The sequence below is a fragment of the Hassallia byssoidea VB512170 genome (assembly GCF_000817785.2).
GTDB classification, from domain to species: domain Bacteria; phylum Cyanobacteriota; class Cyanobacteriia; order Cyanobacteriales; family Nostocaceae; genus Hassallia; species Hassallia carrinoi.
On sequence record NZ_JTCM02000003.1, the window covers coordinates 57,341 to 115,011 of the forward strand.

At 41.8% G+C, this 57,671-nt stretch carries 50 protein-coding genes (2 of these 50 running past the window's edge); 22 read left to right on the plus strand and 28 right to left on the minus strand.

What is annotated here, in order from left to right; genetic code table 11:
* The 6 genes from PI95_RS02415 to PI95_RS02440 all read left to right on the plus strand — a co-directional run.
* Positions 1 to 519: the 3' portion of a COG1470 family protein gene (locus PI95_RS02415; protein WP_163518525.1), read on the plus strand. 489 nt of this gene lie to the left of the window's left edge; 519 of the gene's 1,008 nt are visible here — the last part of the coding sequence; the start codon falls outside the window, past its left edge; its stop codon occupies positions 517 to 519.
* 173 nt (positions 520 to 692) lie between these two features.
* Positions 693 to 1,313: a phospholipase D-like domain-containing protein gene (locus PI95_RS02420; protein ID WP_039738836.1), complete on the plus strand. Its 621-nt coding sequence runs from the start codon at positions 693 to 695 to the stop codon at positions 1,311 to 1,313.
* An 11-nt stretch (positions 1,314 to 1,324) separates the two neighbouring features.
* On the plus strand, positions 1,325 to 1,849 hold the full coding sequence (locus PI95_RS02425) for an FtsZ/tubulin family protein (RefSeq protein ID WP_163518527.1): 525 nt from the start codon (positions 1,325 to 1,327) through the stop codon (positions 1,847 to 1,849).
* The gene (locus tag PI95_RS02430) at positions 1,827 to 2,363 is read left to right on the plus strand and encodes a hypothetical protein (protein WP_052324739.1); all 537 of its coding nucleotides are present in this window, start codon (positions 1,827 to 1,829) and stop codon (positions 2,361 to 2,363) included. Before PI95_RS02425 ends, PI95_RS02430 begins: the two co-directional genes overlap by 23 nt.
* Positions 2,360 to 3,175 carry a rhomboid family protein gene (locus PI95_RS02435; RefSeq protein WP_052324740.1) on the plus strand — a complete coding sequence of 272 codons (816 nt, stop codon included), beginning with the start codon at positions 2,360 to 2,362 and terminating at the stop codon, positions 3,173 to 3,175. The genes PI95_RS02430 and PI95_RS02435 overlap by 4 nt, the downstream gene beginning before the upstream one ends.
* Positions 3,176 to 3,216: 41 nt before the next feature.
* Positions 3,217 to 3,861 carry a hypothetical protein gene (locus tag PI95_RS02440; RefSeq protein ID WP_052324741.1) on the plus strand — a complete coding sequence of 215 codons (645 nt, stop codon included), beginning with the start codon at positions 3,217 to 3,219 and terminating at the stop codon, positions 3,859 to 3,861.
* A gap of 47 nt (positions 3,862 to 3,908) precedes the next feature.
* Here the strand turns inward: PI95_RS02440 and PI95_RS02445 are convergent, their stop codons facing one another.
* Together PI95_RS02445 and PI95_RS02450 are read right to left on the minus strand one after the other, a co-directional pair.
* Positions 3,909 to 6,542, minus strand: coding sequence for a DNA polymerase III subunit alpha (locus PI95_RS02445; RefSeq protein ID WP_039738837.1), 2,634 nt, complete (start codon positions 6,540 to 6,542; stop codon positions 3,909 to 3,911).
* A 246-nt stretch (positions 6,543 to 6,788) separates the two neighbouring features.
* Positions 6,789 to 7,853 (minus strand): DUF8692 domain-containing protein, encoded by a 1,065-nt coding sequence (locus PI95_RS02450; RefSeq protein ID WP_236116897.1) that lies wholly within the window; start codon positions 7,851 to 7,853, stop codon positions 6,789 to 6,791.
* Positions 7,854 to 8,195: 342 nt separating this feature from the next.
* On the opposite strand from PI95_RS02450, the gene PI95_RS02455 reads away from it, so the two are divergent.
* Positions 8,196 to 9,485: a dicarboxylate/amino acid:cation symporter gene (locus PI95_RS02455; protein ID WP_039738839.1), complete on the plus strand. Its 1,290-nt coding sequence runs from the start codon at positions 8,196 to 8,198 to the stop codon at positions 9,483 to 9,485.
* Positions 9,486 to 9,634: 149 nt separating this feature from the next.
* Here PI95_RS02455 and PI95_RS35520 read toward each other — a convergent pair whose 3' ends face one another.
* The 7 genes from PI95_RS35520 to PI95_RS02485 form a co-directional block, all read right to left on the minus strand.
* A complete protein-coding gene (locus PI95_RS35520) occupies positions 9,635 to 9,814 on the minus strand; it encodes a hypothetical protein (protein ID WP_236116898.1) in 180 nt (59 codons plus the stop codon).
* 1,055 nt (positions 9,815 to 10,869) lie between these two features.
* Complete coding sequence (locus tag PI95_RS02460) at positions 10,870 to 14,328, minus strand: DUF7379 domain-containing protein (protein ID WP_039738841.1); 3,459 nt, start codon at positions 14,326 to 14,328, stop codon at positions 10,870 to 10,872.
* A 98-nt stretch (positions 14,329 to 14,426) separates the two neighbouring features.
* On the minus strand, positions 14,427 to 17,312 hold the full coding sequence (locus PI95_RS02465; protein ID WP_052324742.1) for a CHAT domain-containing tetratricopeptide repeat protein: 2,886 nt from the start codon (positions 17,310 to 17,312) through the stop codon (positions 14,427 to 14,429).
* An 819-nt stretch (positions 17,313 to 18,131) separates the two neighbouring features.
* The gene (locus PI95_RS02470; RefSeq protein ID WP_039738843.1) at positions 18,132 to 19,844 is read right to left on the minus strand and encodes a diflavin flavoprotein; all 1,713 of its coding nucleotides are present in this window, start codon (positions 19,842 to 19,844) and stop codon (positions 18,132 to 18,134) included.
* A gap of 271 nt (positions 19,845 to 20,115) precedes the next feature.
* A complete protein-coding gene (locus tag PI95_RS02475; protein ID WP_039738847.1) occupies positions 20,116 to 21,834 on the minus strand; it encodes a diflavin flavoprotein in 1,719 nt (572 codons plus the stop codon).
* A 271-nt stretch (positions 21,835 to 22,105) separates the two neighbouring features.
* On the minus strand, positions 22,106 to 22,261 hold the full coding sequence (locus PI95_RS02480; RefSeq protein WP_163518529.1) for an alpha/beta hydrolase: 156 nt from the start codon (positions 22,259 to 22,261) through the stop codon (positions 22,106 to 22,108).
* Positions 22,258 to 22,701 (minus strand): hypothetical protein, encoded by a 444-nt coding sequence (locus PI95_RS02485; RefSeq protein WP_039738849.1) that lies wholly within the window; start codon positions 22,699 to 22,701, stop codon positions 22,258 to 22,260. The genes PI95_RS02480 and PI95_RS02485 overlap by 4 nt, the downstream gene beginning before the upstream one ends.
* A 428-nt stretch (positions 22,702 to 23,129) precedes the next feature.
* On the opposite strand from PI95_RS02485, the gene cruF reads away from it, so the two are divergent.
* From cruF to cruG, 3 genes are all read left to right on the plus strand, one after another.
* Positions 23,130 to 24,035 (plus strand): gamma-carotene 1'-hydroxylase CruF, encoded by a 906-nt coding sequence (gene cruF / locus PI95_RS02490; RefSeq protein ID WP_039738850.1) that lies wholly within the window; start codon positions 23,130 to 23,132, stop codon positions 24,033 to 24,035.
* Positions 24,036 to 24,057: 22 nt separating this feature from the next.
* Positions 24,058 to 24,186 carry a hypothetical protein gene (locus tag PI95_RS36635; protein WP_268896634.1) on the plus strand — a complete coding sequence of 43 codons (129 nt, stop codon included), beginning with the start codon at positions 24,058 to 24,060 and terminating at the stop codon, positions 24,184 to 24,186.
* An 87-nt stretch (positions 24,187 to 24,273) separates the two neighbouring features.
* Entirely contained in the window at positions 24,274 to 25,458 is a 1,185-nt protein-coding gene (gene cruG / locus PI95_RS02495; RefSeq protein ID WP_373695669.1) for a 2'-O-glycosyltransferase CruG, read from the plus strand.
* An 84-nt stretch (positions 25,459 to 25,542) separates the two neighbouring features.
* On the opposite strand, the gene rnhA is transcribed toward cruG, so the two are convergent.
* The 7 genes from rnhA to PI95_RS02530 form a co-directional block, all read right to left on the minus strand.
* A complete protein-coding gene (gene rnhA / locus PI95_RS02500) occupies positions 25,543 to 26,451 on the minus strand; it encodes a ribonuclease HI (RefSeq protein ID WP_039738854.1) in 909 nt (302 codons plus the stop codon).
* A gap of 52 nt (positions 26,452 to 26,503) precedes the next feature.
* Positions 26,504 to 27,883 carry a hypothetical protein gene (locus PI95_RS02505; RefSeq protein WP_039738855.1) on the minus strand — a complete coding sequence of 460 codons (1,380 nt, stop codon included), beginning with the start codon at positions 27,881 to 27,883 and terminating at the stop codon, positions 26,504 to 26,506.
* The gene (locus PI95_RS02510; protein ID WP_052324743.1) at positions 27,880 to 28,302 is read right to left on the minus strand and encodes a hypothetical protein; all 423 of its coding nucleotides are present in this window, start codon (positions 28,300 to 28,302) and stop codon (positions 27,880 to 27,882) included. The genes PI95_RS02505 and PI95_RS02510 overlap by 4 nt, the downstream gene beginning before the upstream one ends.
* A complete protein-coding gene (locus PI95_RS02515; protein ID WP_039740370.1) occupies positions 28,290 to 31,220 on the minus strand; it encodes a tetratricopeptide repeat protein in 2,931 nt (976 codons plus the stop codon). The genes PI95_RS02510 and PI95_RS02515 overlap by 13 nt, the downstream gene beginning before the upstream one ends.
* An 80-nt stretch (positions 31,221 to 31,300) precedes the next feature.
* The gene (locus PI95_RS02520) at positions 31,301 to 31,744 is read right to left on the minus strand and encodes a protein tyrosine phosphatase family protein (protein WP_039738857.1); all 444 of its coding nucleotides are present in this window, start codon (positions 31,742 to 31,744) and stop codon (positions 31,301 to 31,303) included.
* Between the two features lie 51 nt (positions 31,745 to 31,795).
* Positions 31,796 to 32,254 carry a cupin domain-containing protein gene (locus tag PI95_RS02525; protein ID WP_039738858.1) on the minus strand — a complete coding sequence of 153 codons (459 nt, stop codon included), beginning with the start codon at positions 32,252 to 32,254 and terminating at the stop codon, positions 31,796 to 31,798.
* Positions 32,244 to 32,669, minus strand: a complete 426-nt coding sequence (locus PI95_RS02530; RefSeq protein ID WP_039740374.1) for a GNAT family N-acetyltransferase — start codon at positions 32,667 to 32,669, stop codon at positions 32,244 to 32,246. Before PI95_RS02530 ends, PI95_RS02525 begins: the two co-directional genes overlap by 11 nt.
* 90 nt (positions 32,670 to 32,759) lie before the next feature.
* Here PI95_RS02530 and PI95_RS02535 point away from each other — a divergent pair, with 90 nt between their 5' ends.
* Positions 32,760 to 33,266: a DinB family protein gene (locus PI95_RS02535; protein WP_039738860.1), complete on the plus strand. Its 507-nt coding sequence runs from the start codon at positions 32,760 to 32,762 to the stop codon at positions 33,264 to 33,266.
* A gap of 188 nt (positions 33,267 to 33,454) precedes the next feature.
* Here PI95_RS02535 and PI95_RS02540 read toward each other — a convergent pair whose 3' ends face one another.
* The 4 genes from PI95_RS02540 to PI95_RS02555 form a co-directional block, all read right to left on the minus strand.
* Entirely contained in the window at positions 33,455 to 33,784 is a 330-nt protein-coding gene (locus tag PI95_RS02540; protein ID WP_236116900.1) for a hypothetical protein, read from the minus strand.
* A 313-nt stretch (positions 33,785 to 34,097) separates the two neighbouring features.
* A complete protein-coding gene (locus tag PI95_RS02545) occupies positions 34,098 to 35,723 on the minus strand; it encodes a cyclic peptide export ABC transporter (protein ID WP_039738863.1) in 1,626 nt (541 codons plus the stop codon).
* Between the two features lie 19 nt (positions 35,724 to 35,742).
* On the minus strand, positions 35,743 to 36,378 hold the full coding sequence (locus PI95_RS02550) for a class I SAM-dependent methyltransferase (protein ID WP_039738865.1): 636 nt from the start codon (positions 36,376 to 36,378) through the stop codon (positions 35,743 to 35,745).
* Between the two features lie 74 nt (positions 36,379 to 36,452).
* Complete coding sequence (locus PI95_RS02555; protein ID WP_039738866.1) at positions 36,453 to 36,713, minus strand: hypothetical protein; 261 nt, start codon at positions 36,711 to 36,713, stop codon at positions 36,453 to 36,455.
* A 417-nt stretch (positions 36,714 to 37,130) separates the two neighbouring features.
* Between PI95_RS02555 and PI95_RS02560 the strand changes: the two genes are divergently transcribed.
* The 3 genes from PI95_RS02560 (at position 37,131) to PI95_RS02570 (ending at position 38,399) form a co-directional block, all read left to right on the plus strand.
* Positions 37,131 to 37,505 carry a DUF4870 domain-containing protein gene (locus PI95_RS02560; RefSeq protein WP_039738867.1) on the plus strand — a complete coding sequence of 125 codons (375 nt, stop codon included), beginning with the start codon at positions 37,131 to 37,133 and terminating at the stop codon, positions 37,503 to 37,505.
* A 206-nt stretch (positions 37,506 to 37,711) separates the two neighbouring features.
* A complete protein-coding gene (locus PI95_RS02565; protein ID WP_039738869.1) occupies positions 37,712 to 38,014 on the plus strand; it encodes a type II toxin-antitoxin system HigB family toxin in 303 nt (100 codons plus the stop codon).
* The gene (locus PI95_RS02570) at positions 37,995 to 38,399 is read left to right on the plus strand and encodes a helix-turn-helix domain-containing protein (RefSeq protein WP_039738870.1); all 405 of its coding nucleotides are present in this window, start codon (positions 37,995 to 37,997) and stop codon (positions 38,397 to 38,399) included. The genes PI95_RS02565 and PI95_RS02570 overlap by 20 nt, the downstream gene beginning before the upstream one ends.
* Before the next feature lie 176 nt (positions 38,400 to 38,575).
* Here PI95_RS02570 and PI95_RS02575 read toward each other — a convergent pair whose 3' ends face one another.
* The 3 genes from PI95_RS02575 to alaS form a co-directional block, all read right to left on the minus strand.
* Positions 38,576 to 38,788: a type II toxin-antitoxin system Phd/YefM family antitoxin gene (locus tag PI95_RS02575; RefSeq protein WP_039738871.1), complete on the minus strand. Its 213-nt coding sequence runs from the start codon at positions 38,786 to 38,788 to the stop codon at positions 38,576 to 38,578.
* 171 nt (positions 38,789 to 38,959) lie between these two features.
* Positions 38,960 to 39,757, minus strand: a complete 798-nt coding sequence (locus PI95_RS02580; RefSeq protein ID WP_039738872.1) for a DUF6745 domain-containing protein — start codon at positions 39,755 to 39,757, stop codon at positions 38,960 to 38,962.
* 150 nt (positions 39,758 to 39,907) lie between these two features.
* The gene (gene alaS, locus PI95_RS02585; protein WP_039738874.1) at positions 39,908 to 42,550 is read right to left on the minus strand and encodes an alanine--tRNA ligase; all 2,643 of its coding nucleotides are present in this window, start codon (positions 42,548 to 42,550) and stop codon (positions 39,908 to 39,910) included.
* 302 nt (positions 42,551 to 42,852) lie between these two features.
* Here alaS and PI95_RS02590 point away from each other — a divergent pair, with 302 nt between their 5' ends.
* A complete protein-coding gene (locus PI95_RS02590) occupies positions 42,853 to 43,056 on the plus strand; it encodes a heavy-metal-associated domain-containing protein (RefSeq protein ID WP_039738875.1) in 204 nt (67 codons plus the stop codon).
* A gap of 733 nt (positions 43,057 to 43,789) precedes the next feature.
* The gene (locus PI95_RS02595; RefSeq protein WP_039738876.1) at positions 43,790 to 44,803 is read left to right on the plus strand and encodes a GGDEF domain-containing protein; all 1,014 of its coding nucleotides are present in this window, start codon (positions 43,790 to 43,792) and stop codon (positions 44,801 to 44,803) included.
* Between the two features lie 131 nt (positions 44,804 to 44,934).
* Here the strand turns inward: PI95_RS02595 and PI95_RS02600 are convergent, their stop codons facing one another.
* Positions 44,935 to 45,630, minus strand: coding sequence for a M41 family metallopeptidase (locus PI95_RS02600; RefSeq protein ID WP_039738878.1), 696 nt, complete (start codon positions 45,628 to 45,630; stop codon positions 44,935 to 44,937).
* 368 nt (positions 45,631 to 45,998) lie between these two features.
* Here PI95_RS02600 and PI95_RS02605 point away from each other — a divergent pair, with 368 nt between their 5' ends.
* Entirely contained in the window at positions 45,999 to 47,840 is a 1,842-nt protein-coding gene (locus PI95_RS02605) for a bifunctional serine/threonine-protein kinase/formylglycine-generating enzyme family protein (RefSeq protein ID WP_039738880.1), read from the plus strand.
* A gap of 285 nt (positions 47,841 to 48,125) precedes the next feature.
* Complete coding sequence (locus PI95_RS02610) at positions 48,126 to 48,737, plus strand: hypothetical protein (protein WP_039738881.1); 612 nt, start codon at positions 48,126 to 48,128, stop codon at positions 48,735 to 48,737.
* Between the two features lie 53 nt (positions 48,738 to 48,790).
* On the opposite strand, the gene PI95_RS02615 is transcribed toward PI95_RS02610, so the two are convergent.
* The gene (locus PI95_RS02615; protein ID WP_039738884.1) at positions 48,791 to 49,786 is read right to left on the minus strand and encodes a DUF1517 domain-containing protein; all 996 of its coding nucleotides are present in this window, start codon (positions 49,784 to 49,786) and stop codon (positions 48,791 to 48,793) included.
* Positions 49,787 to 50,728: 942 nt separating this feature from the next.
* Here PI95_RS02615 and PI95_RS02620 point away from each other — a divergent pair.
* The gene (locus PI95_RS02620; RefSeq protein ID WP_039738886.1) at positions 50,729 to 51,946 is read left to right on the plus strand and encodes a glycosyltransferase family 4 protein; all 1,218 of its coding nucleotides are present in this window, start codon (positions 50,729 to 50,731) and stop codon (positions 51,944 to 51,946) included.
* Between the two features lie 210 nt (positions 51,947 to 52,156).
* Here PI95_RS02620 and thiS read toward each other — a convergent pair whose 3' ends face one another.
* Positions 52,157 to 52,369 carry a sulfur carrier protein ThiS gene (thiS, locus tag PI95_RS02630; RefSeq protein ID WP_039738888.1) on the minus strand — a complete coding sequence of 71 codons (213 nt, stop codon included), beginning with the start codon at positions 52,367 to 52,369 and terminating at the stop codon, positions 52,157 to 52,159.
* Between the two features lie 15 nt (positions 52,370 to 52,384).
* Entirely contained in the window at positions 52,385 to 53,488 is a 1,104-nt protein-coding gene (locus PI95_RS02635) for a thiamine phosphate synthase (protein WP_039738890.1), read from the minus strand.
* Positions 53,489 to 53,837: 349 nt separating this feature from the next.
* Between PI95_RS02635 and PI95_RS02640 the strand changes: the two genes are divergently transcribed.
* From PI95_RS02640 to PI95_RS02650, 3 genes are all read left to right on the plus strand, one after another.
* Positions 53,838 to 55,580, plus strand: coding sequence for a DUF1565 domain-containing protein (locus tag PI95_RS02640; protein ID WP_163518550.1), 1,743 nt, complete (start codon positions 53,838 to 53,840; stop codon positions 55,578 to 55,580).
* Positions 55,581 to 55,759: 179 nt separating this feature from the next.
* Positions 55,760 to 55,984, plus strand: a complete 225-nt coding sequence (locus PI95_RS02645) for a DUF433 domain-containing protein (protein WP_039738894.1) — start codon at positions 55,760 to 55,762, stop codon at positions 55,982 to 55,984.
* Between the two features lie 3 nt (positions 55,985 to 55,987).
* Complete coding sequence (locus tag PI95_RS02650) at positions 55,988 to 56,356, plus strand: DUF5615 family PIN-like protein (protein ID WP_039738896.1); 369 nt, start codon at positions 55,988 to 55,990, stop codon at positions 56,354 to 56,356.
* Between the two features lie 100 nt (positions 56,357 to 56,456).
* On the opposite strand, the gene PI95_RS02655 is transcribed toward PI95_RS02650, so the two are convergent.
* Positions 56,457 to 57,671, minus strand: partial view of a caspase family protein gene (locus PI95_RS02655; protein ID WP_052324744.1) — the 3' portion only. The gene runs 129 nt beyond the window's last position; 1,215 of the gene's 1,344 nt are visible here — the last part of the coding sequence; its start codon lies beyond the right edge, outside the window; its stop codon occupies positions 56,457 to 56,459.

Genomic DNA, 57,671 nt, shown 5'->3' on the forward strand with positions numbered 1-57,671 from the left:
ACGGCTAAATTACAACTGCAAGGCAATTTCAAAGATATTTCTCTGGCAAAACCAACAGCCATACCTTTGCAAGTCGGGGAAACTAAAATTCCCTTGGAGTTAAAGGTAAGCGATCGCACTTCTGAAAGTAAGCGCACCTTCACCTTGGTGTTGAAGCCAGATAACCCTATTGCTAGTCCTATCACTGCAAAAGTTCATTTAGATATTTTGATACCACTGAAACGAAAAATAGTTATTTGGTCGCTCTTAGTGCTGCTGGTGTTGTTAATTGCCTTAATAGTAATTTGTTTGATTCAGCGCAAAACCCCCTTGGAATTAGTCGAAGATTTCCGCACGCGCGATCGCTTAGAAGGAGCGCTCTTTGTGCTGGAACCACTACCCAAATCCTTAGAAGACGAAGAGATTAGTCTCACTCGCTTGCACAAAAACAAAGTTTACTTGAGCAATTTGATACCAGCAATAGTGGCGACAGATTCCTACCTCTACACTACGAGTCAACGCGACCGCGCTCAACGCTAACGCTAAGACCGCCTAGCTTTAAGCTTAAGCTCTCTTTGACTGGTAACAAATGGCAGCAGTGTGCGACGCAGGCGAATTGTAGGTGATGGGCAATCACTACTTCGTTTTACGGATAATAATTGAGTTTTTTTGGGAATACTTAGTTAAGCAGTTTTTTAAATACAGTCACTTTTATGGCGGAATATAAATTAGTTTACGACCGTGATAATAGTCGAGAAGTACTAATGCAAGCGCTGGAACAAGCTGAGGAGCGATTAATAATTGTTTGTCCTTGGCTAACAAATAAAGGAATTAATCAATATATAATCGACTCATTTAAAAAATTATTAAAATACAATACTTGTATTGATATTGGATGGGGATATAGAGGAGATATTATTGATGTAAATCAATTGGACTTTTCAGAGGATTATTTAAAAAAAATTATTAACGACTGGAAATATAATGCATTAAATAAATTAGAAGACCTAGAAAAACAATTTTCCGGAAAATTTAGCTTCAAATTATTAGGCACACATGAAAAATATTTAGTGTGTGATAATAAATTTGCAATGTTGGGTAGTCATAATTTACTGACTTCATCTGAAAATAATCAAGAAAGAGAAGTTGGAATACTTACTACAGATATTGATATTATTCAAGGTTTAAACGACCGTTTTGATAATGCTGAAAGTTTAGGGAAGCCAGAAGATGTATCCATTGATTTTGACTATTTTGAACGAGAAGCAATGGGATATAACGCTGTAGGCGGTGGAATGAGTTACGAGCAATACTTAGATGTATTTGGTTATTGAGTATATTCTTCATGCAATCGTTTATTGAACACCGTCTACAATGCAGCAGCCATCGAGTATATCTCATGCTGTCAGCCAGCAATCCTTTTTCTAGGGGAGTAGTTTTTGAACTGGTGCGCTTGATGCGTTGGCTATTTACTAAGTACTTCACAGATGTTCCGCACAGCTTAGAAGCTTTATTGCTATTACCAGGGTTATTTGCTCAAGTTACAACTGCTGATTATGGTGCTGCCTACGCGCTCCTGCGGGAGTTAGATTATAAAATGACTAGTGGTGTTGTAGTTGCAGGTAGTCAAAAAGTACCTCCCTTTGATAACTGCTGGCTTTTCGATGAGCGAATAGGAGGACTGAGAGACAATTTACCCAGCTATGCTGATGCTTTTGTCGGCTTTCTCAGCATGGAAGCGGAAACAAACGGATTATTGATTGGCACGCACAAAGTACGCGGAAAAATTCCTGCTTACAGCACTTTTGGCTATGGAGAACTGTTTTTTCCTAGAGAAACAGCTATTAATGGTTCAGGAATATGCAATTGAATTGCAGCGTGCTTATCGGCAATTTGAAAATAAAGAACTACTTTCGTATAAGCGCACCCTAGAAAATTCTGGCAAACAAGCGCAGGCAACATTAACTACTTTTTTAGACCGCAGCATTAATCGCTATGCTGATGCTACATGCTTTGGTTTGCATGAAGCAGTTAGGCTATTAAATATATTGACATATTTATATTTAGAACTGCAAACGGATTCTATTAGCGATCAACCGGAAAATCTCGTTACCGAATTGCGTGCAGCTGAAGCATTTCTTGATTCTAAATTAGAGGTGACAATTGATAAAGAAACGACCAAAACGCTGCTTAATCAAATTTTATGTTTAAAATTGCAGCGGCAACAATTACAAGATACCTCAACGGTCGGAAATTTGGAAGAAATACAAATAACCACCGAACAGCTAGAAACTACGATTAGCGAGTATCGTCAAGCGTTAAATGCGGAAATTGAACAAGCTCGACAAATTCGCATAGAAGCGATCGCTCTCGTGAAAAAATGAAGGAAGCGATCGCTGTAGCTCAAAACCACCTAACTGCTATTGAAAATCAACTCGAAACAGCCACAGACAAACTAAATGAACTGATAGCAGAAGAAAAGCGTTTTCGCGCTCAGTATTTAATCATTTATCCTACACTTGTTACTGCGGCTTTATTCGGTTTGGTGATTCTCACCGGGATTTTCAGTCAATCAACGCTGTGGCTGTTATTGCAAAAAGTTTGGGGTAACTTAGTTACTTATCTGCTGGGGACTGCGGTAACAATTATGACTTACTTAGGCATCGTTTGGCTGAAGTACAGCACTGATATACGCGATACTCCCGGAGGGAGTGGCTACCGCCATCGCATCCAAAAGGTTCAGAAACAAATTCAACGATTAGAAAGCTCTGTTAAATCAACCGCTATCGAATTGCGTCGCTGCTATAATGAACAATTAAAGTTAGAATACGATTTATACGCCCAAAATCTCCGCGTTGAAGCATTAAATCATCTAATTAAAACAGCTAAACAAAAAGCTGAAACTTTACGTAAAACTCTTGCCAACTTCTCTCAAATATATAATGATTTGGTGCGATCGCGCGAGCAAGCGACGACGAAATTCTCCGAAATTCGACTTTCAGTTTTGACTGACGCGGATATTGATGCTTATTACCAAAGTTTCCTTTCAACACTGCCAACTGAAATATTCACTCAAGAACGGGTAAAGCGTTCTCAATCATGGCAAATATCCGCTGAAGAATTTCAGAACCAACTTATCCCCTTTGCTCGTCAGCAGTTCGAGCATTTGAGTAAATTGTCATTGGAGAAGTATTAAAGCAAACAGATTTAATAGCGGCAAATACTGCTAAATTACGATTGAATCAGCTTGATGATGGTGCTAAAGAGTTGCTGCGACTTCAGGATATTGATGTTAGTTTAAACCCAACTTCGCAACGTGAACTTACTCTTTGGGTAGCAGCAAAAGATAAAGAAGAAATATTTGCATATTACAGTCGCTCATACCGCACTTTAACAGCTTTGGTAGGGGAAGACGAGCAGCGTTTGTGTGTTTTGACTCGTTCGTTAGGCTTTCCGGCTTATTTTCTCAGTCAAATCGAGTATTATCGAGACTGCTATGAACGCAGTCAGAGCGAACAAATAGAGCAAGAGGAAATTCCCGATTTGATACCAGAGGAAATTGGTTCGAGTAGAGAATTGAAGCTGGGTTATCAAAGTTTACTAAGCGCGATCGCTCTTAAGTTAATATCTCCAAATTCTCAAGGAAATTATCAGTTTAACGGTCAGTCACTTGGTAAAGACAGAGAACAAATTAGCTTGGCTTTAGCAACTGAGTTTACCTTTAGTGAACTATATGAAGAACTAAAAGAACGCATAGAAGCGTTTGAACATGATTTGAACTACCATAAATTACAGGAATTAAAAGCATCTGCTTCATATTTAACTCGTTACGAATGTAAGCTTTTAGATGATCTACTTTCAGACTATAACCCTCTGAATTAAGTTTTTGATGGTGCGGATGGGAAAAATCCCATCCCTACACCAAGTATTTATTCTGGCAAACCCCGAACTTGCATCAAATCCAATCCGCGTTCAAATATTTCATCAATCGGCAACATTTGACCATCAACAGTCATAAATTTATGGTCTTTTGTTGCTTGAATAACTGAACCATCTTCCAAACAATATTCAAAAACTTCTTGTTTACCGCGATTATGCCATTGGGCAATGATTTGAGTGTATACATTACCATTACTATCAATACTATACACACTGCACTCAATGCCCTTTTCTACAATTTCCCCAATCGGTAAAAAGCCATATTCTACCGTTAAAACTTTTGTATCATAGCTTAAACAATATTCGGCAAACTTCAACATGTCGTTGAATAATTTCTCGGCGACTTGTTTATTAACTCCATTTTTTGCCGAGCCATCAATGAATTTCTCCCGTTGCTTTTCCATTTCCGCAACTTTCTTTTTACCCATTGCACGGCGCATTAAATCGGCTTGTCCTAAAGTATATCCACCCATATCTTGAGCAATTTTCATAATTTGCTCTTGATAAACCATAATTCCATAGGTTTCATTCAATATGGGTTCTAAAATAGAGTTACCGTATTTAATTTCCTCTCGACCGTGCTTGCGGTTAATAAAATCAGGAATCAATCCTGCATCTAATGGTCCTGGTCGATAAAGCGCCAAAATCGAAGAAATATCTTCTATATTAGAAGGCTTCAAATCTCGCACTATCTGACGCATTCCCGAAGATTCTAATTGAAAGATACCTTCTAACTCACCAGCTTCTAAAAGTTCATAAGCTTTTTTGACTTCATTTGGTAAAACTTTATGTTCACCTTTTGCTAATATTTGTTGCGCTCTTCTTTCTTGACGGACAATATCATCAGGGTCAATCGGAATTTTTTGAGTTTGTGCAATTAAATCCAAAGTATTTTGAATTAATGTCAGGTTTCGCAAACCTAAGAAATCCATTTTTAACAAACCCATAGATTCCAAGTCTTCCATGAAATACTGGGTAATCACAGAACCGTCATTATTCTTTTGTAGCGGCACAATTTCATCGAGAGGATCGGCAGAAATTACCACCCCTGCAGCATGAACACCAAAGGTTTTGTTAGTTCCTTCAATTCGCATCGCCATATCAACCCAATGACGAACGTGTGGTTCATTATCATATTTTGCTTTAAACTCTGGTTCTGGGGTTTTCTCAGAAATCATTACCTTGAGTTTTGTAGGTTTACCCCGCACCACAGGAATTAATTTCGCCATTTTGTCTGATTCGCCATAAGGAATATTCAACACTCTGGCGACATCTTTCAAGACAGCTTTAGAAGTTAATCGATTAAAGGTGATAATTTGGGCTACTCTTTCTGTACCGTATTTTTCAGTTACGTATTCAATAACTTTATCGCGTTGATCAATACAGAAATCTGTATCAATATCCGGCATTGATTTACGTTCTGGGTTCAAAAATCGCTCGAATAATAAACCGTGATGTACGGGGTCAATATTAGTAATTCGCATTGCATAAGCAACCAAAGAACCTGCGGCTGAACCTCGACCAGGACCGACGGGAATCTTATTATCTCTAGCAAATTTGATGTAGTCCCACACGACTAAAAAGTATGTGGAAAAACCCATCTTTTGCAGCATTTTTAGTTCATACTCTAATCTTTCTTTGTATTCTGGATCAACTTCGCTACGCGATTTGCGATTTAATCTTTCTAAAAGTCCTTGCCAAGCAACTTCTTCAACGTATGTGTCGGCAGTGTGACCAGATGGTATGGGATAATTGGGAATGCGAGGCTCACCCATAATATTGTGGTAAGGCTCGACTTTATCTGCAACTTCTTCGGTAGTGTTTATAGCTTCGGCAATGACATCATCTGGCAAATGGTCGCGAAATAGCTGACTCATTTCTTCAGCAGATTTCAGATATTCTGTGCCGCTATAACGCATCCGATTATCTTCACTAATCAGCTTGCCAGTTTGAATACATAGTAAAGCGTCGTGTGCTTCTACGTCGAAACATGAAATATAATGGGAATCATTGGTGGCTATAAATTTAATTCCTAGTTCCTTGGCAATTCTGATAATTTCAACGTTAACAATTCTGTCTTCTTGGGAACCGTGGTCTTGAATTTCTAAATAAAAATCATCGCCAAATACTTCTTTATACCATTGAGCGACTTTACGTGCAGCATCGGGTCGATTGCTGAGAATTGCTTGGGGTATTTCTCCACCCAAACAAGCACTAGTAACTATCAAACCTTCATGGTATTCTTTAAGTAAGTCTTTGTTAATGCAAGGACGAGAAAATATACCTTTGCCTTGTACACCTTTGAGGTGAGAAATAGTTGTTAATTTAACTAAATTTTTGTAACCTTTTGTATTTTTCGCTAAAACAACTTGATGATAACGGGGACGGCGTTCTTGTTTTTCGATATCGCCGTTAATGATATACATTTCGTTGCCAATAATTGGCTTAATATTTCGACTGCGGCAAATTTTGATTAGTTCGATCGCACCATACATCACACCATGATCCGTGAGGGCGATCGCTTTCATACCGAGTGCAAGTGCTTGATCGATCAACTCCGGTAACTGACTGGCGCCATCAAGCAAACTGTAATCACTGTGAATGTGCAAAGGGACAAAAGACATATACGTTACCCAACACCGACAAACAACACAAGCGTTTTCTATTAAACTACAGTAACGAAGCTTTCATACACACTGACAAAGAAAATATGCTTATGTTAAGGCGATCGCACTTGCCCTCATCCAAGCCACCTTCATCGCAAATGCACGCCTGTTATTTTATTGTGGACAAGGAGTAGGGCAAAAACGGCAGTGCAGTCAGATAACTTTACATCAGTCACCCCGATGAAGACGCACCCGTTATATTTTTTAAGTAAGTAATTCAGCATTTTGGCGTTGCTTGTTGTCATTAATAATATTGATTCGCAAAGCCATGCCTTTCATGTATGTACTAATGTACGAGAGCAAAGCATAAATAAAGACAGCAATGCCGAGCATCTCTAGAAACTCTTCAATCGTCGTTATTATGACATAAATTATGTTTTGCTGTCCGTGTAATTCTGCATAGTACCCACCAACTAATTCTGTGCCAATTGCACCAAATACGAAGATTGTCCCAGCAATCAGAAATAGATAACGTGTCTTTGCGGGAAGAGCAGCGAGAAAACTTAAAAACGCTAACAGGCAAATCAGTACCAAGATAGCACCAGGTATAACCCAAGCGAAATAAAGAAAGCCACTGGTATTAAGTGTTTTTCGCAACGGATCGATCAGCCTTTCATGAAGGCTCATGAATTCGTCGCCGGAAAGATACAGAAAGATAATTGATAAGGCTGTCCAGTGGCGGACAAAAAGTTCACCAGCTACTTTCTTGGCATGGGCGATTATCAACAAAAGAACAGAACAAAATAGTAAAGCAGACGCAGAGTACACCGCAGGAATATTTTGTTCAAAGTCAATGTAGAATATTGCTGCTAAGAAACCTCTCAACGGGAACTCAGGCAGAAAGTACACGCTGAACTGTCCGGCAAGACTGACGAGGCAAAGACTGAGTATCACCAAAAACAAAACTCGCAACGTGTTTTTGGGAGAGAGATTGATCGCGAACTTACGCAACGATACAGTTAAAGGCTGTGCTGAATCAGAGCCTCCCCATTCTGCATGGCTAATTTGCTCTATGGAATTTTTATTTTGATCAAGCTGTTTTTTATTCGCTGTTAGTTGTTCTGGTAAAACTATCTTTTCCAGAAAATACTCAATAGTTTGCAGTTCAATCCAGCCATGTTTTGTAAGAATTTCTTGCAAATGTCTGCCAGACAAATTTTGTTCTTTAAGTGCCGTTTCTAATTGAGATGGCGTTATCAAGCCTGCTTCAATTAAAGACTCTCCCAAGTACTTTTGCTTACGCTTACTTATTTCCAAATTTGTCATCATTATTGCAATACCCGCCTTTTTTAAGGGGTTTGTGATATTAAATAACTAATTGCTACAGTGAAATTACTGGTATAAATGCTATTGTGACACGGTTAGAATTTAAATTAAGTAAAGTTTAGCTTAGGATTAAGTAAGATTATGTAAAGATTAAATAAAAGCGATCGCATCTGCTTGGTGTAAGCAAAAATACTCGTAGTTTGCGTACAATCCGCAAAAATTTTTGATAAATTTATGTAACTCACAACAATGCTGTTGTAGTTGGAATGACTACAGATTGTACAAAGAGTGAAATCTCTTGAGTCGTGTTTCAATATATGCAATTCCTCAGTCTGACAAAACGCAATGAACGAAACAGAAAGCATTAAGCCTGACACTAAACTCCGTCCTTGGTGGCAGCGTATCCCTCTCACATTGCAAATTATCATCGCCTTAGTGCTGGCAGTCTGCTTAGGAATTGCTTTAGGTGCGGGCAACCCCAACGCAGCCAACAAAGACTTAATCAACAACTTGGCAATTCCGGCTGAATTGGTGCTCAAAGCACTCCGCGCTTTAGCTACACCGCTGATTCTCGTAGCAGTGTTGCATACCTTCATGACTACGAATATTCCCGGAAGAGCAGGACGCAAATTAACTGTATTACTTTTAACTAATACAACCGTAGCAATACTGGTTGGGCTTTTAGTGGCAAACGTCTTGCGTCCCGGTACTTGGGGGCGTTTGGCGGCTCCAGAAAATACACAAGCAGCCAGTCAAAGTATTGACCCTTGGGGATTACTCAAAGACGCTGTACCGGAAGCCGTCCTCAAGCCGTTGGTTGATAATAACGTTATACAACTGATTGTAATTGCTTTGAGCTTTGGTATCGTTTTGCGGGCAATAAAATCAGAGCAAATCGCTGAAGGAAAAAGAGGATACCAACCGATTGAGGATTTAGTCGGGACTTTGTTTGAGGCAGTGATTCGCATCCTCAACTGGGTGATTGCCCTAGTACCTCTGGCAGTATTTGGAATTGTGGCTAAAACTGTTGCTCTGCAAGGCTTCGCGCCATTTAAATCACTGTTTGCCTTCATCGTAGCGGTGCTGGTAGCGCTGGCATTACAAGCTTGTTACTACCTCACTAGAGTCAAATTTGGTTCTTGGGTGAACCCGTTGAAGTTTTTAGCTGGCGGTGCTGATGCCTTTTTGACAGCTTTTTCCACTTCTTCCTCAACGGTAACAATGCCTATCACCTTTGAGATTTTACAGACAAAAATCGGCTTGCGAGAATCTTCTGCTTCTTTAGGGGCGCTGGTTGGGGCAAACTTTAATAATGATGGTACTGCCCTTTATGAGGCGATGTCTGCGTTGTATATTTCCCAAGTGATTGGGCAACATTTGAATTTAGGACAGCAGTTAATTGTCATCCTCACGTCGATTTTTGCATCGGTGGGGGCAGCGGGTATTCCGAATGCGGGATTGGTAACGATGACTTTGGTGTTTACTTCTGTTGGTTTACCGACTCAGTATATCGCTTTGTTGGTGACGGTAGACTGGTTTTTGGATCGCTGCCGCACTGCGATTAATGTCATGGGAGATATGACTGTTAGTGCTTTGCTTGACGGCAAAAAACCTCGTTCTATCGACGAAACTTAGACGATTTTGGATTTTGCGGAAAGTCACCATGCCACATGCGTGACTGTCAGCAGAGACGTTCCGTCGGAACGTCTCTACGAGAAATTACGGTTTCAATACTAATATTCAGCAATGCCAAAATCTCAAATCTAAAATTGGCAAGTGGCTATTTAATGCTGTTGCGGTCCTTTAGCATCACATTGTTTAGCCCAACACCTTTTAAGAAGTTCTATTCGCCAGATGTTGGCAAAGCGATGAGGATTTAATACCAACTTATTATCATGGCTAAATAGGGGCTGGTTGAGATACTGCCAGAGGGGAAATTTAATCTTGCTGTGTTCTGGGGTCATGGGTAAGGCAAAATATTATAAAAGCGTTGTGGTAGTAGTTGGCATTTACTATAAAAGATGCTGACTACTGAAGTTCTAGTCAAACATTACACATTATATATTCAATTGTCTTTGTGGCAATTGCGGAATTTTATCACACCGATTCAAGTATTTTATAGTTTCTGGCTGAGAAGATATATAAAATTGATGGCAGTATACTGAATAAAGAAGGTATAATATTGACTTTATTTAAGATGCGAGCAAAAGCAGCGCTGATTGTATTGATATCGTCGGGGCAAAGCATTATTGTGGTTTTCAATTGGGTGGAATACATCAAAGAATTTAGGAATTACAGACAAACATATACAAATACTGACAAGCATATAGTTCATCCGGATAAGAGTCGATACAATAAACCGCTTTGGCTAAACAATAGCCAAGGCGGTTATAATTAGCGATCGCCAATTAATCGTTTGTGAGAATTCGTGTTACAATCAGCGCTGACTAGTAATGATTGCCTTTCTTTGCGATGGTGAACCGCAGTCACCGCATCAAGTTTGAGTAATTTGCGTAAGTTTCTGGCTGGTAGTATCTATAAAAATGATGGCAGTATAATGCGGCGCACCCGTGTTGCGCGGGAGTGGCTAATCCTTGACCGCAACACTTTTTGCAAGGTAATGGGATGACACTAAGGAATATTGGGTAAGTTTATTAATAATTTGAGCCATTCGGGGGTTGGGGATTTCAAGGCGCATTAAGTCTTGTTCAGGTGATTTGTACTGCATCTTCCTTTAAAGATATAGCTTTTATTTAAAAGATAAATTACGCCTGATGCGAATTAGGATGCACAGGCAACAAAGGTAAGAAGATAAAAATTACCAGTAATATCAAGTCCGGTTGATTACTTATTATTGCCATGTCTGTTGTCAAATGTCAAAGCTCAAATCCCTCCCTCTCTCTTAATGATCAGTCTTTAACCGGACACGATATAATTCACTGCCACTTCCTCATAGTTATGAGCTAGCACCAGTGACCAAGTGCGCGATTGCGTGCACCTGGTCACCGCAACTCTTGTATTAAACCGATAAGCTTGTTACCCAACGCTTGACTGCTTCCCGTCCTTGCGGAATTTGGAAATACTCGAAGTGATCGCAATCTAATACTTCAATTGTCAGCTTTGGGTAGGCTTCGCCCCTGACACCGCGCATACTAGATAACCCGACAGCAATATCGTTTTGCTCCCCAAATAAGTTGTCAAGAGTTCGATCTAGCACCTTCTGCGCGAGTCGGTTGAGACGGTTGCGTTCTGCCTCGCTCAACCGATTCTCTCCTGCCAGCACCAAGTATGGAACATTTGACGGCTCTTTGAGGGCATTAAGCTTATCCAGGATAGTAGAGTTGACTTTCAGGTCGATAGAGCCAACACCTTCCTGGTAAAGCTGCTCTAACAACCAGTTGAACGCCCCCAACGGTGGAATAACCGAAGCTTGATTGACAACTACCGTGAGCAGATAGACCATTCCCCGACCAAGCGTGGCGAGTGTCGAGCCATTGTTGGGAGGACCTGCCATTACCAACTTATCAACAAATTCGTGACCGCCTGAAAGCTCGATCGTGCAGCGAGAAACCAGGCAGCCCATACTGTGGGCGTAGACGTGAACGGTAATCTGGTCGTCAGGACCGAAGCCACATTGCTGCTGTAAGGCTAGAGCTAGTTTAGCGCCATTCTCTTCGACGCTCGTACCAAACGTCTCGTAGTCCCAAGTTAGTAGATGCTTGTAAGGGAAAACCTCATCGCGCAGAAAAGGAGCAAAGGTTTCGACCATCTGTCTAGTGTCTGCGGTGAATCCGTGGACAAAAAGAGCTACCGTATCACCTGGTTGGAACTGGTTTCGCTGAATATCGCGGTACTCAACCTTCTTGCCATCAACCAGTTCTGCACGCCGCAGACCTATCTGTGGGGTGTAGCGACCCATCTTTTTATAAACAAAGAGCTGGATGGTGCTCCCGATGTCGCGCTTAGTAGGTAAACCCTGAGCGTCAGTAGAAACTACAGTTGGCGGTAGGGTCACTACATCCACCGCGTTCTTCTCCTTAGCGGCATAGCCGACTGGCAGGTAGTCTTCGCCATCAAAGGCTATGGGCAAAAGGTCTGCTACTTGCTCGTTGGCAACGGTTGGCAATTCCAAGCGTAGCGGGTTCTCCCGTGTGATACTCTGGCGCGATGTCTCGTCCACATCAAAGGAGATGACAAGCGCTGAAGAGCCAAAACTGCTATCAATACTACGTGTTCCCGAACGTCCAATAGGTTGAAAAAGGTCTGGGAATCGGTCAAGACCAGGTGGTAGCTTTAAACTGGGGTTCCCAGATATACTCCGAGTGGCTTGACTCCAAGTGGTTACAGTAACTTGACCCTGAAAACCTTCAGGCTTAATTAGTGTGAGTTCATCGTTCAAGCTAATAGTTTCGGCTGGGGTATTCAGCGTTCTTGTTTGGAAACCACGCACGACAGTAACAGAAAGAGAGGTTGTTGCCCAGTCTTCTAGGTCTTCTGTTTCAGCAGAGCCAGCGAAGCGCTTGCCAGAAAGAACACAATCTAAGAGTCGCTCTAAAGGAGAAGAAGAAGCTGCTCTCGTTCTTTGAGGGGGTTGAACGTTTAGCTTTTTCTGCTCCAACCCCTTGAAATCAGTGGGGTTAGTTGTAACAATAACTTTCAAATAATCCCGGCAGGAATCCCATCCTCCAGGCAAGGTGAAGTTTAACCGCTCTTTCCGGTTGTCGAGACCGATGATAAGCTTGCCACCATTCCGTTCAATGGGATCTTTTTGACCCAATTGTGGATACTGAAGTTTGATACTGTAATCAGGATTCAGAAGCAAAAGGTGAGCATAAATGGGTTTCGACGATTCGTTAATCACCTCTAGAACGTACCGATTAGAGTCTTTGTCTTCCTGATCTAAGGTAAGGGTGATTTCCCCACCTGTGCCAACAGCGCCTGTGGGAAGTTCTTGCGTCTGAGAATCATCAGCACCCTTTACATCATAACGAAGTAGGCGGAGTTTTACCTTGCCTACTAGCTCCGATTCCGGCTCTTTATTATCAAGGCTCTGGAGAGTGCGGTAGCGAACAATACTTTCTAAGGAATGAAGTACGGCTATCTCATCACCGCCCCCATCTTTGATGTCTTCTGGAACGACTAGCTGTTCACGCGTGGAGTTGTAGATGTTCAACTTCCCATCAACAGCCTTAACTCGCAAATCAGCTACTTGATCGCAATTTTCTAGCACCTTCAAGTAAGGTGAACCGCTACCCAAATTTGCATCAAGGATTGCTTGACGCAAACGTGCGATCGCCTTCTGGTTTTCTTCCCCTGGATCTGCTTCTAGAGCAAGTGTCTGGTGCAGCCCAGCATAAACTTGTTTGGTGATCAGACCACGGGCGAAAATGGGAATAGAGACAATATTAGCACCCTCCTTGATGCTTGCAAGGGCTGTGGTTGCTGAAACTGAGGTAACTTCGACTGTAGCCAGAGGCGCGGGCAAATCCTTCTTAGTACGCACTTCGGGTGGATAGAGAGCCAGTTCAGTGCCCTTATGCAACCCATGTATCAAACCAGCATCCAGAGTAACTTCATTTTCCTCTACCTTCTGCACGGTAATGAAGGGGTCTCGCTCGACCCGCACTCCTCCAAAGACCTCTCGGTTGCGATCGCCCTCACACTGGGGCATCTGTGAAGGATATTGTGTATTCACCTTAGCTGCTACCTGCTCGTAGAGGTCTGCATATGTGGTCTTTGGGGTCATTTGGCGCAGAGCTTGCAAGGTGAAGTAGGTCAGCGCACCATGCCATACTCTGTTCCCTTCATCAGGGCTGAAATATTCGTTCGATAATTCGTGGTCGCGACAACCTGCGAGGAGGACGTGGGTGATACCTTCGGTTGCCCAGCCACTCGCACCCGTCCCTCGACGGGGTGCGCCTTCTAGGATGCCAGTATCCAAGTCAGGTGGTGGGATGCGATTGTCGGGTTCAACATTGCGGGTTTGAGCCAGATTTGGATCGCGAGTCCCCGAACCGGAATGGCAACAGTCGAGAATTACAGTAATATTATTACCCTTGCGCTCTGCAAGTTGATCCAGCAAAGCAGCAAGGGTCTTATCAGGGATATCAAAAACCTCTGGAGTTCTACTGTCATGGGGAACGAGAGTTTCGTTTTGTCCGTCAGGCTCTTTCCGGTTCACCATTTGAGAACCATGACCACTGTAATGAAAGAAAATTTGGCTTCCTGGCTGAATGTCTGGATTGTCGATGAAAAATTCCTTAAAGGTTTGAAGGATATTAGTGCGAGTCGCCTCTTGGTTAGTCAAGACACGGATCTGATTTTCGGGAACACCCAGTTGATTTATGAGGTAAATCCGCATTGCCTTAACATCATTGACGCAGCCATTAAGGTTTTGAATATGCAGGTATTCATCAATGCCAATTAGCAGCGCCCATAGGGAAGAACCATTGGTGACATGAAGTTGTTGTGCAGTCATAATTTATCTCCTGAAATTCGCAAGTATTTTCCGCTGATTTAAGTTCTTGAGTTTGACCAATCTACTTCCCAAAGGAAATGGGTGAGAGCGTGTGCAACTTATGCAGCTTTTTGAAAGATAGATTGCGATGCTTCGCCAATGAGTGTAAAAGCAGCCCAATTCAGTGGGTTGGGATGTTTTTCCTTAATCGTTAGCATCGCTTGGCGCAGGGCTTGGGCTTTGTTATCGCCTCGTTGTAGATTTTGATAAAACTCAACCATGAAGGAGGCAGTGGGAGCATCTGGAACTGACCACAGTGATGCAATCACACTTGGAACGCCTCTAGAAATAAAAGAGCGAGATAAGCCGATAACACCATCCCCGGTTAATCGTCCCTGTCCAGTGTTACAAGCACTCAGAACAACTAACTCAGCTTTTAGCATCTTTAAATTCATGATTTCTGTAGCTGTAAGCCAACCATCATCTGTTCCTGACGGCGCTAAAGCGATCGCTCCTGGCACATTTAATTCATCAGCGTCATTGAGTAACCCGTGAGTTGCTAGATGAATAATCCCTGCTGTTGGCATCCGCTCGATAATAGCAACCTTAGTTGCTTCATCGCCTATAAATGCTTCGGTATTTAATAGGGGAGCGATTTGTCTGGCTTCTCTTTCTGCACCCGGAAGAGGAATCAACTGATGAGATTTAAAAAGCGGCATAATTGGATTACCTACCACCAATACATCCTGAAACCCCACCTCTTGAACTCGTTGCTGGTGTCGGCGAGTTCGTTCTAGAACTTGGATGGAAGGAGCGGTGAGGATGGTGTGTTGTTGAATTAAATATTTACCTGAAGTATCTTGGAGAGCTGGGAAGGGAACAAGAAATAGGCTATTTTGGGGGATAAAAATGACCCGCTCATCTGCATCTTTTGGCAAAAGGTCAGCGATAGGTTCGATCAGGATTTGATAAAGTTGCTGTAATTGTTTGTTGTTTCCTTGAACAATTTCGTTATCACTATCCTTCCCATCTGAGTCAACAAAGCGCGTTCCCCTAACACCAATACATTGACGGGCGATCGCAACCAGATCTTCCAGAGATTTATTAAATTCCTGCAATAAAGGTTTGAGGTCAACTAGGCGAAAGGCAATTTCTCCAGTCGGTTTGATAACCCAAATTAATAAAGTTCTAGACCACAAAATAGAATATTCAACCAGTGTGCTATTTTGCTCTTTAGCAATTTGTTGAATCTGCTGGAGAGTGGGAGAAGTGATTTCTCTTTTTTCAGCTAATTGCCCCTCTAAGTCCTTGCTCAATAACTCTACGAGCGCCCTAGCTCGACCGCGTTCAGCAATTTCCAAAGCAGCCAAGGGTTTCTCCTGGTCAATGAGGGCAGCTTGCAGTAGCTGGTAAGTTTTGGCTTGCTGCTCAAAGATTGATACTTTAAAGTCATCACGGTCTTCCAATTTCCCCCGTACAGATTCCCAGAGCTTAATTCCCTCGCGCAGGTTGCGTTCTGCTTCCTCAATTTGACCTAAGTAGAGGAGAGCAACTCCTATATCAGTTAGAGTACTCGCTTCCCCAGAATAGTTTCTAACTTCCCTCATGATTCCCAAACTCTGCTTGAACTCATTCAGAGCTTCGGTATATTTGCCTTGTGCAAGATAAATGCCTCCCCCAAAGCCAATAGAACCTCCTTTACCAATCTGATCCCCTAGTCTCTCCTTAAGTGTCAAACTCCTTTCGTTGTACTCCCACGCCCGATCTAAATTTCCTTGGTAATAGTAAATTTCAGCTAAAGCTTGTCGAGCATTGGCTTGCCCCTGTTCTTCACCTGTATTCTGAGCAATGTTCAAACTTTCTTGATAATTTTTTTCCGCTTCAGCTAAGTACCCTTTAACCGTGTAATAACTTCCCAGACCTTGCAGACTACGTACCTGCAACCAGCAAGCATAATTACTATCTATTATTGTCTTGGCGATCGCCAAACTCTGCGAGTAGTAATTTTTCGCTTTCTCTTTCTGCAAGTGACCCAAGCCATCGTAACTCCTTCCCAGATCAAATAAAGCTTTAGCCTCTAAAAGGCGATTATTTAAATTTTTGGCAATGGTCAAAAGTTTATTGTTGCACTCTATTGCCTTGGCATAATTGCTCGTGTAGTTGTAGGAATCTTGCAAATGCTCTAGAGCATCCAGCTCTCCTTGGAGATTACCTGTTTCTTGGAAGATGACTTTAGCTTGCTCATAACGCCTAATTGCCTCAGGAAAATTCCTCCCCTGTCCTGGAGCCCAATAATGAGCTTTTCCTATACAGGTTAGAGCAACTGCCTCTCCGTGACGATAGCCTATCTCAAGAGCAATTCCTAAACTCCTTGTGCAGATATCTATAGCTTTGCCTAAGTCCCAGCTATAGGGAGGATTATGAGATTGTCCTAAAGTATTGAGAATATCTACAAGTAGTTTCTTACCAGCTTCGCCATCTATCTGTTCGGCGATCGCCAAACTCTGCTCGTAGTGATTTCTTGCTTTGTCTAAATTTCTTAAGCCTTGATAATCAATTCCCAAATCGAATAGAGTTTCAGCCTCCAAAGAGCGATTTTTAAAGCTTTGCGCGATAACCAAAAGCCGCTTGCTTGACTCTATCGCCTTGGCATACTCATTTGTGTAACGGTAAAACAAACGTATATAGTACAGAAGCATCATTTCTATTTGCTGATAGCTTCTTTCCTGGCAGATTGTCAAAAGCTGCTCGTAGCAATTTATCGCCTTAGAAAACTCCTGACTTTCAAAGTTAGCATTTCTCAGGGTAACTAACAGATTAAAGACGACAATCTTTATTAAGCGATCGGAGGCTTCTGTGTAATTTCTTATTGCCAGATTTGTTGCATAATCTAGCATTGTTTGTACCAACCTAGCATCTATCAAGTTTTGGTTGGCTTGCAAAATAGCTGGTTCTTCACCATTAGCACAGTTTAGCAGCGCTTCAATCAGTTCTTCGTTGTCCATTGTTTTATTGCTCCTTAGTGTTGTAAACTCAGTTAATATTCCCTCTTGCATAAATACCAAAATGCCAGGTGGGACGGGTTGCAATTATCTGCTAAAATCCAACTTTCACTTGTGGAAAAAAACAGGTAGAATGAAACTGCTTCTTCAGGTCATCTATAACGTCAATGTAAATACCTCCTAGTTTTTTGATTATTTTTTGTGCAATCTGTACACACCTACAAATGCAAAAATGGTAATTTCGGAAAACATGTTATTTGAAAAGTAAATATAATTAATTGGCGTTTAGACTAGTTACCGATGCAAAACTCCAAACCTTTACGGCAATTGATGTACATCAAATATAAGCGCACCCACCCAAAACTTGAGTAGGGTTTTCATAGTACCTTTGAACTAAAAATGCCCCCAGAGCAATCAAGGATGCGATCTAGGGGAGAGTTGGGATTTTATCGTTAGGTTGGCTGGGGAATTCTCGCTCAGAATTTAACTATTATTAGTCGAAAAACTCTCAACAAAAAAATATCACCTTTTTGTTTGAACTTTTTACTATCAACTAAAAATGAATTTAATCAAATATTAGACTATCAAAAATAGCGAGTAAAATAGTTAAACCTAAATTTTTTATAGTGATATAGTTTACACATACAACTATTGATTATTAACAAAGTTTTATATCTGATTTGTTCAACAGTTTCGCACCGGTAACTAGTCTAAACACCAAAAATTAATATGAAACGAAGTAATGGATAGCAATTTTGGGACAGGAGTAGGGATAAGGGCAAAACCTTTGCCCTTTCTCCCAATAAGTGCAATCAGCGCATCCTAATAATGATTGCCCGATTTGCGATGGTGAACCGCAGTTACAGCATCCGGTTTGAGTAATTTTCCGTTGTCAACGGTGGCATACACAACCCAGTGATCGCCACATTCCATGCGTTGGTTGACAGAACACTCAAGATATGCTGAAGCATCGGTGAGGACTAAACAGCCATTTTCGGCAATTTCTGTAGAAAAGCCGGAAAAGCGCTCTTCACCTGGGGCAAAAGATTTGCGGAAGTGCTTGACAAAATCTTGTTGATTGCCTTCGGCTAAGATGTTTAGGGCAAACTTACCCCCAGAATACATCAAAGATTCGATCGCTCGGTCTTTGGCAATACCAACGGTGATTCCCGGTGGGTTGAAGGTGGCTTGCGAAACCCAAGCACCTAACATCGCTGTGGAGACTTCTCCTTGCTTTGCCGTCAGGACGCACAGCGAACCGACAATTCGACCTACAGCTTGTTCCACAGGAGTTACAGCTTGTTGGGGCAAACGCAATTTTTTCGCCTTTTTCAAAGTTTGGGCAAAGTCTGTACCGGTTTCTTCACACTGCTTGAGAATGACATCTGAGGGTTTGAACTTGACGCGCATCGTTTCAAATCCAAACCGATATCCAGCATCGCGAAGTTTCCCTTCTATTAAATCAAATGCTTCGCCACTCCAGCCATAGGAACCAAAGACACCGGCGAGTTTGCTGTTGTCACCAACGCCGAGGACAAGACCTAAAGCTGTTTGTACTGGGGTGGGTGCGTGTCCACCAAGAGTAGGAGAACCGATGATAAAACCATCTGCCTTTTCCACAGCAGCGCGAATTTCATCAGGTTCGGCAAATTCGCAGTTGATTGATTCTACCGCGACACCACCTTTAGTTAATCCGAGAGCGATCGCTTGCGCTAAAGTTGCTGTATTGCCATAAGCTGAAGCATACAATAAAGCAACTGTTATCTCGCGACTCGTTTGTGAATGACTCCATTCTTCATAAGAATTGATCAGTTCGACAACACCGTAACGCACCAAAGGTCCGTGACCGGTGGCTATCATTCTCACTTGCAGTTCTGATAGTTTCTCCAAAACTGCTTGTACGTGAGTTGCATGAGGCGCCATCAAACAGTCATAATAATACCGCTGATCTTCTTTTAAAGCTTCGCGGTTTTCATCAAAAACTTGCTCCCCACAGATATGAGTTGCAAATAACTTATCTGTGTAGAGAATTTGCGTTTGTTGGTCGTAGGTACAAAGACCGGCGGGCCATCTTGGACTAGGTGTCGGAACAAATTTTAAAACATGACCCTTACCTAAATCTAAAGTTTCTTTCCCCCGCATGACGATGATTTTTAAATCTCGGTCTGGGAAAGTAGTACGCAAATCTCCCGCTGCTGGTAACGAACAGACAAAAGTAATTTGCGGTGCAACTTCTAACAGCGCTTTGAAAGTGGCGATACGGTTAGGACTAAAGTGACCTAAAATTACATAATCCAGCTTTTTAAAGTCGAGAGAATGCCGCAATCCTTCCAGAAAAATGTCAGTGAAGGTTTCTGCTGGTGGGTCAACAAGTGCAATTTTATCACCTTCGATTAAATAGCAATTGGAAGTTGTACCTCTTTCCAATGCATATTCAATTTCAAACCGCAGACGCGACCAGCTACGCGCTCTCATTACTGTAGTGTTTGTGGCGATCGGTAAAACTTGAACGTCACGGGGTTTGGAATCGCTCATAGGTGTGGAGTGAAGGGTGAGATAGCTTTTGAGTGATGGGGGGAGGGGGAGAGGGGGGGAGGGGGAGATGGGGGGATGGGGAGAGGGGGGGAGGGGGAGATGGGGGGATGGGGAGATGGGGGGATGGGGAGATGGGGGGATGGGGGAATAAATTTCTCCTTGTCTCCTTGTCTTCTTGTCTCCCTTGTCCCCCTTGTCCCCCTTGTCTCCTTGTCTCCTTGTCTCCTTGTCCCCTTGTCTCCCCAGTCCCCCAGTCCCCAGTCCCTAGTTCCTAGTAGTAATTACCTACTTTGCGGTGGCGAACTGCGGTGAGTCCTTCGGGTTTGGAAACGCGACCGTTTTCGACGGTGCAGTAAAGAATCCAGTGGTCGCTGCATTCCATGCTGCTGACAACTTCACATTCCATGTATGCTAAAGCATCGGTGAGAATGGGGGAACCGTTTTTCGCGCTTTGGGTTTTCACGCCGGCAAAGCGATCGGCACCAGGAGGTAGACGCTTGAGGAAGTGCTTTTTCAGGTCTTGATAATTTCCTTCTTCTAAGGCATTGAGGACGAAGCGATCGCCTATTTGCAATAATGATTCCATTGCTCTATCTTTGGCAACGGCGATTGTAAATCCTAATGGTTGCAAACTCGCTTGTGCTACCCAAGATGCCAACATTGCACTGCTGACATCACCTTTTTTGGCGGTGAGAATATACAATCCGCTGCTAATGCGTCCCAGCGCTTTTTCCATGTTGACATCAAGAGATTTAATCTGCTTGATGTTGCGTTCCCGCATCAACAATTGTCCCAAATCTGTACCGGCTTCTTCACACAATTGGTAAGTAGCTGCGGTGGGTTCACCTTTAATCCGAATTGCGGGAAAGGCTTCTTTGACACTCAAATCGATGAATTTTCTCCGGAGGGTGTCAATTGGTTCGTCATCCCCACCGTAAGATTCAAAGAGTCCGACTTTTTGCTTGTTGTTGGCGACAACTAAAAGCGAATTAATCGCCGCTTGAGCTGCAACGGCTGCGGTTGGCGGCATTCCGATAATTATACCAGATGCTCTACCTGCCAGTTCTTGAATTTCTTGGATTTCCGCACTGGATAAGTCCATCATTTCGACGGCTACCCCAGTTTTTTGGACTCCTTCATTAATCGACATGGCGAGGCGATCGCTATAGCCGTAGTCTGAGACGTAAAATAAAGCTACGGTTGTTTGCGCTTCTGCTTGGATTTGGCTCCAGCTTTGGTAGCGTTCTGTGAGAAAATCAAGGTTGTGGTGGAGTAAGGGTCCGTGACCGTTGGCGATGATGTTGATTTTTCCTAGTTCGCTCATTCTCTTCATTGCATTCAGCAAAGAGCGGGCGTTGGGACCCATCAAGCAATCGTAGTAAAATCGAAAGTCAGCTTCTATTGCTTCTAAATCTTCGTCAAAGGTACGCTCGTCGCAAAAGTGCATCCCAAAAGCATCACAGGTGAAGAGAGTTTGGGTTTTGCGATCGTAGCTGAATATTGTATCGGGCCAGTGCAAGTTAGGCGCACTCACGAATTCTATGACGTGTCCGTTGCCTAAGTCAACGCGATCGCCACTTTTAACAATTCGCTTGGAAAAAGGATCGTGTACCAAGCCTTCAAGAAATTGTAGGGCAATTTTTGAACCTAAAACGGTTGCTCTGGGCGCTAATTGCAAAACTTCTTCCACCAAGCCGCTGTGGTCTGGCTCTGTGTGGCTGATTATGATATAATCAATTGCCTTGGGGTTGATTAAACCTTTGAGCGTGTCTAAATACAGCTTTTCAAACTTCCGGTGGGAAGTATCAACTAATGCGGTTTGCTGACCGCGAATTAGATATGAGTTGTAAGTTGTACCGTTTTGCAAACCGAATTCGATGTCGAAGCGATCGCGGTCCCAATCAAGAGAACGAATCGCTGTTGTATTCGGGGCAATTTCTACAGTTTGTATAGTTAGCCGTTTTTGAGCATTTTCGGCGATCGCTACCATTATTCGTCTCCGAACGCAAATATCAGTATTTTTCTCTCTTTTTATTTTGCATGTAAATTTTTTTTAAAGTTGTAATAAAAAGCATAAATTATGTAATTGCAAAAGTAGCAAATATTGCTCTTTTTCAGCAGACTTTTTTACGATAATATTTTCATAACAAAAAGCAGAAACTAATCAAGCCAATTTGTATCTAATGTGCACGCTTATCTTCCATGTTTATCAACTGAAACATTGTATTATAAGGCATAGATAATAAAACTTATTTTGTAATTTAAGCTTCAAAAGTTAATAAATTGGGTAATGGGTAATGGGTAATGGGTAATCGGTAATCGGTAATGGGTAAAACGCACATCACTATTCCCAATTCCCAATTACCAATTCCCAATTCCCAATTACCAATTCCCAATTCCCAATTTTCAATTTTCAAAGAAAACGGATAGTTAAATGATGTGAAAATGCCGTCTGCACGATCGCACCCAAGGCTAAACCTGCTAAAGAAAAGATACTCGTCAGAAAAAAAGTTTGCCGTTCTCCCAAACCCGACCCTTGAAGGTCTATTCTTAATAATATGTTCGCGCAGATGATTAACAAGGTATCAAGAAATACTTTAAACCAAGCGATCATCACAAAGAACAAGAAAGCAGCTAAAACCGAAAAGGCGAAAGTTCTAGTATCCGATCTAAAGAAAATAATAGAATAATCTGCAATCTTCAACCAGGGAGTTGTCAAGGCTGATAGCAAAAACAAGATAGCTGTGACTACTGTCAACCAAACATACCAAGGTGAATGTGCTTGCGATATCAACCAGCCCAAGCTACCGTAGGCAAGAACCACTAACGTCAGGGAAACCCAAAGAAAACTTTTCATACATTGACATCGGTTGATTTCCCAATACCATATCAACTCATTATTCCACAACTATCTGCTCTGCTGCAAGCAAAGCTTTTGGGCTACTTGACAATTGGCTCATTTTATGAATGAAACATTAGCTGCGATCGAACGGCGTAGTCGATGTCTAAACGGATTTATCTGTCTTGAGGTGGGGTTTAAAACTCCTGAATTCTGACTTTAGAAAGATTGAATTCTTTGTTGATAAATTTTTACTTGAATGATTTAAACTATATGTTTAACATCTTGTGTATTTTCCCTTCAATCAATAGGATCGTATGCTCTGCCAAAGAAAAACAAACAAGTTTACAGACAATTAGCCCTCAAATTAGTTAAATATGTTCTTAAACATTTGTAAACTGTTAGCAGCGAAGTAGCCGCGTGTCACGTCTTGTTAGGGAATTATCATGAGACAACTTGTTATTGTTGAGCGCGTATGCCTCATCGGTCATATTTTATCCAAGGTTTTTGGACTGCTTGGTATACTACTGGTCATACCTAATGCCGAAGTAATTTTGAATTTAGGCACTGTTGGAGAGACTGCGATGCAGTCGAGTATGGCTAACGGCGGTGTAGTTGATATTATATTAGGTACGGTAGCTGTCAGTATTTTCGCTTATAGAGTTTTGGGATTGCGAAATTGGTTAGCATTCATGCTGCCATCAGTGTTTATCTCTGTAGGAAGTGAACTGCTGGGAACTAGCACAGGATTTCCATTTGGTGATTATAGCTACTTAAGTGGGTTGGGCTATAAAATTGCCGGGTTAGTACCGTTTACAATTCCTATATCCTGGTTTTATGTTGGTCTTTCGGCGTACTTAATCGCCAGAGCCGGTTTGCAAGTAGCCGAAAAACCAAGTATAGTGCGTCACATTGCTGCTATAGCGGTGGGTGCTTTGTTATTCACCTGCTGGGACTTCGCTTTAGAGCCAGGTATGAGTCAAACCGCTTTTCCGTTTTGGTATTGGGAAAAACCAGGAGCTTTCTTTGGGACACCTTACCAAAACTATGCAGGTTGGTTTGGTACAAGTGCTTTATTTATGACTGTAACAGCACTATTGTGGAGAAATGCGTCGATAAAATTAGAGCGATCGCAACTCAACGTTCCTTTAATCGTTTATATCAGCAATTTTGTCTTCGCCGCTGGACTCAGCTTAGGATCTGGGTTTGCGATTCCAGTTTTGCTCGGCTTCTTCGGTGGTGTAGTTCCAGCTGTGTCTCTATGGTGGAGAACTGCAAATACATCCTCGCAAACAGCTGTTGAAGCAAACACAGAAATGCAAGTCGCTCCAGTCAAAGTTGCTTTGAAGTAGAAACAAGGGGAGTGGGGGAAGCGTGGTGTGGGGGAAGCGTGGTGTGGGGAGACAAGGGAGACAAGGGGAGGACACTTCCGTGCGGGGGTGGAGGAGTAAGGAACGTGTCCGTGGACAAGGGAGACAAGGGGACAAGCAGAATAACTCCTAACTCCTAACTCCTAACTCTTAACTCCTCCCCATTCCCCATTCCCCACTCCCCATTCCCCACTCCCCATTCCCCATTACCCATTCCCCAATTTTGAATTATTTAACGCTATTTTTGCTACTTATCCAAGTACCGGCAACAGCGATTTTGCTCTCGCGTCTGCTCAAAGGACCCGGACGCCATCCTCCTATTAAACCCCAACAACCGACACCAGAGCTTTTAGGTAGTGTCAGCGTTGTCGTCCCCACCTTAAATGAAGCTCTTCGCATTAGCCCTTTGTTGGAATGTTTAAGCCGGCAAAGCTACGAACTTCGGGAAATTATTGTTGTAGACAGTAAGTCCCAAGATGGCACTCCCGACTTGGTAAAATTGGCACAGCAGCAAGACCCTCGTTTTCGCCTGATGACGGATGATCCTTTACCTCCTGGTTGGGTGGGGCGTCCTTGGGCGTTGCATAATGGCTTTTTGCATAGTTCAGAGGCGAGTGAGTGGTTTTTAGGGATGGATGCTGATACTCAGCCCGATCCCGGTTTGATTGCTGGTTTGGTGAAGACAGCAGAAGCTGAAAAATATGACTTGGTTTCGCTGTCGCCTCAGTTCATCCTGAAATATCCAGGGGAATGCTGGTTACAGCCGGCTTTATTGATGACTTTGCTTTACCGATTTGATCCGGCTGGTGTGAATACCAAGCAGCCAGAACGGGTGATGGCGAATGGACAATGCTTTTTGTGTCGTCGCCGAGTTTTAGCGGCTGTGGATGGCTATAGCAGTGCTGGAGGTTCTTTTTGTGATGATGTTACTTTAGCTCGTAATATCGCCGCTCAAGGCTTTAAGGTGGGCTTTCTGGATGGTGCGAAGGTGCTAAAGGTGCGGATGTATGAGGGAGCGCTGGAGACGTGGAAGGAATGGGGGCGAAGTCTTGATTTGAAAGATGCATCTTCCCGCGCTCAGTTGTGGGGGGATTTATGGCTACTTTTTGCAGTTCAGGGTTTACCTATTTTTGTCGTCCTCAGTTACCTCTTTCTTTCCCCATCTTTCCCCCTCTCCCACTCCCCTACTCCCCCCGTGGTCCTACTGGGTTTGAATGTATTTCTGCTGGTGATTCGCTTTGCTTTGTTGTTGGCGATCGCACCTTCTTACGATCGCACTCGTGCTAATGGTGGCTGGTTATTCTGGCTTTCTCCTTTAGCCGATCCCATAGCAGTGTTGCGAATTTTCTTATCTGCATTTCGCACTCCCCGCGAGTGGCGGGGAAGGAAGTACAATGCTGAGTGAAGAGAAAAGGGGACAAGGGGACAAGGGGACAAGGGGACAATTCTTTCTCCCCATCCCCCCTCTCCCCTCTCCCCCTCTCCCTCATCACCCCATCCCCCCCTCATCTTCACTTTCCACGCGATCGCCTCTTTCCAATTCCCAGAGAATTTGATTACCTTCTCGTCGTACTCGTGAAACGATCCAGTTGCGCCAACGCCATTGGTCTCCTCGACTGGTGACAGCGCTGGCGTGAACATCCATTAAATCTGCTAGTTCGGAACTGGTGATTAAGTAGCCTTTTGTGGCTATTTCGTCAGCGATGTGCAGAGTTTCAACTAAGTTGCGGAGATGCGCCACCCTCATCTCTGGTGGTTTTTCTTCGATTGTTGTCGATGTAGATGGCTCCATAATTGTTGTATCTGTTGCAATACTGATTTCTTGTTTTCTTTTGTTAATTATTGTCGAGTTTGTATCACAATCAGATACTTTTGCTACATTTATCTCGCTTGTTTGCGTTAAGGATTGGTGAGCATGAGTGTAAGCCAGTTGTTTGAGGGATGGGGTTTTACCACTGGCGTAGGCACGAGCAATTACATCGCACCGTTCGTTACCTATGTTACCAGAGTGACCCCGGACGTGTTCCCATTTTACTTTGCGACTGTTGAGTTGATCCAATTGTTCCAAAAGGTCTTGATTTTGGACGGGGTTCCCATCGGCTTTTTTCCAGCCTTTCTTTTTCCAGCTTTTCACCCACTTGGTAACGCAGTTGATTAAATATTCGCTGTCGGTATAAAGGGGGACGGGTTCTTTTTGTCCAGATTCTTCTAGGAATTTGAGAGCGGCGATCGCTGCTTGCATTTCCATTTTATTATTGGTGGTATGCGGAGAGCGATCGCCCATTTCATAAATTGAGCCATCGGTAAAATAGACGACTACACCCCAACCACCAGGACCTGGGTTGCCGGTGCAAGCGCCATCAGTATATATACTTTGAATTGTGCGTTGAATTGACATAATTATAATATCGAACCGCAGAGGCGCAGAGGGCGCAGAGTAAGAGAGGAATTTAGCGACGAAAGATGCGAAGCAATATATACGTTACCACGGCAAAAATGAACCCTATGCCTAAACTCAAGATAAAGATTTCGGTTTGGTAAGCTAGAGGGTTTTTATCTTTGGGTATTTCGGCTAGGATGACGGCAGATCCTATTTGGCTGGTTGCTAGTCCCACACCTGCGATGCCGATGAATTCTTCTAGGTGGCGATCGCTTTTTGCTTGGTATATGTCAATCGTACCTTGAATTGTACTAATTAAGTTTTGCAGCAGGGTCAAGCCTGGACTTAGGTTAATATAATCTGTCTCTACTTGTTGGAGATATTTTTCACCGCTAAATTCGCTAAATTCTTGCATAAATTGTTGCTGATTGTTGCTATTTTCTCTGGAAATTTTCTCTAATCGCTTTTTGTAATTGTTCAGATTTACTTTTATTGTGCGTCCTTGGTCATCAAGGTAATTTAAATCTATTGCATAGTGCGATAAAATTGTCAATGTGTCAGTTAGGGTTTTTTGTAATTCTTGAAGATTGAGTTTACCTGCGTTTATTTGTTGTCCTAATTCACTGATTTTTTTTACTATTTGTTGGACTGCGTGAAAATCTTTCTTAAGTTTGCTTTTCAATTTGCGGCTTTGGTGGTAAGCCCAAATAATTTTATGGCGGTAGCAAAATAGACGGTTTAAATCGAAATATACATTGGCGATGCTTTTGGTAATATCGTCAAGCGATCGCTGTGGTGGAAATAAACATATTAATATATGAAAGCTATCTTGAAAGCTTTTTTCATCAACCCAATCATTAGGCTGTTCCCACATTTCAAATGCTGTTGCACCTAAAAAAGTACCCTGGTTTTTCAAGTTGATTTTACTTTGAGAATTGGGGTTTATTTGCAGATAGCATTGTTGAGCGATCGCTTTAATTTCTTTATCGTTATAAATTTCTGACAACTGTCCCCAAACAAACCAAGTTTTACCGAGTTTTCCTTGCTGATGTATGCGGGATTCTATATTTTTTTTAATATCTTGCAAACGGCTGATAGGTTTGGCGTTATTATCATTAATAACAGAGCAATCGATTTGTAAGGCATAGGTATCACTCAGTTGCAGTGCGCGGTAGTAGCCTTCTAAGTCTGAGTCAAATTTTTCAAGTTTTTCTGGTACGAATAACTCGACATAATCGGCTTCAGCTTTTTCCAGAGAAGCGAGTTTTTTGAGAAAATCCTGTTCTTGAGAATTAAGTTGTTGGTAATCTTTATTTAATTCTGGTTTGATTTTTCGCCAAAAGTGATGACGATTTTGGTTAATTTGCTCGTCTGTTTGTCCTAACCCTTGTTGCAAATCGTAGACGAATAAATCAACAGTTGGATAAATGAGATTATACTGTTGATTCATGGCATAGGCATTTGTAAAGAACGAATAATTATTGCCCAAATATCTTTCGCTTTACTTACAGAGTCAGCAGCTTTGAAAATGGGTTTAGAGATTTCAGTTAACTTTTCGTCTTCGAGTTGTTCGTCAATGGCAACAAGAATATTGTTGATTTCTGTGCTTTGCTGTTCCGCAGCATGATTAATTTTAGCTGGTAATGGTCCTCGACTCCGGATTTTGCTATTTGCGTTTAAAGATTCGTGAATTTGTTCGTAGTAAGTTGCAAGCGGCGGATAATTCATCGCAATATCATACAGTTTGTCAATATCCGCCGGAATGTTAATATTATTTACCTGCGCTTGCACATCATCTGGCAAAGGTGCGTCAAGCTGGTAAAGTGCCAAAAGAAAAGCTTTGAGTTCCGAGGCTTCTAAAGGTTGCATGATAAATTCCCAGTAATTGTAAAAGCTGCCCAGAAATAAGGGTGATTATAAGGTTTATTATTTGGTTCGGTTGTATTCTTAATATTGTTTAAATGGCGTGACAAAAAACGGTAAACTATGCCTTCATCTTCCGGAAGTTGGGCGATTTGAGCTGCATACCATTCTGCAAGTTTGGCGTTTGTGACATTTCGCAACCATTGAGTAGCTTTAGCCAAAGCTACAATCTCTGATTTTTCTTGTTGCAGCAGGTGGTAAAATTGAATCATCACCAAAGCGCTGGCGGCTGATTCTACAGTCCACAGCGTACTGACGACATGCGCCACACCGCAACTCATAAAGCCACTGACAAGCCCGACATATTCGGTGGTGATGGTATGATTACCTGCGATCGCGCTTTCGCAAGCTGCAAGACTAACGAGTTTGTAACTTCTCAAATCAAAGTTGCAAATATCGGTAAGAGTCAGTTTATCTTCACCCGCTAAAGCCAAGTGAGATAAAGCCGGATTGTGAAAATTGTATTCCCCATGTCCTGTAAAGTGAAAAATACTGTGTTTTTCCGGCAAAGCAGTTATTAGTGCTTCTTTTGTCGCTTGGTTAGAGGAAAAGCGAGTGGGTTTGAAGAACATCCGGTTTATCGCTTCCGATTCAATTTGGGCAAATTGCAGCGAGGGATAACCTTTGCTGTTGGGATGTTCGATGCTAAGAAGGGGAGTGGGGAATGGGGAGTTGGGAGTGGGGAAATTCTTCTTGTCTCCTTGTCTTTGTATCCCCGTGTCATCTTTGTGTGTCTGCTGTAAGGTTATGCCAATTTGAGCGCTGGGTAGATAGGTGATGGTGAAGCGATCAAGAAACAGCGCATGGAGAGGAAAGCGGTGTAAGTCGCGGTGAGGAACTAGGATGAGATTTTGGATTGATTGGTTGTTAATTGCCGTCAAAATAGCGGAGATATCAAGAATATCACCCAATTGGCGAAGCATTTCGGGCAAGTTGTCGCGCCATGTTCTTTCTTCTTCGCCCTGCTTATCTTTGCCTTTGCGATAATCGGCATATTGTTCATTCCACTCTTTCACCCAGTCTTCAAACTCGCGCAAGCGTTGCGTTTGGCTGAGAAACTGGGTTTCTCCTAAGATGATGGGTGATGGTGCGTTGTGTTTGAGGATGAAAGTGTGTAGGGCGTAAGGGCTAATATGCCAGTAAACAACAGCAGTTGTAGAATTGAGCAACTGTTGCATATCTGAGTCGCTGGGGGAGGAAATTTCATCACTCCACGCAGACAAAAGCCAACTTAAACAAGCATTTTTACCCTGTTCTGCTAATTCAACTGCTTGCACCAGATTCCCAGACTGCACCGCTAAATCAACAGTCAACTGTTGAAAGCCTGCAAACTTGAAAGTTAGTTGTTTTTTACTTTCATTAGAACGATTTGCTTCACTCAGCAAGCGGCGTAACAAATCTGTACCGCGTCGCTGAAGTTCTTCCGCTTTGGCGGTTTCTCCCAAATTCAACAGAACACGAATCAAGTCTCGCAAAACCTCTAGATGCAACTGGGGAAAATCTGCTTCTGTAAGAGTTTTCAGCGCCTGATTGTAGCTTCTAACAGCTTTGTACCAATAAACGCGGGGGTAAGAATCTCCTAGCCCTCGGAAGTAGTGAGCATTACCTATATATTGATGCAACTTACCCCAACCTTCTGGGTGCGTGTCTTGCTGGCAATACTTCAAACCTTCCTCATAGCTTGCTAATTCTCCCTCATAGCCGCGCTGATTGAGGCTTGGATTTGTCTGTACTATGCCAATTAACAAACTCGGTAGCTGATTATAACTAACTGATTTTTCTGCCGCAATGCCCCGGTTTAACCAAGCTTCGTAGAAGTCAGGTTCAATTTTTATGGCTTTGTCGAACGATGCGATCGCATCTTCATACCGTTGCAAGTGATCGCATAGCACAGCACCCCGGTTATTCCAAGCTGAGTCGTAGTCAGGTTTAATTTCTATAGCTTTGTCGAATGATGCGATCGCCTCTTCAAATCGTCCTAAGTCACCCAGCGTAACACCCCGGTTAATCCAAGCTGAGTCGTAGTCAGGTTTAATTTCTATAGCTTTCTCGTAGGATGCGATCGCTTCTTCATATCGCCCTAAGTCATACAGCGCCACACCCCGATAGCACCAAGCTAAGTCATCATCAGGTTTAATTTCTATCGCTTTGTCGTAGGATGCGATCGCTTCTTCATATCGCCGTAAGTTAAACAGCGCATTACCCCGGTTATACCAAGCTAAGTCATTATCAGGTTTGATTAAGAGTGCTTTGTCATATGATGCGATCGCATCACTATGTCGCCCTAAGTCATCCAGCGCCACGCCCCGGATTAACCAAGCTGAGTCGTCGTCAGGTTTGATTTCTATAGCTTTGTCATATGATGCGATCGCACCTGCAAAATCACCAGCCATAAGTTGCTCAAAGCCTCGTTTGAACAATGCTTTTACCTCTCCCTCCTCTCCCTCCTCCGCGTCCTCTGCGCCTCTGCGGTTCGTTTCTCCCCCCCTCAACAACCGCATCCCAATATCACGCGCCACCTCTCCCACATCCCCAACATCCAACTCACCCAACTGCACCATCCGCGCTGCTAACTCCGCATTCAGTGCATTTGACACTAACAATCTTTCACCAAAACCCCGCAACCACTCCACCAAACCAGCCTGAGCGATTTTGTTTGCATCCAAAAAGCCTCTTACCCGTCGCCGACTCCAGCCGTCATTCACCCCAGCCAAAAGTTCGAGAAACAACGATTCATACTCTGCATCTGTCGGCTGTTTTCGTGGTTCTACGGGCGTGTGTTTCCCCAACGGTGGAGATGGAGACTTGCTATTAAATAAGCGCACTAAAGATTTTTTGAGCCACCGCCAAAGCCGCTTGAGCATTTGCCGCAACCTTGTATCGCTTTATTTCGTGTATTATAGCGATTTTACTGAAAGGCAAGCGCTGAAGCGCTTACTACTAATTATTTTTTAATTGATATTACTTGTTCAATAAAATTTTGCCATATTTCATTAGGAATCCAAATTTTCTGCAAGTCCTTTTTGGCATCATTATCACTAATACCTTGACAAAGGTGGCGATAAAGATACATGAATGCTGAAACTCGCATATTTGCAGCGCAATGCACAAAAACTTGTTTGTCGTTGTTCGCTTCCATGACGCTAAAAAACTCTGTCACATTCTCGATTGTTGGGTTTTCCCAAACAACGGGAATGTGGATATATTGCATATTTTGACTTTCGACAATTTGCTTTTCATCTTTCAAAGCGTTAGGAGATTCTGGTAATGCTAAATTGACAATAACTTGATATCCTGCCTTCTTTATTGCCGAAAACTGTTCAGAAGTCGGTTGTCCGGAAGTGGCAATTGTATCGGATATTTTGAGAAAGTTGTAGATGTTTTCCATGCGTTCACAAGGTGACTCCGTAGGAGTATCGCCCACAATATTTATGCAAAATTAATCATACAAAGTACCATCTTTGCGTGTAAACATCCAACCATCAGGAGTGGATTTCGCGATGATGTCATCATCTGGATAGTTTCCGCGATCGCCTGGAGTTCTATCGCCAATTTCTAAATAAACTACCATCCCCTCCGATTTATTCACCAGATGGTGTCCATTTTCCTCACCAGCGGGGAAACCTGCCATCATACCCCGTTTTAATATTTGTTCTCCCTCGTTGGTAATTAACGTGATTTCACCCTCTATCACATAAATAAACTCATCTTGTCGCGTATGCCAATGTCTCAACGCAGAACAGCTTCCTGGCGCAAGTGTAACTAAATTTACACCAAAGTTTTTCAAGCCAGCCGCATTACCTAACGCTTGTTTGACTCTTCCTACCATCAAAGGCTTAAATTCATCAGGATAAATTGAAGTTGTGCGACTGGGTACATTTTCTGGGTTAATTATCATTGTTTTGATTTATTCTAAACATCAACTGCATTTTAACTAATTCAGATGTAAAGCCCCAACGCTGATAATATGGAATCATTTCTGGTAAACAGCAAAGAGCAATCCACTCTATTGATTTTAACTGAGGATGATTGATAACTGCATCCATCAACTTCGAGCCAAGTTTCATGTTTCGATGAGTCGGTTTAATAATCACATCGAAAATAATTGCTCGATAAACAAAGTCAGTAAGAACGCGAGTAAAACCAATTAAGTTTTCATTTTCATCAACTAACCCGATAATGATGTCTGATGCTGCAAGCATCCGCACTACGTCTTCAAGTGTACGTTGATTACTCCAGAATTCGTTTTTGTACAAATCCAGCAGTTCCGAAATTTGATTTTCAGTTAGTTGTGAAACAATTCGGTACGTCATAAGCCTTTTCTTCATCAGCTAAAGAGCAAACTTATATAAATGCTGATTTTTTAGATAAAATCAAACTTAATTGTACACGCTCGGTAAATCATGCGCGATCGCACTTACTACGAAACGATGGCAGAGTACAACTTTTGGATGAATCAAAAGCTTTATGCTATCTGTGCAGAAATTCCTGACGAAAAAAGAAGAGAAGATTTAGGTGCATTTTTCAAGTCGATACACGGAACTTTAAATCATCTGCTTTTTGGCGATCGCGCTTGGATGGGACGCTTCATCGAAAAACCTTTTACAGCTAAAATTGGACAGGAATTATATATAGACTTTAATGAACTTCGCCAACAACGAGAACTTACCGATCGACAAATTATAGAATGGTCAAAAAGCCTTTCTGCTGAGTGGTTAAACCAACCATTCAAATACACCAGCGGTGTAGATGGAAAAACGCGAATTTTACCTGCTTGGGTTTTGGTGACGCATATGTTTAATCATCAAACTCACCACCGAGGACAATTAACTACTCTTCTTAGCCAGCTAGGATACGATCCGGGTATTACTGATTTACCGTTTTTGCCATGTTTGAATGCAATTAATTAAGTATAAAAAGTTAACAATGCATACTGTTAAGTGTCGGAGCTGCGTCTTTTTGTCGTCTAGGTCGCAAAATATCTCTGTGATGTCCAAGCGAGATTGTAGATGCACCATAACCTGTATCAAGCGATCGCCTACTTCTTGTATTTAAGCCTCAACCAGTCACCAAGAAAAGCATTTTTTGTTGGTTGGTGTTATGCTGATTTTGTTAAGGCACGTAGTAGTCTTTGTTTCGGGCGGTGTCGCGGTTCGCTCGTGAGGAAGCTAACAAGCTCGTACAGTTCCAAAACTTTAACCCCCTTGGCACTAATCTCGCCATAGTTTTCAATTACCCTTTGAACCCATAGATTAAAGTCATCCGGCGACCAGCCATCAAAATGGTTGGCAATGCATCCAATCAGGATGTCGTACCCTGCCTTTAGTGGAAATCCAGCAGCGGTTGCAGCAGCTTCGCAATCTTTGCGACAACTGGCGAGCGCTCGTTCAAAATCTAGAGTACTGATTTCCAGAGCGTTAATGGACATCGTGCCATTCAAAGTTTCAACAATCATTGTTATACGTTCCGTCTTAAAGTGTACTTAAGGGCGATGCAGGTATTGATACGTAAGACCAGTAAAAAGCGATCGCTCTTTTAATGGGTATATTTTTCTATTTACCAGATAAGTGTCCCTTTCACCCTTTTCCACAACAAAATTCAACAGCAACGAGTGCCTCGCCGTAATTCATAATTCATAATTCATAATTCATAATTCATAATTATTACCTTATGCATTCAGGCGGTGGCTTGATTTCGGAAGAAAATTGATTTGCTCTCTACCCTAAATTATGAATTATGAATTATGATTTAATAATTCTTTGGTCATATTCAACTTTGCCGTAATCTAACTTAATTACTCTATCTGCTAAATGAAAATAGTGGTCATCGTGGCTGATAACTAATACTGTTTTACCTTGTTGCTTGAGATTTAATAGTATTTCTTTATAAAATATATCCCGGAAAACCGGGTCTTGGTCTGATGCCCATTCATCAAATAAATAAATCGAACGATTTTCTAAATATGCAGTTAATAAAGCCAGACGTTTACGCTGTCCTTGGGATAGTGCTGTAGTCGATAATTTACCATTTTCAATCTTTACTTTGTGACTTAATTGCAACTGTTGCAAATATTCCTGTGCCTGTTTATCAAAGTCAAGATTACTAATACCTAAAATGCGGTCAAATAAATAGAAATCTGAAAAAACTACAGAAAAATGCTGCCGATACCATTCGCGATTTTCATCGGTTATTACTTTACCATCTAGCCGAATTTGCCCTGATTCGGGGATGTACAATCCTGTAATCAGTTTCGCCAAGGTGGATTTACCGCTACCATTACCGCCTACAATAAACACTAGTTGACCGGGATGAAAGGTCAAATCCAGCGGACCTAAAATAAAATTGCTGTCTTCTACTTCACCTGGGTAAGCATGGGTGACTTGTTGTAATTCTAATGTAGAAAATATCCCCGTGTCTTTGTGTCCCCGTGTCCCCGTGTCTTCTTTTTGTGCGGCTAATGTTAAACCCATTCTTTCTATTTTTTGCAGTGCTACACTTGCTCTAGACAGTTGTTGAAGCTTGTCTAATATGCTTTGCATCGGTAGCATCAGGTAAGTGAAGGTAAGTATATATCCTGATAATACAGATGGTGCGATCGCTATTAATTGCGGCAAACCAAATAGCAATAAGCCGATAAGAATAAAAAATAGCAGATTTGACCAGTTGCTACCAATTGAAAATGTTATCAGCGCTGTAGCATTATGATCCCGCGATGTAGCTGCGCTTTTTTGCAATTCTTGAGAGAAAAAGTCTTGACGGCGGGCGGCGTGTAATTTGAGTTCTTTGATACCATCAACAATGGTGCTAAAATGTTTGAATAAGCGGTCTTGGTCAACTCTAGCTAAGGTGAGAAAATGTTGCGCTCTATTAATTAGTAGTTGAATAGTGCCCAACGCTACCATGATAAAGCCGATTGTAAAGGCAAACACGCCGATGGAGAGCGAACCGAGGTAGAGCAAGCAACCGGCAATAATGGCAATGTCAACGCAAATAAAGGGAATTGCGTAAACTGTGGTGGATAGTGTGGCAACATCTTCGGTGAGGGTTGTCATTAATTGATTTGCACCGAGTTGTTCTAAATGTCGCAGGGGAGAAGACAAAACCCCTTGACTCAAGCGCAACCGCAAGCGATAAACAGCGTCTTGGGAAAGATTGATTAACAAAACTTGGCAGATGATGCTGTTGATGAGAACTACAAATGCTAGTGCTGCGAAGTACCACACTATGTTAGATGTAAAATTGCCACTGACAGCACTGTTAATTAGTGCAATCAGTCGGGCGGTGGTTCCACCACTGACTAAACCAGTTAAAATAGCGATCGCTACCTGCAACTTTGAAGCACGCAATAAAAGCCAAATTAAATTCATCCACAATACCGCAATGCTGTTAGTTCGGTTTTAACCCAATCATCAGTGCAAGTTCTAACCACTTCCAGTAACAATCGACATCAGTAAAGCCGATTTCTCGCAACCAACGCAGTTGGGTTTCCACGTTTAAAAGTTTATTTGATGGGTCGTCTTGTTCCAAAGTTATACCAATCGCTTTTAAAAAATATTCGTGCAATGCTGGTGTTGACGAAGAAACATGTTCTAAGTTGCAGAAAATACCACCCGGTTCCAATATTTGAAATATTTCTGTGTAGAGAGAATGTTTGCGATCGTCTGTGAGGTGGTGAATGGCAAAGCTGGAAACTACTGCATCAAATTTACCCAACTCTGGCAATGGTTCATCTAAGTTGTGAGCGATCGCTTTGGTCGTTGCATCGTTTGCAAAGCGGTTTTTTACAGCTTCCAGCATTGTGGGTGAAAAGTCAACCGCAACACCTTCAACTTGGGGACGGTCAATTTTCAAGAGTGCTAATAAGCGACCATCTCCAGTTCCCAAGTCGAGAATGCGCTTGACTGTTTTTGGGACTTGTTCTAGGAGTACTTTTTCCCCTTCGGTGCGATGAGGAATTTTATCTGCTTGTGCTAAATAGCCTAAAGCATGTTCAGCAGAAGTCCAGAGGTTGATTTGAGTCATTTGTTAAAGAATATTTGTTTTCTCTAATTTTAAGAATTAGCAATAGGTGCGTTGAATCACGCACCCTACGTTTTTCAAGCATGAAGGTTAGCTTGTTCTTGCAACCACGGATCTACAGGTTGTCCATCTTTGCGACGCAATTCAATTTCAATTACCATCACTTCTTTTGAACCAGGAGGAGCCGGTTTTTTATGGAAAATAATGTCATAATCTGCTGGATTGTGCTGACGCTCTTTCAACCAATCTTGCACTTTGGTGGTGGCAAAAAATGATTGCCCTTGCTCAAACATGCTAGTAATCTGCATCTGTAGAGAGAAAGGATTTAATCTACCCATTGTCTACTCCTTTAGAAATTTTTTCAATACAAGCCCAAATGCTATGCTATAATACTTCTTGTACGGCAGGGAGTGCCGGAACTCACGCTTGAGGAGCTAGTTGCAAGACTAGGATAACACTGAAAACATCATGTGTGCCCAAGAAACCTAAACCCTTGTGGTTGAGGTACTTCACAATTTTTATGATCCAAGAGGGCAGGCATTTTGTCTGCCCTTAAAAATTTCTAGATATTTTGAATCAGTTCTTCTACTGTGGGGGTTCGGTAAACCTCATAGTAGAGTCGATTAGTAGCGTTCAAACTTCATTTAGCTCAAGGAAAAGCCGGAAAACCTGCGCTTGTACGGTAAACAGCAATACTAAACTTATTAAATGCTCGTTACAATCAAAGCTAGAAAGCAACTTGAGGAGCGACCAGGATGCAAGTTTCATACGACTCAGATAAACGTAAATTGCTATCATCTCTGTGTCATGGAGCGATTTTTTTTAGTACAGGATTATTATCGATTGGGGTTCCGATCGCCATTAACTTACTTTCTGACGATCCAGTTGTTAAAAGCAACGCCAAAGAATCAATTAATTTTCACTTCAATGTTTGGTTCTGGGCAACTTTAATTGGAATCCCGATTGCGATTATATCTTTTATCACCTTTGGTATTGGCGGAATTTTATTCTTCCCTGTTGTTGCACTTGGTTTTGCAATACACTGGGGACTGACGATTATGGCATTATTGCACTGTTTAAGTCAGCCTGATGAACCGTTCCGTTATCCGTTTATTTTTCGAGTGTTTTAATCGCGCTGACAATAGATATAGTTTCTTTTTAGAAAAGGGATGTTTGGACATCCCTTTTTTAATTTATTATGCGATCGCTCTTGGCTGCTTTGTTGGCAGTTGGTGCGATCGCGTTGACTGGAAAAACTTCGCAATTTGCTAATATTATAAAATATACCTCGACCAAGAGACATAACTTATGAGGCATCTTTCTATACTCAAAATATATGCACGTTATTTCTCGTTCCAGACTTGTCGAGTTCTGGGAAAAATATCCTAATGCACAAAACAGTTTGCGTTCATGGTATAAGCTAACAACTTTAGCTGAATGGCAAAACTTTGTTGATTTACGCCAAGTTTTTCCCTCAGCCGATCAAGTTAATAATCTTACAATTTTTAACATTGGCGGTAACAACTATCGACTCATTACGTTAGTAGATTACAATTATCAAAAAGTTTTTATCCGCCATGTTCTCACCCACGCAGAATATGACAAAGAGGACTGGAAAAATGACCCTTGGTACACCTAACACTTACATTGAATTACTGACAAATTTCCCTCCTCGTCCCATCACCGCTGAGTCAGAGTTGCTGGCTACGCAAAAAGTAATCGACTCATTGATTGATAAAAGTGAATTAACACCCGACGAACAAGACTATCTAAATGTTTTAGGTACTCTAGTATATGAGTACGAAGAAAGACATAAACTCATACCTGATATTTATGGTGTCGAGTTACTTAAAGTACTGATAGATGAATTTAGTTTACGCCAAAAAGATTTAGTTTCTATCTTTAAAACCGAGTTTATCGTATCTGAAGTATTAAGCGGTCAACAAAATTTAACAGTCAAGCAGATTCAGGAGCTTGCAAACTTTTTTCACATTTCACCAGCAGCTTTTTTTGAGTCTAAATGAAAAACTTTGTAAGTGCGTAGACGCAACGCGACTTGTCGTAGACATCGCTCGCGTCCATCTTTATTGGCAGTTGGTGCGATCGCTTTAAAGAATTCTCCCCTTAAATAACGCTGACAGAGTATTTGAGGATTTCTGGATCTGGATAATTTTCATCTACCTTCAAATGCATTCAGAATCTATAAGGGTAAGGGTGCATCAAAATCATCAGTAACCGTAAATTCTCCAGCACATAAACCAAACGGACGCATCTTTTTTTCGGTACTTGTAATCGGTTTTAGTTCGGCAATAGGTTTGTCAGCTTGCACAATAATAAAGCTTTCACCTGCTTCAACTTGATTGAGGTATTGCAATGGTTTTTGTTGAAACTCCTCAACTGTGACTCTTTGCATGATTAGTACTTAAGCAATGTTCAAAGGTAATCTTTTACCTGACTTAATTGTAGTGCGTAGACGCAACGCGACTTGTCGTAGACATCGCTTCTCATGGATGTTGGGTTATGCTATCGCTTCACCTAACAATTTATAAGTTATTATTGGGTTTCCCTCGTTCTACTCAACCTACTAACTTTCTTCTGAAAGACATTGACCGTGGTTAGCATAGACACTATAGCCATCAGCAAATTCAAGGGCTGGTTTACCATCAGCATGAAGTCTATTTTCCTCATCAAAAAATAATTTATAGGGACGATCGCAGGCAATACAAACCTTCTCATATCGAAATAAAAGACCACAATATTGAATTAGTTGTTGAAAAACATCCCATTTATTTCTATCGTGATGAAGCTCAATAACTGAAATACAGAAATCAAACATGCACCCCCAAATTGCCCATTCCGCTGGTCTTGTGAGATGCCCTGTAAAGTATGAAAAATCACTAAATCCCAACTCAGGATTATGCTTTTCAAAGTCAGTGAGCAACTGCTGCTCAATACATCTCTCAATACCGTATGGAAAGTAGGAAATTTGGTGATATTCCTGAGTTGAATAGTATGGAAATACGGGAAATTGTATTTGATTTCGCAACCTGATAAAAAGATGTTCATCAAGCTGTTGCTTTAACCCACATTGAATATGATCCACTACTCTTTTAAGAAATTTAATATTTATATTGCGACCTAGGTCATGCCGAAAATTATCAATACGAGTAACGTCTTGAATCGCCACAAAAGGATTACTATAGAACAAAATTTCAGGTTCTGGATAATTACTGATAAAATAGGCAGCCTTAATTACTTCAGTAACTTTATCACGATTAATTGGTTCTTTTGAGATAGCAATTGAGTGCCATTTTTCTCGATATATAGGGATCATTGCCTCTTGAACCGGGGCTAAATTTGTAACGATCTTGTGTCTTGACATGTTCCAAAAAAAGTTAAAACAAGCGAGTACTGATAAAAAATATTGCTTCAGATGATGAATAAAAAATGGGTTAAGACAAAGCCGATAGCAGATGCCTAACCCACAAGTAAATTTGCGAATTATTACCAGTAAAGAAAATAGTTTAGAACTTTAAGCTAAACCAGACTTCAACTCACTTTGCGCTTTATCCAACGCTTCTGGTAACTTACTCGCATCACGTCCCCCAGCTTGCGCTAAATTCGGTCTTCCACCACCACCACCACCGCAAATCTTCGCAATAGCACCAATAAATTTACCGGCAAGAAGTCCTTTTTTATTGACTTCTGGACTAAAAGCTGCTATCAGGCTAACTTTCCCAGCTTCCGGAACCGAACCCAACACCACCGCACCCTTACCCAGTTTTTGCAACAAGCGTTCAGCTGCGGTTTGCAACGAAGCGGCATCAACGTCTTCCATTTGGGCGACGATAATTTTATAATCGCCTACAGATTCAGCTGTTTGTAGCAAGCTGTCAGATTTAGCGATCGCCAATTGTCCTTTCAATATCTCCAACTGCTTTTGAGTATTCTTCAACTCGTTTTGCAGTCCGGTGATTCTCTCTGGAACTTCTTCCGGTTTAACTTTAAAGCGATCGCTTAAATCCTTGACTACTTTATCGCGAACATTCAAATAATCCAGCACCGCTGAACCGGAAACCGCTTCAATTCGCCTTACTCCCGAAGCTACACCAGCCTCAGAAATAATCTTAAAAACGCCAATCTCCGCAGTATTACTTACATGAGTTCCGCCGCACAGTTCCATCGATACACCCGTAAAATCAATCACGCGCACTTCTTCGCCGTATTTTTCGCCGAACATGGCAACAGCACCCCTAGCTTTGGCTTCTGCTAAAGGTAATATTTCGACTTTCGCCGCATGTGCTTCGGCAATCCAAGTATTAACCTGTTCTTCGACTTGCTGAACTTCTTCCGGTGTCAGGGGACGCGGACAGTTAAAGTCAAAGCGCAATCTGTCGAAGGAAACCAAAGAACCAGCTTGAGATATGCCTTCATCGACTAACTTCTTCAAAGCCGCTTGCAGCAGATGTGTAGCAGTATGATTTGCTTGCAGACGACGCCGACAACCCGCGTCTATCTGTGCAGTCACAGAATCTCCTACTCGGATTGTACCGCGTTCGATGCGTCCGAAGTGAACAAAGAAATCAGATTCTTTTTTCACGTCTTCGACTCGAATGACGATACCATCACCGGAGATATAACCGCGATCGCCTATTTGTCCGCCTGACTCAGCATAAAATGGCGTTTTGTCAAGCACTATTTGCACGCTTGTCCCCGCGTCCGCTTCTTCTTGGGAAACTCCACCCACAAGTATGACTTCGACTTTTGCAGTTGCTGTCGGTTGGGTGTAACCCACAAAATCTGTCACATTAATATGTTCGGCTAGCTTGTCGAGAGAACCTTGTACAGTTAAATCGATGGTTTCGTGTGCATCTCTACCGCGTTCTTTTTGGATTTCCATTTCTGCCTCGAATCCAGCAACATCAACTGTAAGGCTGTTTTCCTCAGCAATTTCTTGCGTCAGTTCGAGGGGGAAACCGTAGGTATCATACAAAGTAAAAGCACTTTCCCCGCTAATTTGGGTTTTGCCTTCTTCTTTCAGCTTGGCGATAATTTCCGCAAGCAGTTTTTCCCCTCTTTCCAAAGTTTTCAGGAAGTTGGATTCTTCGCGTTGCAATTCAGCTTTGATGGCGTCTTCGTCTTGGCGCACATTCGGGTAAGCTGATTCGGAAATGCTAATTGCAGTTTCCGCAACTTCTGTAGTAAATTCTCCAGAAATGCCAATTAAGCGTCCGTGACGCACCACGCGACGAATTAAGCGACGCAGCACATAACCGCGTCCCACGTTAGAAGCGCGGATTTCATCGGCTATCATGTGGACGACAGCACGAACGTGATCGCCTATTACTTTCAAAGAGACTTTGGTATTTTCATCGCTGGTTGTGTAATCAATACCAGCAATATCTGCTGCTGTTTTAATTATCGGGAAAATTAAATCGGTTTCGTAGTTGTTAGGAACACGTTGGAGGATTTGCGCCATCCTCTCTAAACCCATCCCGGTGTCGATGTTTTTATTGGCAAGTGGTGTTAAGTTGCCTTCTGCATCGCGGTTATATTGCATGAAGACGAGATTGTAAAACTCGATAAATCGGGTGTCGTCTTCTAAATCAATATTGTCGTCGCCGCGTTCTGGGTGAAAGTCGTAATATATTTCTGAGGAGGGACCACAAGGACCAGTAATACCAGATGCCCAAAAGTTATCATCTGCACCCAGGCGCTTGATTCGCGCTTCGGTGACACCGATTTGATCGCGCCAGATAGCAAAGGCTTCGTCGTCTGATTCAAAAACGCTGACAACGAGGTTTTCTTTTGAGAAGTTAAAGACTTTGGTGGAAATTTCCCAACCCCAAGCGATCGCTTGTTCTTTGAAATAATCACCAAAGCTGAAATTACCCAGCATTTCAAAGAACGTTTGATGCCGATTCGTGCGTCCGACGTTTTCGATATCGTTGGTGCGGATGCATTTTTGGGAAGTTGTCGCACGTTTAAATTCTGGTGTGCGCTGTCCCAAGAATATCGGTTTAAATGGTAGCATCCCCGCGATCGTCAGCAGCACGGTGGGATCTTCTGGCACCAAAGACGCGCTTGGGAGAATCTGGTGTCCGCGTTGAGCGTAAAAGTCGAGAAAAAGAGTGCGAATTTCGCTACCGCTGAGGTACTGGAGATTTGAAGGCATAACTGTTTACAAAAGTTGAGGGACGCTTGGACGCTTAAAAGAAAAGATTTTTATTTCTCCTGGTGTGTGCATATGATAACTACTTTAGTCGTTTCCAACATTTCGCTATGAATAAGCGTATTTGCATAAGTATCTTTATATATTTTTGCATTTCGTTTCAATTTGTCGAAGCGCGATCGCCTGCGTCAGTGCCGTATTACGTAGTGGCACAATCACCTAACTCTGGTAGGATGATCCTTTAAAATCTTTTTCATAAGATTAATCTTGAAAGAATAATCCAAGTCCAAGTACAGAGGTGACTCATGGCGTTGAAATTGAACGTTCCCAACATTGCCTGCGATGATTGTGCAGCAACGATTTCCGAATCTATCCACGTAATGGAACCTGATGCCAAAGTTGAGGTAGATGTCAAAGCCAAAACTGTCACCGTAGAATCCGCAGCTTCGGAAGAGTCTATCAAACAGGCGATTGTTGCGGCTGGTTATCACATAGAAGGTTATCAGTAATGGAATATTAATTATTAATTAATATTTTTCCTCAGGACACTGATGAAGACAATTTTCGTCGCCATCATGTGTCCGCCTCGCAAATTACAAAACTCGCTTTTTTGGTAATTTCAACTTTTGATTTTGATTTATGTATATTTACCGATCAAGCAGCAATTTGTTAAGAAAAATGTGATTTAGTAAAGAAATCCGGAAAAAATAAAACAGATAAATTTAGCTTTTACGTTTTTCGCGTTCATCGATTCCGTGCCTTAGTCTGAAGTCATATAAAGTTACTAATCTTTATAACATATCTCGGTTTTTACGGAGTAATTACGCAGATTGCTACTTGGATGATTCATAAAAATAAGTTATGGAAATATTGGACTTAATGGGTATTTCTTATTTTAAAGTCTAAAGCTTTGATTTTTGGTAATTATTTGGGAGGTTTAACACCAGTAACTGAGAGTAAGCCTCTACCCTAAGAAAGATTTTTCAGTGTTTTTACTGTTTAAAAAAAATAGGTGACAGCTGAAAGTAGGTATCATAAGTTTCAGTTCCTGCAATTGTCGCAATCAAAATATTAAGAGGTTATTAAAAGTTGGCAACTTCTTATATATCTAGTGTTAAGACAATCAAATATTCGGTAATATTCCCTTGCCAAAACAGAAATAGACTCAGTAATAAAAGCAAGTTTTAGCAAGTTGAATCAGGGTTATAGCGTTAAAATTGAATAAGGGCAAAAAGCAAAGCAATGAATATTTCTATTCTGGTCTTTGGAAGTGATAAATTTCTCGCTAGCCTTCCGGATCAGATCCGTGATGCAACCGCTTTTAGTGTAGAAGTTATCGCCAATTTGAATCAGGCGGTGTCGCGCATTCAAAATACGCCACCGGATATAATCTTAGTGCAGGCTAGCCTTAATGCCAGCACGGAATTATGTTGTTGGCTGAAAGACCAGACAAAGCTATCGTGGATATACTGTATTCTCTTTGAAGATCGTCCTGAAATACTCTCTCAAAGAAACTGGGAGTGGGATTTGGAGATGACTTCCACCGCGCTAAAGCAAGGTGCTGATGCTTATATTTGGCAAATTACCGAAGAAAAAAGAGACCAGAAATCAGCGTTGTCTGCTAATAATCGCTTAATATTAGCTCAATTAACGGTAGGTTTGCGAAAAGCGCAAAAATACCGAGATATGATGCAAGAAAATGATGTTTTGTCAGCGATCGCCTTAGCAGATTCACTGACACAAATGAATAATCGCCGTGCTTTAGAATGGGATTTACCCAGACAAATCCAAAAATCACGGAATCAGAATAATCCCTTAAGTTTGATTATTCTCGATGTAGATTTCTTCAAAAAAGTTAACGATACCTACGGACATTTAGTAGGCGATCGCCTTTTACAGTTACTATCTGCAAGACTGCGGAATAATTTACGCTTTCAAGACACAGCCTTCCGCTACGGTGGTGAAGAATTCGTGATTATTCTCGCTAACACCACAGGTGAAGAAGCACTTTTAGTAGCGCGTCGTCTCAATCGCATAGTCAACCAAGAACCATTTAAAATTAACAATCAAGTGACTATCAACCTCACCATTAGCTTGGGTACAGCTTCTTTGCGAGACGAAGATGATGCCAATGGAATGAGTATGCTAGATCGTGCCGATAAATATCTTTTACAAGCCAAAGCCACAGGACGCAACCGTGTCATTAGTAGCAACTACTTATCCCATATGTCACATCTTCAAGTTGTTTCCTCTTAAAGTTAAGAGTCAATGGTCAAGAGTCAACGGTCAAGAGTCAAGAGTCAATGGTCAATAGTCAATGGTCAATAGTTAATGGTCAATAGTCAAGGTATCTTTGGACTATGGACTATGGACTTTTTGACTGTGGACTATGGACTAACTTCTAACTCGGCATTCAGCGCGATCGCTTCTGAACACTCTTTCACCGAAGCGCGTTTTCGCATCGCATCCACCAAAGCTTGATAACTAGACCAATTTTCTTGTAGTAAGTTTTTCGCTTGCAGCAAGCAAAAGCGCTGTTTTTGATCGTAAGCTGATGCAGAAAAACCCAAAGAAGTCAATACACCTGCCAGCTTACTTTTATCATCAGATCCACCCTCAGCATTATCAAACACTAAAGCTTCAGCCGCAATACCCGCCATCCAAACAGTACAATAGCGATCCAACATTTGGGCGGTGATTTTACCTTGTTCGAGTTGCGAAGCTAATTCAGCATCATCAAAAGCAACACCACCTTGTCCTGGTTGTCCTTGCTTCAAAGCTTCCCAAGCTGTCAGAGTATAGCCGCTGATGGGAATACCCAGCAAGTAAGCAGTCAAAAAGTGACCGGCTTCGTGGTGGACAATGCGATCGCGATGTTCCGGTGAAAAACCCGCAATCCAATCTAAAAGCAGAGAACCTCCCTTACCTTGCAAACTGAAAGAATCCAAAGTAGCGATTCCCAAAACAGCGAAAGTAGCGATCGCAGGTACAGCTGGTGACAAATTGACCAAAGGTCCCAGCAGCACCGATAAAGTCATCAAAAAGATAGATATTGCAACTAAATTTAAAGAAGTTTGGCTCATTGTCCTTCTATTTATGAGTAAGCGCGTAATCTTTCTTAATTATGATGCGATCGTTAAACTTTGACTAAGGCAGTTGACAAAACCAACAACCTTAGATTAATATTCTCTATATAATGGAAAATCGTGCGCCCATATATATTCATATTTAGAAACCGCCAAGCACAAATAAACCAGAATTCAGACTTTTGTACAGACGCGATTAATCGCGTCTCTACTGCGCTCCTCCGCTCCTCCGCTCCTCCCCACTCCCCACTCCCCACTCCCCACTCCTAAATTCTTTATTTAGTTGCCTACATATCTCTTAATATCTCTTTTTAATTCGATAATATTGGGGCTTACTTTGGACAAGATGTGTTCTCCAGCTTGTTATGCAAATCTGCCAAAATCCCAATTGTTCAAATCCCTTCAATCCTGATGGCAATAGATATTGCATAAGTTGCGGACAAAGCAACTTTGACAAACTTCTCAGAAACCGCTACCGTGTATTGAGACTATTAGGTGAAGGTGGATTTAGTAGAACTTACGAAGCAGCAGACGCAGACAGATTAAATGCACCTTGCGTCATCAAACAATTTGTCCCACAAGTTCAGGGAACAGGACAACGTATTAAAGCCGCACAATTCTTTCAAGAAGAAGCTTTTCGCTTGTATGAACTCGGAGAAAATCACATCCAAATTCCCAGATTACTTGCATACTTTCAACAAGGTATTAGCTTGTATCTCGTGCAAGAATTTATTATTGGGAAAACACTTTTAGCAGAAGTTCAGCAACAACTCTTTAACGAAGAACAAATTCGCCAAATTTTACTTGATTTATTACCAGTTTTGGAATTTGTTCACTCGCGTAACGTCATTCATCGCGACATTAAACCAGAAAACATCATCCGTCGTGAAAGTGATGGAAGACTCGTATTAATTGACTTTGGTGGTGCGAAACAAGTAACACAAACCAGTTTAGTTAGACAAGCTACAGTAATTTATACAATAGGTTATGCACCAAACGAGCAAATGGCTGGATTTGCTTGTCACGCAAGCGATTTGTACTCATTAGGCGTCACATGCGTGCGACTTTTAACGCAATCATTACCGCTTCTAGACGATTATGGACAGATTCAAGATAATCTTTATGATGCCATGAATGGGCAGTGGATGTGGCGATCGCGTTTGCAAGAAAAAGGCATCTTTATCAGCGAAGAATTTGGGCAAATTCTGGATAAATTGCTGAAACACTTAGCCAGTGAAAGATATCAATCAGCAGCAGAAGTTCTGAAAGATTTGAAGTCACCCCAAATCAACTTGAGAGAAAATACAGCACCAACAATATTAGCTACTTCTCAACCGACATCACCACCACAAACGCAAATCATCTCATCATTGCCCACCTTATCAGAATTTCAATTTGAAGTCGTCACAGTAGATAAAAAAGGTAAAGAAATTAGCCGCAACCGTCAAAGTGCAAACTACTTAGTAGAAGACTTTGGTAAAGTCATCAAATTAGAAATGGTATCAATTCCCGGTGGAACTTTTATGATGGGTTCCCCAGAATTTGAAGGAGATGCAGACGAACATCCACAACATCAAGTCACCGTTGCACCTTTTTTTATGGGAAAATATCCCGTAACTCAAGCACAATGGAGAGCAGTAGCAGCATTACCCAAAGTCAAACAATCTTTGAATCCTCATCCATCCAAATTTAAAGGTATAAATAGACCAGTTGAAAATGTATCTTGGCACGAAGCGGTAGAATTTTGTTTTCGGCTAAGAGAACAAACCGGACGTAACTATCGTTTACCCAGCGAAGCTGAATGGGAGTATGCTTGTAGGGCAGGAACAACTACACCCTACCACTTTGGCAAAACAGTCACCCCAGAATTAGCAAACTGCGGTGGTAGCGATTCCTACGCTTTGGATGCAAAAAGCAAATTCCGCAGAGAAACTACTGATGTCGGTAGTTTTCAACTTGCCAACGCCTTTGGATTGTACGACATGCACGGCTTAGTTTGGGAATGGTGTGCTGACCCCTGGCACAAAAATTATGAAGTAGCACCCACAGATGGCAGCGTTTGGGAACTTGGCGGAGATGAACATCGTCGGGTATTGCGCGGTGGTTCTTGGAGCTTTAGTCCGGAACTTTGCCGCAGTGCCAGTCGCAGCTGGAATGAAGCAGTTGGCGGATTGAGAATATGTGGCTTTCGGGTTGTGTTTTCTTAGTGCCGTTGAATTTGTATTGGGAAAGGTATTGACTGCGATTCAAAAATAGGTTATTATAATCTTGATAAGGAAGAACTATCATAAAATAATTGCGGAAAAACCGTCTATCATGCAATAGGCGGTTTTGTTGTGTAAAATCATGTCCTTTAATCACATATATATGTAGAGACGTTCCGCCGGAACGTCTCTACGACACCTGTTAATAAAGATGGACATGATATAAAATCCCGAATCGTTTCTTTGTTTAGCGTCGAATAAAACCAAAACTGCAAACAGGAAAATTTCATGAAGCGGTTATTCAGGTTTTTCAAACCAAGCAAAAACCAACCATTGCTGAATCTGGTTATTATTGGGTTTCTTTCGGTTTTGTTTTTAGCAAATTTGATATTTAAAATATTTAGTTTTGTATTTCCTTCGTTCAACGCGATCGCTGTAGCGTTATTCTTGTTGATTCCGTTTTTACTTATAGTTAATGGGTTTTTCTTTCGCAGATGGTGGCTAAAACTGATAAATTTTTGGATATTTTTATTACCAAGTTTGCTTTCTGTGTGGATTTTCAATAACGCTACTATAATCTTTTTGTTAATTGGTATTTATCAGCCAGAGCAAGAAATTAAATTTAAATCTTATAATATTGTCGTTTATAAAAGTCCTGTATGGTTAGATACAGATGCAGAGCGGGGATTTGTCTTGAAACAAGAAAAGATTATCTTTCCCGGAATTAAGTTAGCAAAACCAATTTATGAGAATAAAAATCATTACTTAGATAAGATAGAAAATTATCAATTAATCGGTCGAGATAAAGTAATTTTAGATTTTGTTTATTATGATGTGGGTAAAAAAAGAAAGCGTAAGGAGTCGAAAGAATTTCAAGTAAAAGATTTTCTTTATTTTTAATTTCGTAGTAAGCGCTTCAGCGCTTTATTTAGCGTTGAAGCGCTTATTACGGTTTAAACCAATTTCAAATCGGCGTACTCTGCCAATAAATCATCAGAGGTGAGAGTGTCACCTTCAGCTTGCGGAGTCCAGAGAACTTCAATCGCCAGAAGTTTATCGCTGGGGATACTACCAATTTGGCGCAAAGCTTGACGCAAGTCGTCAACGTTGTTGACTGCTGGAATTTCAAACTTACCTAATGTTGCCGCTAGTAGGGTGACAATGATATATTCTCCAGGACCTTGGGTAATTAGGTCGGTTGGGTTGTCAACATCAGCACCAGGTAAAGCATTCTTAGGAGTGGCTTCTTTTAGCTGGTTGTTAACGTTAGAAAGAGTTTCTTCGGTAAATTTGCTGCGTTCTGCTAGTGCCAAACGGTTAAACTGAGCTTCGGCTGAATTTAAACGCGCTTGCTGTGTACCACCACCTGCATATACCCAGTATTCTGGATGGCGTAGCAAAGCGAGGCTGGCTTCTTGCAAAATTTCCGCTCTACCCTCTGGAGAGTTGGTGTCAGCTGTTTCGGCAATTCGGTTGAGTTCGGGTTGCAAGTCACGAGCTTGTGCTAACATACCTACTTGCAGACGAGTCACAGAAACATTAGAATTGCTGCTGTAACCTGTATCTTCTGCGGTTTCGCCACTGGTAGCGCGACGGAAAGCTTGTACCGTGAAGTTAGCGATCGCCAAGAAGATTAAGATGGTAAACAAACCACCAAATCCTCCCCCAATACCAAAGAAGGGAAACAAGAAAGGAAACCCAAATCCACCACCAGGATAGTATCCTCCTCCGTAGCCACCTCCGTAGCCACCGCCGTATCCCCCTCCGTATCCACCGGGAGGTGCATAGGTACGGCTAGAAGGCGCTCTGAAGGAACCACCGCCAATTCTACCACCACTGCGGGCGGCTAATGCTTGATCTGCGTGACTCAGTGCCAAAGTAAACACTAAGCTGAGGACAAACAAAGTTTTTAATAGCGGTTTGATGGCTTGTTGTAGTTGTTTACGCATAACACAGTCACTTGAAAACGTTATTACTTATGATTTCTCCTAGTACTGGTAGGAGTAAGTGTATAGATGACACTCCTAACAGAACCGAGCTTTCGTTTTTGATATTTACTAGCTCTGTGTAAGATTCATCTATCGCTATACCTTTAATTTACCGCTGATTATTCTCGGCGTGCCGCACTCGCAGGGGGGATTTCTGGAGTAGATAACCGTACAACTAATTATCCCCACCAGAAGAGTGCGATCGCCTACCAATCAGAAAAACTTATCACCGCACCCAGCTGGGATAACTTTGTCAAACTTCAGTTTAGGATTGCAATTTTTTTTAAGGTTATCAAAATAATCTTCTATGGATGGTTGTAGATATTTTTGGTTATCATCGACTGTATAGGACTAGTGAACACTTTCGCTTTTATGCCGCTTTGTGTATTGCGGTAAAGTCGCGATCGCCTTTTTAACTTTAATTAAACGACACCTACTCCACACACACCACGCTTGGGGCGCATTTAAATGTTCTTCACTATCGCCACGATTCAAAGCATTATCGGCATTTTGGCATCACATTATGGCTGTATTTAGGATAAACTATTTCTAGGAGATAGACTTAGCAATCTCTAGACTCTTATTATGCTCCGGTCGTTTTTTTCTAATTGCTACTTAATAATTATTGTTAATTTTTTGTACCAAATATAAATAAAAATAATTTTGATTCAAAAATAATTAAATTATTTTTGAGGATACTCAGCAAAATAGAGCGCAAACTATGATTTGTGAAATTAATTGTCTGACATCATCTCATTGATTACAAACGAGAAAAAATACTGATTATTAAAGGTTGCCGACTAAAAAATTAGTGATAAAAACTGCACTAATAACATCTACTAAAAGTACATACTTATCTTCAGTCCGCAGAATGAATAATTAAGAAGTTTAGACGAAGTTTTCATGGAACAAATATCACAAATTGATGCAAAAATCCAAGACAAAACAGCCTCTCCTGACATCTTAGTAATATCGCGCACCTTCTTGCCGAACCAGGGTGGAATAGGAGAATATATCTATAATCGCTGTCTGCAAGACCCAGAAAGGGTAATTGTTTTAGCAAGTAGTTGCTCTGGAGACAAAGCATTCGATCGCGATCAACAGTTTCCCGTGTATCGCTGGTCAAATCCGAGATTTTGGCGTAGTGGTTTTGTTGAGAATAATATAAAGCATATTCTCAATCTGGTCTGGTCATTTGTGTTAGCCGTGCAACTTTATTTTCGCTATCGTTACCGCTACATAGAGTGGGGTCACGGCTACAACTTTCTGGCGGTGTTAGTATTAAGCTATTTATTACCTATTCGTTTTTTTATCTACTTACATGGCAATGATATTGTTCATGTTTTACGCAATCCCTTGTGGCGTATTCTATTCGCATTAACACTGATACGATCTGAAGGAATTGTTTGTAAAAGTTCGTTTATAAAAGATTACCTAAAAGCTAATTTCCGATTTAATACTCCTACCCACATTATTAATCCTATCCTCAGACCGGAAAAATTTGCCGTCGCAACCAGCGTTGATAGTCTTGATAATTTACGTGTTCGCGTCCGTGAAGCGTACAATATTCCGGAAACATCTGTAGTTATTCTCTCGGTAGGACAACTTGAGAAGTGTAAAGGGTTCGACAAAGTGATTGAAAACTTAACACTACTGCTGACTCAGGGGATAGATGTTCACTATATACTTTGTGGGCAAGGTGCTTGTGAATTAGAACTGAAATCTTTAGCACGTCGCTTGCGAGTAGATAAACGGGTACACTTTGCCGGATATGTAAGCGATCGCGAATTAGCCGGCTACTATGCAGCTTGTGATTTATTTGCTATGCTGACTTTGTTTGACACTAAATCAGCTAGTATAGAGGGTTTTGATGCAGTTTACTTAGAAGCGGGTTACTTCGGTAAGCCTGTAATTGCTTCTTGTTTAGGCGGTGTCATAGATGCAATTCGCCATGAAGAAAATGGCATCCTAGTTAATCCGAATTCTGGCTGTGAAATTTTTCAAGCTTTCAGTCGCTTGTGTAAAGACCAGCAGCTACGTGAAAAACTAGGTCGCATCGGAAAAGAACTAGCCAAACGCAAAACCCTTCACCGCACGCTTTACGCTTCAAGAGTTAGTTGATAGTTGATAGTCGATAGTCGATAGTTGATAGTTGATAGTTGATAGTTGATAGTCGATAGTTGATAGTTGATAGTTGATAGTTGACTCTTGAAGAGAAAGAAAGGGGTTAATGGTAAAAATTATTACCAATTACCAATTACCAATTACCAATTACCAATTACCAATTACCAATTACCAATTACCAATTACCAATTACCATTGACTCCTGACTCATCCACCCCCGACAATCGTGACTACTTCAAGGCGATCGCCTTGCTGTATTTTTGTGTCAGACCAAAACTGACGGTGTAAAATTTCCCCGTTATACTCCACCGCTATTAAACGGAGATTAAAACCATTATCTTGGAGTATATCGGGTAAAGGTGTTTGGGATGAGCAAGTACGAGTTTCCCCGTTTATAGAAAGCGTAATTTGGTCAGACATAAGCTTGGAATTATTTTACGCATTTGCTTTAACGCGATAAAGTTGAGAGAGGAAATATTGTGTGACTAAAGTAGGTTGTTCGGCTTCCATAAGCGATCGCACTACCGCTACACGTTGGGCACCTGCGTCAATCACCTCGTTGATATTATTTGGGTCGATTCCCCCAATCGCAAACCAAGGTATCGGACAATTTTTCGCCGCATAACTCACATATTCTACGCCAGTTGCTGCTTTACCCACTTTCGTGGGAGTTTCATAAACTGGTCCAACACCAATATAATCTGCTCCATCGGCAATCGCCCCTTGCATTTCTTTTGAATTTGTGGTAGAACGACCTATCAAGCGCTGCGGTCCGAGTAATTGACGAGCAATGGCGATCGGCATATCTTGCTGTCCGAGATGTACCCCATCTGCATCTACTGCCAAAGCCAAATCTACTCGGTCATTCATGATGAAAAGAGCGCCATAGCTGTGACATAGCTGCCGCAACTTCATAGCTTGTTCTAGACGCACAGTATCATCAGCGGTTTTATCGCGGTACTGTAAAAGCGTTAATCCACCTTTAAGGGCAGCTTCAACGGTTGACAATAAATTTTCGCTTTGGGAGGTGACAAGATAAAGACGCGATCGCAACAGCAATTGATGGCGCTGATAACCTAATAAAGTACTTTCCAGGGTATAAACCCGATAGCGCATCTGCTTAAAAGCTTTCCCCATATTCGGATGAGTAAGCTTGCCGTATTCTTCCAGCACCCGCATTGCTTCTTGTACGCGACCGAAGTTAGCTTGCAATAACGATTTGATATTGGCGCGTTGTTCTTCCTGAGGATGACTTAACTCAGTACCAGCATCGCCTAGTGTATCCCGTGCCGCCCGCATTTGAGGCGTATGCCAATTAGCTATCTCTTGTCGTAAATGCTTACATTCAAGAGCTAATTGGGCATTATTTAAGCCAAAGCGACACCATTCTTCGATTATTCGCAAGCCTTCACGAGCGCGATCTAAATTTGCGTCTAAAATGCGGTAAATAACATGCTGTATCTGCTCTGTTTGGCTGTATGGCTCGACCATTACAACAACCCCATTAGTGCTTTCATCGTCACAGCCAGCCTCTTTCATATTTGCAATCTTTTTCGCATCGAAGTTGGTTATTTATTAGGGATTACGGATTGGGAATAGAAAACGCGGTAATAGGTAATGGGCACGCTCGATTGGGGGCAATGGGAAAGGGGAATAAAAAGAAGTTTCAGAATTTCACTTGGACGATGCCCGATGCCCGATGCCCGATGCCCGATGCCCGATGCCCCAGTCCTTCATAACTTTGTATTAAAAGTAGCCAATAGGTCAATATCTGGGTAATATTATCGACATACTAGCCGTTGTCTGAGTATAAAAAATTAATCTTGGTTGTAAGGAGTGCTCTAAATTGATTTCCCCCCTAGTGTTTTCTAACTATCGTAAAGCAGATATGCTGCCATCCAAGGCGATCGCTTTTGATGTCAAACCAGGTTCTTGCTTGAAATTAGCAATACTTTTGGTTGTTCGTTCCTCTACTTTTTGTTTTACCCTTGGCGTAGGTGTGGTAACTACAGCATTGTTGGGTATTGCCGACACCGCCATAGCTCAAAGAGAAGCACCAAATCAGATGCCTATGGGTGAAAAAACAATGTCTCAGGTTAATGTGCTGTTTGTCAACCCAAGTGTCGGAAATGACAAACTAGGCAATGGTGGTGAACGTACCCCCTTAAAAACAATTACCCAAGCGCTGCAACTAGCCAAACCCAATACTGTAATTATGCTCTCTAAAGGTACCTACAGCACCCAAACCGGAGAGATATTTCCTTTAATTCTTAAAAGAGGAGTGTCAATTCAAGGAGAGAGGCACAACCTAGGACGCGATCTGGAAATTCAGGGGGGTGGTGATTACCTCAGTCGCAGCTTTGGCGGACAAAATGCCACAATTGTCGGAGCAAACCAAGCCCGATTAACTGGGGTGACTGTGACGAACCCCAATCGCCGTGGTTACGGCTTGTGGATTGAATCGAGCAACCCTGTAATCGTCGAAAATACTTTTACGGGTAACACACAAGATGGCATTTCTGTCAATGGAAGCAGTGCGCCCATTATCAGCAAAAATTACTTTTATCGCAATGGAGCGAATGGAATCACCATTGATGGTAATTCGAGTCCGCAAGTGCGAGAAAATGTTTTTGAACAAACGGGTTTTGGGATTAATATTGCCAAAAATGCCACGCCAATGATAGTAGGCAATCAAATTAAGGACAACAGAGCGGGAATTGTTGTGCAGGCTAATGCTCGCCCAATTTTACGGAATAATGTAATTGAGGGCAGTAAAGAAGATGGGTTAGTAGCGATCGCACAGGCTTTGCCAGATTTAGGTAATGCATCCGAACCCGGTGGTAATCAGTTTCGCAATAATGCTCGTTATGACATTAACGCGCTTGCCGCAAAACAAGTAATTACAGCGGCTGGAAATAATTTGGTCAGCGATCGCATCGCCGGTAAGATAGATATGCAAGGTGCAAGTGCCATCGCTTCATTACCCAACAATTCAGCACCTCTAACTTCAGTAAATCGAGAAATCACCTTCAATGCACCCGGAGTATCCGAAACTCCTAAATTAAAACCGTCATCACCGAGAAACAATATTCCTTCGACGGGATTGAATCCGCAACTACTGCCACTACAAAGCGCCAATTCTCCGCTTTCCGTGGCTTCTACAAATCAACAGCAACCTATCTCTAAACTTGCCAGCTTCCCTACTCCTAGCAGCTTACCAGGGTATCGGGAATCAGTTAGAGCGCCATCTCCAATCGCTACTAACGCAGTGGCGCCACAGTTGAATTATGTGCGAGTCGATTCCAACACAATTGAGTTTAACGCACCGCAAACGACATCCCCACCATTAGAAGCGATAGCACCTGAAAACTCAACAACAATGTATCGCGGTCAATCGCCTTTGTCTATGGGCGTTAGCCAAACCGGTTTGCGTTATCGGGTAATGGTGGAAATAGCAAACCAAAGCGACCAAGAAAGAGTGCGATTTATTGCACCGGGTGCTTTCGCTACGGTTTGGCAAGGTAGAGGAGTCATGCAAGCAGGAGTTTTTAGCAGTCGCTATAATGCCAACGAAATGCTGAAACTTCTCAACAGAAACGGTTTGAGAGGAATGATTTCGCCGACAAATTAAGTTTGTATTATTGTTTGGGCGATCGCTCCGCCAACAAAAGGGGCGATCGCCATGTTTCTATCGATGATTCTTAATTATGAGATAACAAGGTTGGTTCAGGCGATCGCCCTTTTTCTATATTCTGCTCTCACTAGCGTCTATGTCCTAAAATTGAAAAAACTGATAGCTGTGCGGCAAATATGGACAGGATATCAATTAACTCTCAAATCCACTTCGGTAAGCCTTGCATAGCAGGTACGCGCATCACTGTGCAAAGCATTCTTGAACTGCTCAATGAAGGGCTTTCTTTTAAAGAAATTATTCAAGATTACTATCCCAATCTTCAAGTTGAGGACATCCAAGCTTGTTTACAGTATGCCATTGCACTAGTGGCGGCTGAAGACATTCATTTGGCATCAGCTTAATGCGTGAAACTTCTTCTTGACCAAGATGTGTATGCTGTGACTGCAAAGTTTTTGATAGATGCTGGACACGATGTAGTTCTTGTAGGGATGATTGGTTTAGAGCAAGCTAGTGATGAAGAAATACTCAGATTAGCGCAGTCAGAAAATAGAGTTCTTATCACGCGAGACAGAGACTACGGAAATCTTGTTTTTGTGAAAGCAATGGGAACTGGTGTTATTTATCTTCGAGTTCTACCTAAGACTGTGAAAGCTGTTCACAACGAACTAGCACGAGTTCTACAAATTTATTCTGAAACAGAACTTATAGGAGGGTTTTTGGTTGTGGAACCGGATGGACATCGGTTTAGAAAACTACCTTCAAACGAAAGTTAAATCAGCCTGATTTTAGAGAGGAAACGATCGCTCTTTTTTTCGTGATTCTTAATCAAGTTGAGAAACAGGCGATCGCCTCTTTTTTATATTCTGCGAACCCTCACTTAGTCTGAGGTCGTAGTCTTTCTAGTTCAGCCCGTTGTCTTTCTAGTTCAGCCCGTTGTAGTCTTTCTAGTTCAGCCCTTTGAGCGGGAGTTAAAACAGCTTCCATTTGTTGTCGCAATCGTACGAAGATTTGCTGCAATTGAGTGACCTGTTGTGGAGTAAACTTTATAGCAGCAATAGCTTCATAACTAGACTTACCAGCTGACAGCGCTGCTTTGATTTGTGCGTTTTGCTCTTTTGTCAGCACTTGCTCAATTTGCTTACGGACGTTAGCACGAATTTGCTCAATTTGAGTTTTTTGTTGTTGTGTAAGTGAAATGCTTGGTACAAGTAAAGTAGGGGAAATTGTTGGACTTCCTATCTCAGCAGCTGTTCGGATTCTAGCAATAGTTTCCCTTAAGTTTTCATTTGGACGTGTAATTCCTAAGAAAAAGTTGTCATTTGCTATTGGTACAGGTGAAGTAGGGGAAATTGTCGGTTTTGCTATTGGGGTGGGAGGGGGAGTATTAGTAGCAATAGAAACTGGATTGAAAGAAAATTCGCCAATTAACGAAGAAGACTCCCAAGGTCTTTGCTTCTTATTTGTTTCTTCAAATACACCTTGCCGAACTTTTTTAAATAATTGTTCTATAGTAATATTTGGAATTTTAATATATTTTAATAAATAAGAAGTAAAAGTACCATTTTTACTTTCTCCATCAGATGCAACTCCTCCTGGTGCAGTAGCAAAAGCAATATAAAAACCTGACGCTGTTTGTATAGGAGCTAAACCTCCTGCGGCAGTGCTTCTCTTCCATCTTCTGCTAAATGGATTATTACGACAAGCATCTAAAATAATGATATTGGCATCTGTTTTTGAGTCTTCCATTATATTTTGTACTTTCCCAACTGGAAGAGCTTCATAACCAACATCTTTCTCTGTAATCAGTTTGGCATCTGTCGGAACTAAATAGTTTTCTCCATCGACTTGAAGTCCATGCCCTGCATAGTAAAACATTCCGACACTACCTTGAGCTAATTTAGAATTAAATTTCTCTAATGCAATCTCCATTTGTTTTTTATCAGCATCTAAAACTTTGATTACATCAAAACCAAGCTCTCCCAAAACTTTACTCATATCTTCAGCATCATTTCTCGGATTATTTAATTCCATTCCTGGTAAATAATGACTGTTACCAATAACTAATGCCACACGTTTTTGGCTGGCAAC

Bases quoted from the DNA above. Each gene is read 5' to 3' on its own strand.
- PI95_RS02420 (WP_039738836.1), top strand. From the start codon at position 693: ATGGCGGAATATAAATTAGTTTACGACCGTGATAATAGTCGAGAAGTA.
- PI95_RS02425 (WP_163518527.1), top strand. From the start codon at position 1,325: ATGCAATCGTTTATTGAACACCGTCTACAATGCAGCAGCCATCGAGTA.
- PI95_RS02430 (WP_052324739.1), top strand. From the start codon at position 1,827: ATGGTTCAGGAATATGCAATTGAATTGCAGCGTGCTTATCGGCAATTT.
- PI95_RS02435 (WP_052324740.1), top strand. From the start codon at position 2,360: ATGAAGGAAGCGATCGCTGTAGCTCAAAACCACCTAACTGCTATTGAA.
- PI95_RS02445 (WP_039738837.1), bottom strand. From the start codon at position 6,542: ATGTCTTTTGTCCCTTTGCACATTCACAGTGATTACAGTTTGCTTGAT.
- PI95_RS02450 (WP_236116897.1), bottom strand. From the start codon at position 7,853: ATGATGACAAATTTGGAAATAAGTAAGCGTAAGCAAAAGTACTTGGGA.
- PI95_RS02455 (WP_039738839.1), top strand. From the start codon at position 8,196: ATGAACGAAACAGAAAGCATTAAGCCTGACACTAAACTCCGTCCTTGG.
- PI95_RS35520 (WP_236116898.1), bottom strand. From the start codon at position 9,814: ATGACCCCAGAACACAGCAAGATTAAATTTCCCCTCTGGCAGTATCTC.
- PI95_RS02460 (WP_039738841.1), bottom strand. From the start codon at position 14,328: ATGACTGCACAACAACTTCATGTCACCAATGGTTCTTCCCTATGGGCG.
- PI95_RS02465 (WP_052324742.1), bottom strand. From the start codon at position 17,312: ATGGACAACGAAGAACTGATTGAAGCGCTGCTAAACTGTGCTAATGGT.
- PI95_RS02470 (WP_039738843.1), bottom strand. From the start codon at position 19,844: ATGAGCGATTCCAAACCCCGTGACGTTCAAGTTTTACCGATCGCCACA.
- PI95_RS02475 (WP_039738847.1), bottom strand. From the start codon at position 21,834: ATGGTAGCGATCGCCGAAAATGCTCAAAAACGGCTAACTATACAAACT.
- PI95_RS02485 (WP_039738849.1), bottom strand. From the start codon at position 22,701: ATGAAAAGTTTTCTTTGGGTTTCCCTGACGTTAGTGGTTCTTGCCTAC.
- cruF (WP_039738850.1), top strand. From the start codon at position 23,130: ATGAGACAACTTGTTATTGTTGAGCGCGTATGCCTCATCGGTCATATT.
- rnhA (WP_039738854.1), bottom strand. From the start codon at position 26,451: ATGTCAATTCAACGCACAATTCAAAGTATATATACTGATGGCGCTTGC.
- PI95_RS02505 (WP_039738855.1), bottom strand. From the start codon at position 27,883: ATGAATCAACAGTATAATCTCATTTATCCAACTGTTGATTTATTCGTC.
- PI95_RS02510 (WP_052324743.1), bottom strand. From the start codon at position 28,302: ATGCAACCTTTAGAAGCCTCGGAACTCAAAGCTTTTCTTTTGGCACTT.
- PI95_RS02515 (WP_039740370.1), bottom strand. From the start codon at position 31,220: ATGCTCAAGCGGCTTTGGCGGTGGCTCAAAAAATCTTTAGTGCGCTTA.
- PI95_RS02520 (WP_039738857.1), bottom strand. From the start codon at position 31,744: ATGGAAAACATCTACAACTTTCTCAAAATATCCGATACAATTGCCACT.
- PI95_RS02525 (WP_039738858.1), bottom strand. From the start codon at position 32,254: ATGATAATTAACCCAGAAAATGTACCCAGTCGCACAACTTCAATTTAT.
- PI95_RS02530 (WP_039740374.1), bottom strand. From the start codon at position 32,669: ATGACGTACCGAATTGTTTCACAACTAACTGAAAATCAAATTTCGGAA.
- PI95_RS02535 (WP_039738860.1), top strand. From the start codon at position 32,760: ATGCGCGATCGCACTTACTACGAAACGATGGCAGAGTACAACTTTTGG.
- PI95_RS02540 (WP_236116900.1), bottom strand. From the start codon at position 33,784: ATGTCCATTAACGCTCTGGAAATCAGTACTCTAGATTTTGAACGAGCG.
- PI95_RS02545 (WP_039738863.1), bottom strand. From the start codon at position 35,723: ATGAATTTAATTTGGCTTTTATTGCGTGCTTCAAAGTTGCAGGTAGCG.
- PI95_RS02550 (WP_039738865.1), bottom strand. From the start codon at position 36,378: ATGACTCAAATCAACCTCTGGACTTCTGCTGAACATGCTTTAGGCTAT.
- PI95_RS02555 (WP_039738866.1), bottom strand. From the start codon at position 36,713: ATGGGTAGATTAAATCCTTTCTCTCTACAGATGCAGATTACTAGCATG.
- PI95_RS02560 (WP_039738867.1), top strand. From the start codon at position 37,131: ATGCAAGTTTCATACGACTCAGATAAACGTAAATTGCTATCATCTCTG.
- PI95_RS02565 (WP_039738869.1), top strand. From the start codon at position 37,712: ATGCACGTTATTTCTCGTTCCAGACTTGTCGAGTTCTGGGAAAAATAT.
- PI95_RS02570 (WP_039738870.1), top strand. From the start codon at position 37,995: ATGACCCTTGGTACACCTAACACTTACATTGAATTACTGACAAATTTC.
- PI95_RS02575 (WP_039738871.1), bottom strand. From the start codon at position 38,788: ATGCAAAGAGTCACAGTTGAGGAGTTTCAACAAAAACCATTGCAATAC.
- PI95_RS02580 (WP_039738872.1), bottom strand. From the start codon at position 39,757: ATGTCAAGACACAAGATCGTTACAAATTTAGCCCCGGTTCAAGAGGCA.
- alaS (WP_039738874.1), bottom strand. From the start codon at position 42,550: ATGCCTTCAAATCTCCAGTACCTCAGCGGTAGCGAAATTCGCACTCTT.
- PI95_RS02590 (WP_039738875.1), top strand. From the start codon at position 42,853: ATGGCGTTGAAATTGAACGTTCCCAACATTGCCTGCGATGATTGTGCA.
- PI95_RS02595 (WP_039738876.1), top strand. From the start codon at position 43,790: ATGAATATTTCTATTCTGGTCTTTGGAAGTGATAAATTTCTCGCTAGC.
- PI95_RS02600 (WP_039738878.1), bottom strand. From the start codon at position 45,630: ATGAGCCAAACTTCTTTAAATTTAGTTGCAATATCTATCTTTTTGATG.
- PI95_RS02605 (WP_039738880.1), top strand. From the start codon at position 45,999: ATGCAAATCTGCCAAAATCCCAATTGTTCAAATCCCTTCAATCCTGAT.
- PI95_RS02610 (WP_039738881.1), top strand. From the start codon at position 48,126: ATGAAGCGGTTATTCAGGTTTTTCAAACCAAGCAAAAACCAACCATTG.
- PI95_RS02615 (WP_039738884.1), bottom strand. From the start codon at position 49,786: ATGCGTAAACAACTACAACAAGCCATCAAACCGCTATTAAAAACTTTG.
- PI95_RS02620 (WP_039738886.1), top strand. From the start codon at position 50,729: ATGGAACAAATATCACAAATTGATGCAAAAATCCAAGACAAAACAGCC.
- thiS (WP_039738888.1), bottom strand. From the start codon at position 52,369: ATGTCTGACCAAATTACGCTTTCTATAAACGGGGAAACTCGTACTTGC.
- PI95_RS02635 (WP_039738890.1), bottom strand. From the start codon at position 53,488: ATGAAAGAGGCTGGCTGTGACGATGAAAGCACTAATGGGGTTGTTGTA.
- PI95_RS02640 (WP_163518550.1), top strand. From the start codon at position 53,838: ATGCTGCCATCCAAGGCGATCGCTTTTGATGTCAAACCAGGTTCTTGC.
- PI95_RS02645 (WP_039738894.1), top strand. From the start codon at position 55,760: ATGGACAGGATATCAATTAACTCTCAAATCCACTTCGGTAAGCCTTGC.